At 45.1% G+C, this 44521-nt stretch carries 36 protein-coding genes and 1 rRNA gene; 23 read left to right on the plus strand and 14 right to left on the minus strand.

The features are described 5' to 3' along the window. Positions 1-207: 207 nt before the first annotated feature. From YWE_RS27555 to hemC, 5 genes are all read right to left on the minus strand, one after another. The gene (locus YWE_RS27555; protein WP_051323384.1) at positions 208-558 is read right to left on the minus strand and encodes a DUF1294 domain-containing protein; all 351 of its coding nucleotides are present in this window, start codon (positions 556-558) and stop codon (positions 208-210) included. 608 nt (positions 559-1166) lie between these two features. Continuing rightward, on the minus strand, positions 1167-2354 hold the full coding sequence (gene hemY, locus YWE_RS0116090) for a protoheme IX biogenesis protein HemY (protein WP_029095468.1): 1188 nt from the start codon (positions 2352-2354) through the stop codon (positions 1167-1169). Between the two features lie 3 nt (positions 2355-2357). Further along, positions 2358-3536 carry a uroporphyrinogen-III C-methyltransferase gene (hemX, locus tag YWE_RS0116095; RefSeq protein WP_029095469.1) on the minus strand — a complete coding sequence of 393 codons (1179 nt, stop codon included), beginning with the start codon at positions 3534-3536 and terminating at the stop codon, positions 2358-2360. Positions 3537-3559: 23 nt separating this feature from the next. After that, complete coding sequence (hemD, locus tag YWE_RS0116100) at positions 3560-4309, minus strand: uroporphyrinogen-III synthase (RefSeq protein WP_029095470.1); 750 nt, start codon at positions 4307-4309, stop codon at positions 3560-3562. Then, positions 4306-5247, minus strand: a complete 942-nt coding sequence (gene hemC / locus YWE_RS0116105) for a hydroxymethylbilane synthase (protein WP_029095471.1) — start codon at positions 5245-5247, stop codon at positions 4306-4308. Before hemC ends, hemD begins: the two co-directional genes overlap by 4 nt. A 414-nt stretch (positions 5248-5661) precedes the next feature. On the opposite strand from hemC, the gene YWE_RS0116110 reads away from it, so the two are divergent. Beyond that, positions 5662-8205 carry a class I adenylate cyclase gene (locus tag YWE_RS0116110; protein WP_487042776.1) on the plus strand — a complete coding sequence of 848 codons (2544 nt, stop codon included), beginning with the start codon at positions 5662-5664 and terminating at the stop codon, positions 8203-8205. Between the two features lie 116 nt (positions 8206-8321). Here YWE_RS0116110 and cyaY read toward each other — a convergent pair whose 3' ends face one another. Next, positions 8322-8645 (minus strand): iron donor protein CyaY, encoded by a 324-nt coding sequence (gene cyaY / locus YWE_RS0116115; RefSeq protein ID WP_029095473.1) that lies wholly within the window; start codon positions 8643-8645, stop codon positions 8322-8324. Positions 8646-8723: 78 nt separating this feature from the next. Between cyaY and lptM the strand changes: the two genes are divergently transcribed. From lptM to YWE_RS0116160, 9 genes are all read left to right on the plus strand, one after another. After that, entirely contained in the window at positions 8724-8906 is a 183-nt protein-coding gene (lptM, locus tag YWE_RS0116120; RefSeq protein WP_029095474.1) for an LPS translocon maturation chaperone LptM, read from the plus strand. Between the two features lie 125 nt (positions 8907-9031). Then, complete coding sequence (gene lysA / locus YWE_RS0116125) at positions 9032-10282, plus strand: diaminopimelate decarboxylase (protein ID WP_029095475.1); 1251 nt, start codon at positions 9032-9034, stop codon at positions 10280-10282. Between the two features lie 134 nt (positions 10283-10416). After that, on the plus strand, positions 10417-11241 hold the full coding sequence (gene dapF, locus YWE_RS0116130; RefSeq protein WP_029095476.1) for a diaminopimelate epimerase: 825 nt from the start codon (positions 10417-10419) through the stop codon (positions 11239-11241). Beyond that, complete coding sequence (locus tag YWE_RS0116135) at positions 11238-11957, plus strand: DUF484 domain-containing protein (protein WP_029095477.1); 720 nt, start codon at positions 11238-11240, stop codon at positions 11955-11957. The genes dapF and YWE_RS0116135 overlap by 4 nt, the downstream gene beginning before the upstream one ends. Beyond that, positions 11954-12880 carry a tyrosine recombinase XerC gene (gene xerC / locus YWE_RS0116140; protein WP_029095478.1) on the plus strand — a complete coding sequence of 309 codons (927 nt, stop codon included), beginning with the start codon at positions 11954-11956 and terminating at the stop codon, positions 12878-12880. The genes YWE_RS0116135 and xerC overlap by 4 nt, the downstream gene beginning before the upstream one ends. After that, positions 12880-13596, plus strand: a complete 717-nt coding sequence (gene yigB / locus YWE_RS0116145) for a 5-amino-6-(5-phospho-D-ribitylamino)uracil phosphatase YigB (RefSeq protein ID WP_029095479.1) — start codon at positions 12880-12882, stop codon at positions 13594-13596. The genes xerC and yigB overlap by 1 nt, the downstream gene beginning before the upstream one ends. A gap of 43 nt (positions 13597-13639) precedes the next feature. Beyond that, positions 13640-15802: a DNA helicase II gene (uvrD, locus tag YWE_RS0116150; RefSeq protein WP_029095480.1), complete on the plus strand. Its 2163-nt coding sequence runs from the start codon at positions 13640-13642 to the stop codon at positions 15800-15802. Positions 15803-16313: 511 nt separating this feature from the next. After that, entirely contained in the window at positions 16314-17264 is a 951-nt protein-coding gene (gene corA, locus YWE_RS0116155) for a magnesium/cobalt transporter CorA (RefSeq protein WP_029095481.1), read from the plus strand. A gap of 143 nt (positions 17265-17407) precedes the next feature. Next, positions 17408-18475 carry an AbrB family transcriptional regulator gene (locus tag YWE_RS0116160; RefSeq protein WP_029095482.1) on the plus strand — a complete coding sequence of 356 codons (1068 nt, stop codon included), beginning with the start codon at positions 17408-17410 and terminating at the stop codon, positions 18473-18475. Positions 18476-18479: 4 nt separating this feature from the next. On the opposite strand, the gene rarD is transcribed toward YWE_RS0116160, so the two are convergent. Continuing rightward, a complete protein-coding gene (gene rarD / locus YWE_RS0116165) occupies positions 18480-19367 on the minus strand; it encodes an EamA family transporter RarD (protein ID WP_029095483.1) in 888 nt (295 codons plus the stop codon). Between the two features lie 281 nt (positions 19368-19648). Between rarD and pldA the strand changes: the two genes are divergently transcribed. The 3 genes from pldA (at position 19649) to rhtC (ending at position 23288) form a co-directional block, all read left to right on the plus strand. Further along, entirely contained in the window at positions 19649-20515 is an 867-nt protein-coding gene (pldA, locus tag YWE_RS0116170; protein ID WP_099044321.1) for a phospholipase A, read from the plus strand. Positions 20516-20652: 137 nt separating this feature from the next. Next, the gene (gene recQ, locus YWE_RS0116175; RefSeq protein ID WP_029095485.1) at positions 20653-22482 is read left to right on the plus strand and encodes an ATP-dependent DNA helicase RecQ; all 1830 of its coding nucleotides are present in this window, start codon (positions 20653-20655) and stop codon (positions 22480-22482) included. A gap of 185 nt (positions 22483-22667) precedes the next feature. Next, positions 22668-23288, plus strand: coding sequence for a threonine export protein RhtC (rhtC, locus tag YWE_RS0116180; RefSeq protein ID WP_029095486.1), 621 nt, complete (start codon positions 22668-22670; stop codon positions 23286-23288). A 154-nt stretch (positions 23289-23442) separates the two neighbouring features. Here the strand turns inward: rhtC and YWE_RS0116185 are convergent, their stop codons facing one another. The 4 genes from YWE_RS0116185 to YWE_RS0116200 form a co-directional block, all read right to left on the minus strand. Next, positions 23443-23958, minus strand: a complete 516-nt coding sequence (locus YWE_RS0116185) for a gluconokinase, GntK/IdnK-type (protein WP_029095487.1) — start codon at positions 23956-23958, stop codon at positions 23443-23445. 84 nt (positions 23959-24042) lie between these two features. Continuing rightward, complete coding sequence (locus YWE_RS27560) at positions 24043-25362, minus strand: MFS transporter (RefSeq protein WP_036016332.1); 1320 nt, start codon at positions 25360-25362, stop codon at positions 24043-24045. 35 nt (positions 25363-25397) lie between these two features. Continuing rightward, positions 25398-26279: a sugar phosphate isomerase/epimerase family protein gene (locus YWE_RS0116195; RefSeq protein ID WP_227659910.1), complete on the minus strand. Its 882-nt coding sequence runs from the start codon at positions 26277-26279 to the stop codon at positions 25398-25400. A 6-nt stretch (positions 26280-26285) separates the two neighbouring features. Next, positions 26286-27365, minus strand: a complete 1080-nt coding sequence (locus YWE_RS0116200) for a Gfo/Idh/MocA family protein (protein WP_029095489.1) — start codon at positions 27363-27365, stop codon at positions 26286-26288. A 539-nt stretch (positions 27366-27904) separates the two neighbouring features. Between YWE_RS0116200 and YWE_RS0116205 the strand changes: the two genes are divergently transcribed. Continuing rightward, the gene (locus YWE_RS0116205) at positions 27905-28435 is read left to right on the plus strand and encodes a gluconokinase (RefSeq protein WP_029095490.1); all 531 of its coding nucleotides are present in this window, start codon (positions 27905-27907) and stop codon (positions 28433-28435) included. Positions 28436-28441: 6 nt separating this feature from the next. Here YWE_RS0116205 and gntR read toward each other — a convergent pair whose 3' ends face one another. Then, positions 28442-29437 (minus strand): gluconate operon transcriptional repressor GntR, encoded by a 996-nt coding sequence (gntR, locus tag YWE_RS0116210; protein WP_029095491.1) that lies wholly within the window; start codon positions 29435-29437, stop codon positions 28442-28444. Positions 29438-29938: 501 nt separating this feature from the next. Here gntR and edd point away from each other — a divergent pair. Continuing rightward, positions 29939-31744 (plus strand): phosphogluconate dehydratase, encoded by a 1806-nt coding sequence (gene edd / locus YWE_RS0116215; protein ID WP_029095492.1) that lies wholly within the window; start codon positions 29939-29941, stop codon positions 31742-31744. Positions 31745-31952: 208 nt separating this feature from the next. Further along, on the plus strand, positions 31953-33095 hold the full coding sequence (locus tag YWE_RS27565) for a fatty acid desaturase family protein (protein WP_051323386.1): 1143 nt from the start codon (positions 31953-31955) through the stop codon (positions 33093-33095). On the opposite strand, the gene YWE_RS27570 is transcribed toward YWE_RS27565, so the two are convergent. Next, on the minus strand, positions 33096-35393 hold the full coding sequence (locus YWE_RS27570) for a zinc/cadmium/mercury/lead-transporting ATPase (protein WP_036016336.1): 2298 nt from the start codon (positions 35391-35393) through the stop codon (positions 33096-33098). A 210-nt stretch (positions 35394-35603) separates the two neighbouring features. Here YWE_RS27570 and YWE_RS0116230 point away from each other — a divergent pair, with 210 nt between their 5' ends. Then, positions 35604-36479, plus strand: coding sequence for a carboxylate/amino acid/amine transporter (locus YWE_RS0116230; protein WP_029095493.1), 876 nt, complete (start codon positions 35604-35606; stop codon positions 36477-36479). 3 nt (positions 36480-36482) lie between these two features. On the opposite strand, the gene metR is transcribed toward YWE_RS0116230, so the two are convergent. Continuing rightward, positions 36483-37379, minus strand: coding sequence for an HTH-type transcriptional regulator MetR (metR, locus tag YWE_RS0116235; protein ID WP_029095494.1), 897 nt, complete (start codon positions 37377-37379; stop codon positions 36483-36485). 101 nt (positions 37380-37480) lie between these two features. Between metR and metE the strand changes: the two genes are divergently transcribed. The 6 genes from metE to YWE_RS0116265 all read left to right on the plus strand — a co-directional run. Next, on the plus strand, positions 37481-39757 hold the full coding sequence (gene metE, locus YWE_RS0116240) for a 5-methyltetrahydropteroyltriglutamate--homocysteine S-methyltransferase (protein WP_029095495.1): 2277 nt from the start codon (positions 37481-37483) through the stop codon (positions 39755-39757). A 116-nt stretch (positions 39758-39873) separates the two neighbouring features. Further along, the gene (gene pepQ, locus YWE_RS0116245) at positions 39874-41205 is read left to right on the plus strand and encodes a Xaa-Pro dipeptidase (protein WP_029095496.1); all 1332 of its coding nucleotides are present in this window, start codon (positions 39874-39876) and stop codon (positions 41203-41205) included. Further along, on the plus strand, positions 41205-41816 hold the full coding sequence (locus YWE_RS0116250; protein ID WP_029095497.1) for an IMPACT family protein: 612 nt from the start codon (positions 41205-41207) through the stop codon (positions 41814-41816). Before pepQ ends, YWE_RS0116250 begins: the two co-directional genes overlap by 1 nt. Before the next feature lie 36 nt (positions 41817-41852). Then, the gene (trkH, locus tag YWE_RS0116255; protein WP_029095498.1) at positions 41853-43304 is read left to right on the plus strand and encodes a Trk system potassium transporter TrkH; all 1452 of its coding nucleotides are present in this window, start codon (positions 41853-41855) and stop codon (positions 43302-43304) included. Positions 43305-43346: 42 nt separating this feature from the next. Further along, positions 43347-43877, plus strand: a complete 531-nt coding sequence (gene hemG / locus YWE_RS0116260; protein ID WP_029095499.1) for a menaquinone-dependent protoporphyrinogen IX dehydrogenase — start codon at positions 43347-43349, stop codon at positions 43875-43877. Positions 43878-44271: 394 nt separating this feature from the next. Further along, positions 44272-44521 (plus strand): 16S ribosomal RNA (locus YWE_RS0116265); the annotation flags it as partial.

A 44521-nucleotide genomic window follows, 5' to 3' on the forward strand; every position in this document is an offset into this window, starting at 1 on the left:
CAGTGATGAGTCATCCTCTCTCGCCGACCAATTTTAAGAAACCTGCTTTCGAGCAGGTTTTTTTACGCCTGAAGTTCAGAGGATGAGAATCTCCGCAGGAGGTTTGAGCCGTCAGTTTGGGCAACACCTTCCTTGGCCGCTAGAAAATCGCCATATCCCGATACGGCTTGCGCGGACAAAACCTGCTCTGAAACTGAATTACACTACCTAGATATAGATTAGGGCAGCTAGTCCCCCACAGTTTATGACCACAGTGAGCCAATAGATTAGCTGAAATTGAGTTTTTTGCGTCTTGTGATGAAATACCCTTTGGGCAAACAGTGCCCCTGGCCATCCGCCTAATAACCCGAATAGAAATAGCGTCCGCTCTTTTATACGCCAGTCATGACTTTTAGCGGCCGACTTATCTTTCATATAAAGGAAAAAGGTGACGATACTCAGTGTGACATATAGCAGCATCACGTTTAGCGACAGCCTGCCGGAAGCAACCATAAAGGCGATAAAGTAGAAAAATAGCGTAATAAAAACAATCAATATGAGGTTTAATTTGTTCTTCACTGAAAAGCTTCCTGCTTTGGTGATACTGTCTGTGGGAATACAGATATTCTTAGACGGTTGTCGTTACTCAAAGACATGTAATATATTGATTTTATTTGATAAAAAAATATCATTGGTTTGTTGTCTCTAAAAAGAGACGCTTTACTCCTGATGGTTTTATTTACATAGGGATAAAGCCTGCTTTTCTGTTCGACTATTTAAAGTTTAATATCTATTATTAATCATATGGTTGCATTTTTTATATTGAGATATTTATCAATTAACTAAAAGTTGGCACAATGAATGCAATAACTAAAATGTAGAATGCTCATTCACCTCTTTATGATAGTTGATTTAAGGATCGCTTCATAAGCCTATCGAATGATGCAGAGCCGAGTAATGGTGTCTATCGTCTAGCTTATTGATGACATTGTCATCAAACATCAGACATAACGTTGAGTGAGACACCACCATGTTGTCCTTTGACCTGATTTTTTCTCACACTTGCCCCTCTAGGCAAGTGTTTTTTTTGCCTAAAATTTACCATGAAGCTAGTGAAGAGATTGAGGGTAGAAAGAAAAGAAAGAACAATGTCGATACGGGCCCCTTTAGGAACCCGTATCGATTTTTCAGTTGTTAGTCAGTGTCAACGCTAGTCCCTGACGGCGCATCTGGGCGGCTTCAGCCGGGCGATTTAGCTTATCGTAGGTGTCAGCTAATAGCGCGTAGTCCTGAGCATTAGGCTGTTGTTTTATGGCCTCAAGTAAAGCATGGTTGGCCTGTTCCCACTCACCGTGTTGAATCAGCAATTGACCCAATGTGCTGTTTAATAGCTGGGTTGAACCATGTTCATTGATCTGTAACCGAAGTTCTTTTTCCAATGGTCCGGGATTACCGGATTTAAGTTTTGGCATCAGCTTAATCAGTTTTTCATCATATTGATGCTTTAGGCTATCTAAAATGATCTTTTGCGCCTGTTCATTATCATCACAGGCGATAAAATGGTCGGCCAGCTCAATTTGTAAGGCATGGTTATTCCGAACCTTACGCGGCTGATCTTTCCACCACTGCCTTAAACCTTCGCTACCGCCATCTGACATTGCCTGATTCATCAAACCGATATAAGCCTGATTACGTAAAGTTTCCAGCGTATCCTCATCATAGAGTTTAGCTTTTTCGATTGATGGGATAATTTCAAGCAATGAGCTATAGCCGCCGGTTTTCAGATAGGCCTGCTGTGCTAATCGAAGCACTTCCGGATGGCGTGGCGCATCGTTGAGTAACTGGTCTACGCCATGGCGGGCCGCATGATATTCGCCTTGAGCTAATTGAATCCGCACTCGGGTAATATCGACCGGTAGTTGATCGGTGTCAGCCAACTCTGCTGCGCGGCTTAAGTAATCGTTGATGCGCTGTGTATCGCCATTTTGTTGCGCTGCTTCAGCAGCAAGTAAATAGTTTACAACCGGTTGTTCAGCATAATCAGCATTGCTGGTCAGCAATTTTTCTACCTGTGAAAAATCACCCTCAGTCAGCTTAAGTAGTGCCGCTCGGGTTTGTTTACGCGCTCGGGTACTCTTGCGACCAATGAACCAGCCTTTAGTGCGAGCGCTGGTATGGAATACCCGACGTAGTATCCATTCAATGCAGAATAGAATAATAAACAATAACGCGACTACGATCGCCAGACCGGTAACGCTCATTTTAATGTCGTAGTTATCGGTCTGGATTAATACTGAGCCCTGATGGCCGGCAAACATTGGGCCCAGAGCAATACCCGCGACTAATATTGCCAATAAAAAGAGTATGCGTAACATAAGTTAGCCCTCCTGATTACTGGTAGTCGACGGTGCTGGCGTTGGTGCTTGTAGCATCATGTTTCGCATGCGGCTTTGGGTTACCTTGTCCAACAGTTCCAGACTTTTTAGTTCCTTTGGTAAATCCAGACTGATGGATTGCTGGCTTAGTTCATCTATCTGTTCAAGGAACGCTTTAGTTGAAGGTTGCTCAGTATCGAAGTAAGCCCGTACCCAAGTGGAGACGCTTTCCAATGATTGCTTATAAATATCACCCTGATGGCGGGATACTGCTCGGGCTGCAATCAACAGTTTTAATCGCAGATTTTCTCGCAGGTATGTATCCTGATCCGGCGTTAATAGCGGGCTGGTTAGCTCATTGTCCGGAACGTTGCGGGTGCGAATAGTAATAAATTCAGACATAAAATTATGCCAGCTTTTTTCTAAATTTTGACGCCAGTCTTTTAGCTCACCGCTGACCTCGGTGCTACCTTTCTCCATCGGCGTATTGTCCCAGTCTGTACTGGCCGACGGCAAATTCATAATCTGATCGGAGAGCTGATTCAGCTTTAATGCAATGCCATCAAAGTCGATCTGGCTAATCGCTGAAATATCATTAATATCTTGGATAATAGCCTGACGAACCTCATTCAGGCTTGGATCGCGTAACTCAGCTAATGAGTCATCTGCGCTTTTTAACAGGCTTTCTGCAGTTGGAATATCCTGCTCATTCCATAGCTTACGGGCCGCAAGTTTGACTAAGTAATCCGCCTCAGACAAACGCCAGATTTTAGTATCGCTGTTCGCAATAGCCGTCATCTTTGTCTGTAATTCTTGCAGATGAGATTCTTGAGCTTTTAGTAAGCTACTTTGCTCCGCCATTCTTTGTTCAGCACTTTTTAGCAGATCGGATTGCTGACTTAGTGAGGTAGCAAAGCGCCCTTCCTCTTGAGATTGGCCCGTTTTTAAAGCATCTATCTGGGACTGGAGCTTTTGAATAATCGCCTGTTGGGATGCGGCCTGTTGATGCCCGTGATAGTAAAGCCCACCACCAAGTGCAATCACTAAAGCAATCGCAATCGCGCCAAGGGCTGCACCTGAACGGCCACCCTGCTTTGCTGCCGGCGCTTTGACTTCTGTTTTTGTTTCAGTTGGCGTTTTTTGCTGCTCAACTGGTGCTGATGGGGTCGTTGAATCCGTCATCCTGGCTCATCCCATAGTTAAATTTATTGTAGTGCGCGAAGTAGCGCATCATTATCTGCATTGTCTGCAATCAGGCATTGTGTCCAGCCTAAAGCTTTAGCCATGATTGCAAGACGTTCACTGACCACTATGACACGGCAACTTAATAGCCATTGTTGGTAGTTTGCAGGAACAAGGTGGTACAGATGTTGTAACATTTCTCCACTGGTAATTACTAGCCTGTCTATATTGAGTGCTTGCCAGCGTTGGCAAATCTCACTAGCATCGTAATTTATCATATGGCGTTGATAACATTCACAAAAAATAACATCAGCTCCCTGCTTCTTTAGCTCTTCAGCTAAAAACTCACGTCCGCCGTTGCCACGGAGTATCAAAATTTTCTTGCCAGCAACCTGCTGTAATTGAGGTAATTTTAACAGTTCTTCGCTAATTTCGCGACCTTGAGGGTAACCCACCAGAGAAGAGGTGGCTTTCTGCAGTGCTGACTGTAGCACCGAGGCCGTTTTATAGCCGATAGCCAAGTAATTGATATTTTCAGGCCAGGCATAATTATCTTGGGCTAACTTGTTTTTTGCATAATTTACAGCATGTTGAGAAGCTGCGATGACAATATCACCACTTTTCATTGCTGTTAGATAATGCGCTAGCTTATCCAGTTCATCACCCGGGCTAAAAGTAATGAGTGGGGTATGGTAAGCGTCCATGCCATGTTCGGTGAGCTGTTTGACCAACAGTTCACCGAAAGGGGATGGGCGTGTTACCAGAATACTCATTGTGGTGTGTAATCCCGATAGACGTTATGCAAAATAACATCTGCACCTTGGCCGAGTAATTCTTCTGCCAGCTCAACACCCATTTTCTCTGCATCTTTTACCGGGCCACGGCGTTCACCACGAATAATCTGACTGCCGTCTGGTGCACCAACCAACGCTCTTAGCCATAAGGTATCGCCTTCCAATTCGGCATAGCTGCCGATCGGAACCTGACAGCCCCCCTCGAGGCGAGCGTTCATTGCCCGTTCAGCCAGCACCCGGACTTGAGTATTGATATCGTTGAGAGGGGCTAAAAGTTCGCGGGTTTTATGATCGTCTAAACGACATTCAATACCGACTGCACCCTGACCAACGGCCGGCAATGATTCTTCCGGTGACATATAAGCACGAATACGTTCTTCCAGCTTTAAACGCTTTAAGCCGGCTGCGGCCAGAATAATGGCATCGTAATGACCGTTATCCAGTTTTCCTAAACGGGTGCCTACGTTTCCACGCAGGTCCAGAATGGTTAAATCAGGGCGACGGGCTCTTAGCTGACATTGACGACGAAGGCTGGAGGTACCGACGATACTGCCGCTAGGTAATTGGTCCAGAGAGTTAAAATTATTGGAGACAAAGGCGTCACGCGGGTCTTCCCGTTGGCAAATGGTCACCAGGCCTAAACCCTCCGGAAATGCGACAGGAACATCTTTCATTGAGTGAACGGCAATATCGGCACGCCCTTCAAGCATTGCCACTTCCAGCTCTTTAACGAACAGTCCTTTACCACCGACTTTAGCCAGCGGGGTATCCAGAATAATGTCACCCTTGGTCACCATAGTCACCAACTCTACGGTAAGATCAGGATGGCATTCGAGTAGACGATCCCGAACGTAGTGAGCCTGCCATAAGGCTAACGGGCTTTGACGGGTAGCTATGCGGATAATATTATTAGACATGCTTTATCATTACCTTTTTATTATATGCGGCTATTCTATCAGTTGGTGTGCATAGTGTCAGCGTACAGAATAATTATCGCTATACCCGTCATACTTCAAGTGGCAGATGCGTTGGATGTATCACTCGGCTAGGCTGTGAATTATTTTAGGCATATTCACTGTTGCTGAAACTATTTATTATTCAGCAGCAAAGTCTGATATTTACCGATTATCTTGCCTCGATCTCAGTGATAAAGAGGGCTCAGAGGGTATCGGCGACGAGTCTATATCTTTACGCCTTGCTCGCAAGGTGTTAAATTGATCACGTTTCTGGCAACCGGTGGTAGATAGTTTCGGCTATTTAAGCATGCATCCAGAATGCAGTTCCTTTAATCACTGTAGGAATTAATCAGGCAAATCGTCTTGCATCTTAATATGACCTTATTAAAGCAGCGATTAGATACGTTAAATCAATTACGTATCAATCGTGCTATGGCGAACATGGGATCCGCTTTTCAGCAGGTGTATATGCTGCTGCCCATTTTTTTGCATTACCACCACCCTAAAATGCCCGGATATCAGGATGGAATCGTACCTAACGGAATCTGTTCTTATATCCCCAGCGATACACAAAGCCAGTATCTGGCTGATTTTTGCCAAAACACCGGCATTCCTTTAATTCCCCATACGACTCAGGTCTTACCTATTACGGGCGTCTACTGTATGGGAAGCACTTCCTCAGTCGGACAAAGCCAGTCGTCAGATCTTGATATATGGATTTGTCACCAGTCGTGGTTAAACAGCAACGAGCGCACAATTCTGCAGGCAAAATGTATTTTGCTTGAGCAATGGGCTGCGTCTCTAGGCGTTGAGGTTAACTTCTTCCTGATCGATGAAAACCGCTTTCGTCAAAATCAAAGTGGCAAACTAGACAGCGAAGACTGTGGCTCTACGCTACATATCCTGTTATTAGATGAGTTTTATCGCAGCGCAGTAAAACTGGCCGGTAAACCTTTGCTATGGAACGTGGTTCCCGACAATCAGGAAATGAATTATGAGGAGTACGTTTCCGGGCTATTTGCTCAGGGCGAGCTTCAGCGTGACGAATGGATCGATTTGGGCGGGCTAGGGTCATTATCGGCTGAAGAGTATTTTGGTGCCAGTCTATGGCAACTTTATAAAAGTATCGACTCACCTTACAAAGCCGTGCTGAAAACCCTGTTGCTTGAGACCTATTCGTGGGAATACCCACAGGCTCAGCTACTGGCAATAGAAATAAAAAGAAGATTGCACAACGGTGAGCTGGACTCTTTTAGCCTTGACGCATATTACATGATGCTGGAAAGGGTCACTATTTACCTACAGGCTATTGGTGATGATACCCGGCTTGATTTGGTGCGCCGATGTTTTTATTTAAAAGTGTGCGAACGGTTATCTGAACCTAGTGAAACCATTCCTGCTCAGGGGAACTGGCGCCGGGAAATTCTGAACCAGTTAGTGCTGGAGTGGGGATGGGATAATACCCGCCTTGAAATTCTGGATAACCGGGCAAACTGGAAAATCGAACGGGTGCGCGAAGCCAATAATGAATTGCTTGATGCGTTAATGCAAAGCTATCGTAATCTGATTCGTTTTGCCCGCCGCAATAATTTAAGCGTAAGTGCCAGCCCGCAAGATATCGGGGTCTTGACCCGCAAACTGTATGCCGCTTTTGAGGCTCTCCCGGGTAAAGTGACTCTGGTTAATCCTCAAATATCTCCGGATTTATCTGAAAAGAACCTGACCTTTATTCAGGTACCGATAGATCGGGCTAATCGGGCTGGATGGTATCTCTACAATCAGGCTCCCACCGTTGATTCAATCATTGGCCACCAACCGTTGGAATATAATCGCTATCTGAGCAAGTTAGTGGCGTGGTCTTATTTCAACGGATTACTGACGCCGGGCACTCAGCTACACGTAAAAAATAGCGAACATTGTAATACTGAAAAACTACAGGCTTTTGTTGCGGATATTGCAAAACACTTTCCGTTAAGAGTGCCGGCATCAACGCCAAAAGCGCTCTACAGCCCTTGTGAAATCCGCCATCTGGCGCTTATTGTCAATCTGGAAAACGATCCAACGGCGTCACTGCTGGAAGAGACCCAACCGTTCGATTTAGGTAAGTTAGACGTATTTAGCTTTGGTAAACAGGAACAGTGCCTGATTGGCAGCGTCGATCTTTTATATCGAAACTCATGGAATGAAGTTCGTACGCTTCACTTTACCGGTAGTCAGGCGGTGCTTGAAGCGCTTAAAACCATTTTAGGTAAAATGCATCAGGATGCTCAACCACCTGAATCAGTAGATGTTTTCTGCTATAGCGAGCATTTGCGCGGGCTTATCCAGACTCGGTTGCAGCAGTTGGTGTCTGAATGTATTAATCTGCGATTATCCAGTACTCGTCAGGAATCTCACCGCTTCAAAGCATTAAGAATTTCCGGTCAGACTTGGGGATTGTTCTTTGAACGCCTCAGCGTATCGGTACAAAAGCTGGAAAATGCCGTTGAGTTTTACGGAGCAATCTCGAACAACAAATTGAATGGTATTCCTATTCAGTTGAACGCTGAACAGGATCATCTGCCGCAAATTATTGACGGTTCTGCCAGTGAAGGAATTATTCAGTTCTTCTTTGAGAATGCCGATAAGGGTTTCAATATCTATATTCTTGATGAGCTGAACCGGGTTGAGGTTTATTTAAATTGCCAAGGCTGTATTGAGGAACTGGTTTGTGATGTGAGCCGTTTTTACGCCTCTTCCCACGAACGATTTACCTATGGTTCCGGCTCGGTTAACTTTAATTTGCCACAGTTTTATCAAATTGTTTATACCGACGGCGAAGCCAGCATTATTCCATTTAATAGCAACTCCATTTCACCACTGAGTGCGCCTACGGTTCCCATCACTAAAAAAGATATTATGCTCAGCCATACTTTCTGATGAGCTATGTTTTAGCGTCTGGTTCTGTCATTCGTGTCGCTAAAGTCAGGCAGATAAGAATAACAAGGCCGGAATGTTAAACAGCATTCCGGCCTTTTTTTGAATAAAAATAAAATTTATTTCAACAGCGATACATCTTCACCGGATTGCTGAGAGCAGGCTTCAGAGAGTAATGATAAGAATTCCTGACCGCTGCGATCGCAATACCAACGGTCGTCACGGTAATCAAAATGGTATCCACCACTCTTAGTTGCTAGCCAGATTTGATGCATAGGTTCTTGTTTATTAATAATAATTTTCGTGCCATTTTCAAAAGAAAGTGACATGACACCACCGTTGGTTTCATAGTCAATATCAGCGTCGCCATCAATATTATCTATCGCTTCTTCGATATAACGCATCAACTTATCAGCCAGTTGATGAAATTCAGTATCATTCATAATCAGAATTCCTGTTGCTTTTCGTGATCTAGCTGCGATTATAGAGGGCTAAACAAAATGAATCACAGGCTTATTTCAATGAATAGAACTTTTCGTTGCGCATTATTGGTATTAACGACACTTTGGCTGGCTGGCTGTGGTTTAAAAGGCCCGTTATATATGCCCGCTGATGAAGCGCCTAAGCAGGAAGCTGCGGTTGATGTTGCTCAACCAGTACAAACTGAGAGTAATACTCAGGCTGCAAGCGATGCTGCAAAATAAAAACGGCAGAAAAATGCCGGTTAGTGTGGTTTAACGCTGGCAGAAATATCCCCGGACAGGGTAACTTACAGTATATGAAATATTGGGTGTGATACCCGTAGTATAAAATAGATTAGGCAAAGCATATGGACTACTTTAATTACAAAGACGGGCAGCTGTGGGCGGAAGATGTTGCGGTAGCAGACTTAGCTGCACGTTTTGGTACGCCTCTTTATATTTATTCCCGTGCAACGATTGAACGGCACTGGCACGCTTTTAATGACGCTTTGTCTAACCATCCCCATCTGATTTGTTACGCAATTAAAGCCAATAGCAATTTAGCTTTTCTGAATTTACTGGCCCGCTTGGGTTCTGGCTTTGATATTGTGTCTCAAGGGGAACTGGAACGCGTGTTAGCCGCCGGTGGTGACCCGGCTAAAGTGGTGTTTTCTGGCGTAGCTAAAACTGCCGTTGAAATGAAACGGGCTCTGGAAGTGGGTATCCGCTGCTTTAACGTGGAGTCACTGCCTGAATTGCACCGGTTGAATCAAGTTGCTGGTGAAATGGGCGTTAAAGCGCCAATCTCTTTGCGTGTAAATCCGGACGTGGATGCAAAAACCCATCCTTATATTTCTACCGGTTTGAAAGAGAATAAGTTTGGTATTAGCTACCAGCTGGCGCGCGAAGCTTATCGCATTGCTAATGAGTTACCGCATATCGACATTCGCGGCGTTGATTGCCATATAGGTTCCCAACTAACTGAATTATCGCCTTTCCTCGATGCAGCAGACCGTATGTTAGTGCTACTCGATCAATTGGCTGAAGACGGTATCTCTATCCATCACCTGGATCTCGGTGGTGGATTAGGTGTGCGCTATGATGATGAAACTCCGCCAGAACCAATGGAGTATGTCACCGCACTGTTGCAAAAACTGAAAGGTCGTGAACATTTAGAACTTTGCTTCGAGCCGGGAAGAGCAATAGCTGCAAATGCGGGCATTATGGTCACTCAGGTTGAATATATTAAAGATCAGGATGACCATCATTTTGCGATTGTTGATGCCGGTATGAATGACTTAATCAGACCGTCATTGTATGAAGCATGGATGAAAATTATCCCGGTTGAACAGAAAGACTCGGGTAAATCTCAGGTTTATGACGTTGTCGGACCGGTGTGTGAAACCGGTGACTTCTTAGGTAAGAAGCGTGAGCTGAATATCAGTCAGGGTGATTTTCTGGCGGTCCGTAGCGCAGGCGCATACGGTTTTAGTATGAGTTCTAATTATAATACTCGCTGCCGTCCGGCTGAAGTTATGGTTGACGGATCCGCGGCGCATTTAGTGCGTGAGCGTGAGCGTTTTGAAGACCTCTGGCGTGGTGAACATCTGATTAAATAACTTTAAAGGTATATGTTTTCTGGTTCTGCTCTGCGCTGCACTTATCACAGCAAAGCACAAAGTTGGCCTGGCAAGACGAGAATTTAATAGGTGGCTATTAAGGATGATAAAGCCACCGTAAGTGGGGTAGTTAAATGCAATTCTCTAAAATGCATGGCTTAGGCAATGACTTCATGGTTGTCGACGCGGTGACTCAAAACGTCTATTTCTCACCGGAGCTGATTCGTCGTTTGGCGGATCGCCATTATGGTGTCGGGTTCGATCAGCTTCTGGTCGTTGAGGCGCCTTATGATCCGGATTTAGATTTTCATTATCGGATTTTTAATGCTGACGGTAGTGAAGTGTCCCAGTGTGGCAACGGTGCTCGCTGTTTTGCTCGCTTTGTGCGGTTAAAGGGCTTAACCAATAAGCAAGATATTAAAGTGAGTACTCAGAATGGCCGTATGACCTTATCGGTGAGTGATGACGATCTGGTGACCGTCAATATGGGTGAACCTGATTTTGAGCCTGCCAGTGTGCCATTCAGAGCGCCAAAAGTGGAGAAGACCTATATCTTCCGCGCATCTGAACATACCGTTTTTGGTGGCGTCGTTTCTATGGGGAATCCGCACTGCGTATTGCAGGTCGATGATGTTCAGACTGCCAGCGTTAGCGTTTTAGGCCCGCTGTTGGAAAGCCACGAAAGATTCCCCGAGCGTGCAAATATAGGTTTTATGCAGGTGATTAACCGTAGCAATATTCGTTTAAGAGTATATGAACGCGGCGCCGGAGAAACGCAAGCCTGTGGCAGTGGTGCCTGTGCCGCCGTTGCGGTAGGGATCAGTCAGGGCGTTTTGGATCAGCAGGTTAATGTCGATTTGTCGGGCGGAAGCCTGCAAATTAGTTGGAAAGGGCCGGGTAATCCGCTGTATATGGTCGGGCCCGCAACGCATGTTTATGATGGATTTATTCACCTATGAGTAATCATATAAAAGAAGGCGGAGCAACGTCGGAACTTGAGCGAGTCAAGCTGAGTGATGAGCTGGTCAGCCAGTACTTGTTGAATAATCCGGATTTTTTTATACGTAACGCCCGTCAGTTAGAACAGATGCGAGTGCCTCATCCGGTGCGAGACAGTGTTTCATTAGTTGAATGGCAAATGAGCCGTCAGCGTAATCATATTCAGCAGTTAGAAGAAGAGATTACCCTGCTTATGGAACAGGCCACGGCCAATGAGATTCTGTTTGGTCGTTTGATCAATCTGCAAAATGAATTAGTTCAGGCTATCAGCCTGCAGGATTTTTTATCCCGGCTACAAAATTGGGCAAAGTCTCTTGGCTTGGCTGGGGCAACACTTCGCTTATTCAGTGAAAAATGGCGCTTAAACGCCCCCTCTGATTTTACTCATTTATCGCTGTCCCGGCAGGCTTTTGAACCGATGAGGATTCAGCGCTTAGGCGATCGCAATCAGTATTTAGGTCAGTTGAACGGGCCTGAAATTCTGCTGTTGATGCCAGAGGCTAAAATGGTCGGTTCGGTGGCTATTTCTCTGTTGGGTAAGATGGGCGATCTGGGGATGGTGATATTTACCAGCCGAGATACTCAGCATTATCATACTGGTATGGGAACGCTGCTGCTTGATCAACTGAGTATTTTATTACCCGGCCTGTTAGCGCGTTGGGTTGAACCGGTATGACCGATCGCCCTGCCCAATTATCCTGCTCGTCATTACAGCTTCCGGTTGATGATTTTCTTCGCTATCTTCGCATTGAACGCCAACTGAGTCCCTATACGCTAAAAAGTTATCAGCGCCAGTTGGCGGTTTTAATTGAGCTTGCCGTCGAGATTCGAGTGACTGATTGGTCGATGTTGGATGCGGCTGGTGTACGCATGCTGGCAGCCCGCAGTAAACGCTCAGGATTACAGTCAGCCAGCTTGGCTCTCAGACTTTCAGCTTTACGCAGCTTCCTCGACTGGCTTGTCGGGCAAGGGAAGATCGGCGCTAATCCGGCGAAAGGTATTTCTACTCCCCGCAAAGGCCGCCATTTGCCTAAAAATATGGACGTCGATGAAGTCAGCCATTTGTTAGATATCGATATGAATGATCCTCTGGCTATTCGCGATAGGGCTATGCTTGAACTGATGTACGGTGCGGGTCTGCGTTTATCTGAGCTGGTTGGATTAGATTGTCGACAGGTTAATCTGGATGCCGGAGAAATCCGCGTAATAGGTAAAGGCAGTAAAGAGCGGAAGTTGCCGATTGGTAAAATGGCCATTGAATGGCTGAATCATTGGCTGCCGGTGCGTGAGTTTTATGCACCTGACGATGATGCGCTGTTTATCTCTAAACATGGTAACCGCATTTCGGCACGTAATGTTGAAAAACGCTTTGCTCAATGGGGCGTTAAACAAGGGATTAGCAGTCATGTACATCCCCATAAGCTGCGTCACTCTTTTGCTACCCATATGCTGGAATCTAGCGGTGACCTGAGAGCGGTGCAAGAGCTACTGGGTCATGCTAACCTCTCCACGACTCAAATTTATACCCATTTGGATTTTCAGCATCTGACGACAGTGTATGACGCTGCACATCCGCGGGCTAAACGAGGAAAATCATGATGCACTTTTATCGTCCGCTGGGGCCGGTTAAAGCGTTAACTTTCGATCTTGATGACACTCTGTATGACAATCGACCGGTTATTGAACGTACTGAGACCGAAGTTGTGAACTTTATGCAGACCAAGTTTCCTCAACTGGCTGCTTTAGATCGCAAAGGTTTTAATCAAATTCGTCTGGATTTACTTGAACAACAACCGGATATTTATCACGACGTCAGCGAATGGCGTCGCCGTGCGTTTGAGGTGACACTGACCAAATATGGATACAGCGAGAGTGCGGCTGCAGAGGGTGCTGCGCTGACCATGGAAAATTTCCGTTACTGGCGCAGCCGTATTGATGTTCCTCAGTCCACTCATGTGACACTAAGCCTGTTGGCAACTCGTTATCCGCTAGTTGCAGTGACTAATGGCAATGCCGACCCTGAGCTGTTTGGCTTAAGTGAATACTTTCAGATGGTATTGCGTGCCGGCCCGGACGGACGGGCAAAACCTTTTGGAGATATGTATCTGAACGCTGCTCAACGCTTGAATTTAGCGCCTGAATTTATACTTCATGTCGGAGACGATCTTGTTACTGACGTAGCTGGTGCAATACGTCACGGGCTGCAGGCGTGCTGGATTAATGACCGAAATAAGAGTCTGATTGATGAACCAACAGGGTGTTTATTACCACATATTGAGATTTCCAAGTTGGATTCGCTGTGCCTGTTGATATAAACTCTCTATTCATCTGTATAAATTACCAGTATATGGCGCAATAATGGACGTTTCCTACCTGATCGAAAGCCTTAACGATAAGCAACGCGAAGCCGTTGCGGCTCCTCGTACCAATATGTTGGTGCTGGCCGGTGCCGGTAGTGGAAAAACACGAGTCTTAGTTCACCGTATTGCCTGGCTGATGTCGGTTGAGCACTGCTCACCTTATTCCATCATGGCGGTCACCTTTACCAATAAAGCCGCGGCAGAAATGCGTCATCGTATTGAGCATTTAATTGGTACCAGCCAAGGTGGTATGTGGATTGGTACTTTCCACGGTTTAGCCCATCGCTTATTACGTGCTCACCACCTTGATGCTAATTTACCTCAAGACTTCCAGATTCTTGACAGTGAAGACCAGCTTCGTCTGCTAAAGAGGCTGGTTAAAGCGCTTAATCTGGATGAGAAACAGTGGGCCCCGCGTCAGGCCATGTGGTATATCAACGGTAAAAAAGATGACGGTTTGCGTCCTCAACATATTGATACTTATGGTAATCCAACGGAAGGTACCTGGCTGCGAATTTATCAGGCCTATCAGGAAGCCTGCGATCGCGCCGGCTTAGTGGATTTTGCTGAATTATTGCTGCGCGCCCATGAACTCTGGTTACATAAACCGCAAATTCTAAATCACTACCGTGAGCGCTTTAGTAATATTCTGGTGGATGAGTTTCAGGATACCAACCGTATTCAATACGCCTGGATTCGCATGTTGGCAGGTAACTCTTCCAAAGTTATGATTGTCGGTGATGATGACCAGTCTATTTATGGTTGGCGCGGTGCTCAGGTTGAGAATATTCAGCGTTTTCTTGATGATTTTCCCGGAGCAGAAACGGTTCGCCTGGAGCAAAACTATCGTTCTACCAGCAATATTCTTAAAGCGGCGAATACATTAATTGCCAATAACGATGGCCGTTTAGGCAAAGAGCTCTGGACTGATGGTGAACAGGGGGAGCCAATCTCTCTGTACTGTGCGTTTAACGAATTAGATGAATCTCGTTTTGTAGTTAACCGAATTAAGGCTTATCAAGACGGCGGCGGCGCTCTTAAAGATTGTGCCATTCTCTATCGTAGTAATGCCCAATCGCGGGTATTAGAAGAGGCTTTATTACAAGCGGGTACGGCATATCGAATTTATGGCGGAATGCGCTTCTTTGAACGACAAGAAATTAAAGACTCACTGGCCTATCTGCGCTTAATCGCCAATTCTAATGATGATGCGGCGTTTGAACGGGTGGTTAATACGCCAACTCGAGGCATCGGCGACCGCTCTCTGGATGTGATTCGCCATGCGGCTCGCGACCGTCAAATTACGTTGTGGCAAGCATCGGTAGCGCTACTGCAAGATAAAGTCTTTGCAGGGCGGGCTGCTGGTGCCATACAGCGCTTTATTGAGCTGATTGAGGCCCTTGCGCGTGAAACCTGTGAGTTACCCCTGCATACTCAAACCGATCGCGTAATACGTGATTCAGGGCTGCGTATGATGTATGAGCAAGAGAAGGGGGAAAAGGGTCAGGCCAGAGTTGAAAACTTAGAAGAGCTGGTCACCGCGACTCGTCAGTTCAGCTTTCAGGATGAAGATATGGATTTGACGCCGCTGCAGGCGTTTTTATCTCATGCGGCTTTAGAGGCAGGTGAAGGGCAGGCTGATGCTTATCAGGACGCGGTGCAGTTAATGACGCTGCACTCAGCTAAGGGGCTCGAGTTCCAACAGGTCTTTATCGTCGGAATGGAAGAGGGGATGTTCCCGAGCCAGATGTCACTGGATGAAGGTGGCCGCCTGGAAGAGGAGCGCCGCCTTGCCTATGTTGGCGTTACCCGTGCGATGCAAAAATTGACTCTGACCTATGCTGAAACCCGACGTTTGTACGGCAAAGAGGTTTATCACCGGCCGTCGCGTTTTATCGGTGAATTACCCGAAGAGTGTATTGAAGAAGTTCGCCTGAGGGCCAGCGTTACTCGTCCTGTCAACCACAGTCGTATGGGCACGCCTATCAGCTTCAACGATAGCGGTTATAAGCTTGGACAACGGGTACAACACCCTAAATTTGGCGAAGGCACGATCATTAATCTTGAAGGTAGTGGTGAACATGCCCGTTTGCAGATCGCTTTTCAGGGCGAAGGCATTAAGTGGCTGGTGGCATCATACGCAAGATTAGAAGTGTTATAGCTTGATAAATATGCCAAGCAGGTCATCGATATGGCCTGCTTGGAAAGAGACAAATTTCGGATCAATACCAACAATAATGGATGTTAAATATCGCATTCATCTTCACTAGTTATATAAACCATAAATTATAGATATATTAATCATTTGATGGATATATATTCCTGTCCGTATATGATACGTACTGAATCTGGTGCTGAAATAACCAAGAAATGTTGTTCAATAGTTGACAGGCTTTTTCCTGTAGGCGTAACATGCGCCCACTATTTTCCCATGAGGGCAACAGCCTTGGACATTCCCAGTCGATACTGGCTCAATGATCTTTTTATAAAGTTCAACTTCTAAGGCTATCCCTTTTTGCTGATATCCTTAGTGGTTGTCAGCGACCTCTGTTTATTTTCCCGTCGCTAGTGAGCTAGATGTAGCCTAGGTCTGAGATTTTGGCTATCGCCAAAATGGCAGATTGTTCAATTTGTTGTTCAAATCGCCACTGAAAAGAAAGAGGGATGACGCTATGCTAAGCGCATTTCAACTAAATAATTGCCGCTTATTCCGTTTAGAATTGGATGAGGGCGATAAGCTATCTTCTTCCGTATGGGTCGATCTGGTTGAACCGGAAGATGAAGAACGTGAAAGAGTTCAAGAGGAACTGGGGCAATCTCTAGCAACCCGGCCTGAACTGGATGATATCGAAGCATCGGCACGTTTCTTTGAAGATGAAGATGGCCTGCACATTCACTCATTCTTTTATTATGAAGATGCCGAAGATCGGGGCGGTAACGCCACGGTGGCATTTACTATCCGCGATGGACGTCTATTTACCCTGCGTGAACGTGACCTGCCGGCTTTCCGTTTATATCGGATGCGGGCTCGTAACAGAGCAATGGTTGACGGTAATGCTTATGAGCTATTACTGGATTTGTTTGAAACAAAAATCGAACAACTGGCTGATGAGATAGAAAATATCTATAGCGATCTGGAGTCTCTAAGCCGCATTATCATGGAAGGCCATCCGGGTGATGGATATGATGAAGCACTCTCTACCTTGGCTGAACTGGAAGATACCGGATGGAAAGTTCGTCTGTGTCTGATGGATAGCCAGAGAGCTTTAAACTTCTTAGTACGTAAAGCCCGCCTGCCGGGAAATCAGTTAGATCAGGCTCGGGAAGTACTACGGGATATCGAATCCCTGCTGCCTCATAATGAATCCCTGTTCCAGAAAGTCAACTTTCTGATGCAGGCTGCTATGGGCTTTATTAATATTGAACAAAGCCGGATTATAAAAATATTCTCGGTGGTATCGGTCGTCTTTCTGCCTCCGACGCTGGTGGCCTCAAGCTATGGTATGAACTTTAAGTTTATGCCTGAACTGGATTGGTCATTTGGCTATCCGGCGGCGATTGGCGTAATGGTAGCGGCAGCATTAGCGCCTTACCTTTATTTTAAAAGCCGAAATTGGCTTTAATACCCTGAATTAATCAAGGAATTACCACCGGATTGATATTAAAGTAGATAACCATCTCTCTCTGATATTGTTCGGCGGTAATTTGACCTGCTTTGTTGGCCTAATTACTGTCGTTTCTGTTGGTTACGTTAGGATATTCCGCCGTGGCAAAACGCTCACCTGCTTTTCAGTGGGTCACTCTTCTGATCTGTTCGCTGGTCTTATCGCTGGTGATGTTGCATTTTCACTTTCCGGCGGCACTTCTGCTAGGGCCGATGGTGATCGGCGTAGTCATGAGCCTTTCTGGCGCAACCATCCGCATTAATAACCGGTTTTTTATTGCTTCTCAGGCCATTATTGGCTGCATGATCGCTCAAAATCTCTCGTCATCTATTCTGGTTTCTTTAGCTGCCAACTGGCCAATAGTCCTGTTTGTCCTTTTCTCAACCCTATTCGCCAGTGGGTTATCCGGCTGGTTGTTGGTCAGATTCAGTGACTTACCGGGTTCAACCGGTGCCTGGGGATCGTCTCCGGGTGGCGCGGCTGCCATGGTTGCTATGTCTGAAGAGTTTGGTGCTGATGTCCGTTTGGTCGCCTTTATGCAGTACTTACGAGTGCTGTTTGTTGCTGGTTCTGCTGCACTGATTGTCCGGCTGGCGCTGGGGAGTGAGGCGCAGGCGGTAGTTCAAGAACTGATTTGGTTTCCATCATTAGACTGGAATTTCGCTGCGACTATCGCACTGGCTGTGATTGCCGGATGGTTAGGGCGGCGCCTGCGTATTCCTTCCGGCACCATGTTATTACCCATGCTGGTCGGTGCGGTTTTTCATGCCGGTGATGTTTTTGTTATACAGCTTCCCGAATGGTTGTTGGCGATGGCATATGCCTTTATCGGCTGGAGCGTAGGATTACGTTTTAACCGCGCCGTATTTATGCTGGCGCTGAAAACCCTACCCCAAATCGTGATTTCTATTTTAGCGCTGATGTCGCTGTGCGCATTGATGGCGTTACTGCTGACGAAAATTCTGGGAATGGATTTTTTAACGGCTTATCTGGCGACCAGCCCCGGCGGTTTAGATACGGTTGCGATTATTGCCGCAGGCAGCGGCGTTGATATGTCGTTTGTGATGGCAATGCAAACCCTGCGGTTGTTTAGTATTTTGATGACCGGCCCCGCGATGGCGCGGTTTATTTCACGCCGCGCACCGAGGAAACCTAAACCTTTAGCTTAATACCTTAACGCAGCCTGCGCTGATAGTACAAAGCATCTAAAATAAATACGCCCAATGCGGCCCAGACAAAGATAAAGGTATACATTTTATCTTCACTAATGGTTTCGCCATAGAAGGTAATTGCCATTAAGAACATCAATGTCGGGCCGATATACTGGAAAAAGCCTAACGTAGACAGGCGAAGCTTAGTTGCCGCGGCAGTAAAGAACATCAATGGAATCGTCGTCACAACGCCAGCTGCCATTAATAATAGATTCAGCGATAGCGAATTCTGGGTCATATGGCTGGTTGGTGTGTCGGCGATAAAAAACAGGTAGATTGCCGCAACCGGCAATAGCCAGAGCGTTTCGATCAGCATGCCGCTTTGAGAGTCTACACCGATCTTTTTACGCACCAGGGCATAAAGACCAAAGGTTAATGCTAACGTCAGACTGATATAGGGAATGGAACCAAACTGCCAAATCTGAATAGCGACGCCGCTAAAGGCCAAGATTACAGCTGCCCACTGCATCCGCCGAAAACGCTCTTTAAGAAACACTACGCCAAGCAACACGTTAACTAATGGATTAATAAAATAGCCCATGCTGGCTTCCAACATGTGGTGGTTATTGACTGCCCAAATAAACGTTAACCAGTTACTTCCGATCAGAATGGCACTGACAGCCAGCAGCAAGATATGTTTTTTATTTCTACAGGCGATACGAACTAACGGCCATTGGCGACTTAACGTTAGCAGTATCAGCATAAAGAAGAATGACCAAATAATCCGATGGGTGAGTATTTCATTAGCTGGAACATAGCCAATCAGTTTAAAATACGCGGGTGCGATCCCCCAGATAAAATAGGCTGCTAGCGCAAAAAACACGCCTTGGCGGGTCTGCTGAGGTTCCATGAAAACGTTTACCCTGATATTTGATAATAGAACTAAGCAGTGTACTCTACATTTCGGTTCTTTATGTCTAAAATTAGCCGGACAGGGTGTTAAAACAGGATGAAGTGACTCAGTTACTTGATGGTTTCTCTGTTGATTTGATGATCATTATTGGCAGTATTACGGATGGGATAGATCTCGATATTTGGAGAACGGACAGGCTACGCTGAATTTCATACGTTCGTTACTATAATAAATTAAGCCTAATTGGAATAAACATGCAGAATATAAAGCAAACACTGATGAGTTGCTTGTTGGTTTTCTCTTTTATCGGTTGGATACCTCAGAGCTTGGGGGAAACGGAGGCATCAGAAGGATCGTCAATGCCAATCAGAGGGAGTATTATCAGTAACATGTTGAAAGAATATGATAATCCTTTCACTCTGTATCCATATGAAACCAATTACATTCTTACCACCTACACCAGTAAAATAAATACTAAGGCCATTGAGTCTTATGATTGGGCTGACAACGCGCAAAAAGTAGAGGCTAAATTCCAATTGAGTTTAGGCTTCCCAATTTGGCGTGACATTGCCGGTAAGGACTCTTTACTCGGTGCTTCTTATACCCAACGTTCATGGTGGCAGGCTTTTAACCATAAGAACTCCTCTCCTTTTAGAGAGACTAACTATGAGCCTCAGCTGTTTATGGCCTGGTTAACCGACAGTGAAGTGTTGGGCTGGACCTTCCGCGAAGTTGAAGTCGGGATTAATCACCAGTCAAACGGTAAAGCTGAGCCGACGTCCCGCAGTTGGAATCGCGGTTATGCCCGAGTAATGGCGCAGCGCGGTGACTGGCAGCTGGATCTGAAACCGTGGTTCCGCTTCTCTGAAAGTGCTGAACATGATGATAACCCTGATATTACTAAATATATGGGCTACTACCGCCTCAAGGTGGGTTATCGTTTGGGCGAGTCAGTATTTTCAGCCGATGGTCACTATAACTGGAATAGTGGTTTCGGTGGTGCAGAGCTGGGCTGGAGCTATCCGATTGCCAAGAATGTTCGCTTCTATACCCAGTTGTTTAGTGGCTATGGTGAATCCATGATTGACTATGATGCCAAGCAAACTCGGGTTGGCGTTGGCTTTATGCTTAACGATATGTTCTGATACAGGGTCGACATTGCCGAGATATTGCGAGATGTCTCGGTTTTTATGACTTATCTGGTTTTTTTCATTCTTTGAGTGACGACAAACAGGTCTAATGCGCCTAAAATAGCGCCCATTACAAGTAGCAGGGGATAAGGGTGTCAACGGCGGCAGTGATAAATTCAGAAACTTTGGCAGCACAGGTATTGCGTGACACCTTTGGCTACCACCAGTTTCGTCCGGGTCAACAAGAGATAGTCAGCGAAGCGGTTTCAGGCCGCGACTGTCTGGTTGTGATGCCGACTGGCGGCGGTAAATCCTTATGCTACCAACTTCCGGCCCTGTTGCTTGACGGCCTTACGTTGGTGGTTTCTCCACTGATATCCCTGATGAAAGATCAGGTAGACCAGCTTAAAGCCAATGGGGTATCCGCTGGCTGCCTTAATTCCAGTCAAACCCGTGAGCAGCAATACGAGGTTATTTCTGCCTGTCGTAGCGGGCAAATTAAATTATTGTATGTTGCGCCTGAGCGGTTGATGATGGATAACTTCCTTGAGCAGCTTAGCTGCTGGAATCCGTCTCTCCTGGCCATTGATGAAGCCCACTGTATTTCACAATGGGGTCATGATTTTCGTCCGGAATACCGGGCTCTGGGTTCATTAAGGAAGCATTTCCCACAGCTTCCCTTTATTGCTTTAACGGCCACGGCTGATGAAACCACCCGCCAAGATATTATTCGCCTGCTGGAGCTCCATGATCCGCTGATTCATATCAGCAGCTTCGATCGGCCTAATATTCGCTATACCCTGATAGAAAAGTTTAAACCTACCGACCAGCTTCAGCGCTATGTGCAGGATCAGCGTGGCAAAAGCGGCATTATCTACTGCAATAGCCGTAAAAAAGTTGAAGAATCAGCCGCTCGGTTAAAAGCTAAAGGCCTAAGCGTAGCGGCATATCATGCCGGTCTGGATAACGAAACCCGGGAACAGGTACAAGAAGCTTTCCAGCGTGATGATTTACAGATCGTGGTGGCAACGGTTGCTTTCGGCATGGGGATCAATAAGCCCAACGTACGCTTTGTTGTGCACTTTGATATTCCTCGAAATATTGAAGGTTATTATCAGGAAACCGGTCGAGCAGGGCGCGATGGGTTGCCCGCTGAAGCGGTGTTGTTTTACGATCCGGCTGATATGGTGTGGTTACGCCGTTGTCTGGATGAGAAGCCAGCAGGTCCGCTGCAGGATATAGAACGACATAAACTCAATGCGATGAATGCCTTTGCCGAAGCTCAAACCTGCCGCCGTTTAGTATTGCTTAACTACTTTGGTGAGAGTAAGCAACAGCCCTGTGGTAACTGTGATATCTGTCTTGACCCGCCTAAACAATATGATGGTTTGGTTGAAGCTCAGAAGGCATTGTCTTGCGTTTATCGGGTTGGTCAGCGTTTTGGCATTGGCTATATTGCAGAGATTCTGCGTGGGGCTAATAACCTTCGGATCAGGGAATTTGGCCACGATAAACTGCCGGTGTATGGCATAGGCAAAGAGCAGAGCCATGAATATTGGATTAGCGTATTACGCCAATTAATTCATTTAGGCGTACTGTCTCAAAATATTGCTCAGTTTTCGGCATTACAGCTGACGGAAGCCGCTCGGCCGATCTTGCGCGGTGAGAAATCGTTACAGCTGGCAGTACCTCGCTTGCAGAATTTGAAATCTCGTACCAGCGCAGCATCCAAAAGCTTTGGCGGCAACTACGATCGTAAGCTGTTTGCCAAACTGCGTAAGCTACGCAAATCGATTGCTGATGAAGAGAACATTCCGCCTTATGTTGTGTTCAATGATGCCACTCTATTGGAAATGGCGGAACAGCAGCCAACCCGTGAGAGTGAGCTTCTGTCGGTCAATGGTGTAGGCTACCGTAAGCTGGAGCGTTTTGGTCAGGCTTTCTTAGTTTTAATTCGGGACCATTTAGTAAGTCCTGATTAAGCATCGTGATTTACATTCAGATTGCAGCTATAGCTGCGGTGTAAGGGCTGTTAGTAAAAACGAATACAGCGCTTATCTTATTTTCTTCAAAGGCGTACAATTAATCCCCATTAAGGCGAAGGGATATGCTTGGTTTGCCTTTTGTCGCCCTGTTTCAATGATTCCAATTTGTTAAAGAGAGCCCCATGACACTATTTCTCACCGTTGCCGTTGTGCAGTTTGTTGCGCTGGCGACGCCCGGACCTGACTTCTTTTTTGTTTCGCAAACGGCGGTAAGCCGTTCCCGGCGCGATGCAATATATGCCGCTTTAGGCATTATGAGCGGCGTTATGGTTTGGGCTGCAATAGCTTTACTGGGTCTGCATATCTTGCTCCAACAAATGGCTTGGCTGCATAGTTTGATTGTGGTGTGTGGCGGTGCTTATTTGTGTTGGGTTGGAATCAGCCTGATACGTTCTGCCTTAAGAAATAAGCCGGTGGAAGCCGTAGCTGAGGTTAATGGTTCTCATCACAACCACACCTTTTTACGCGGGCTGTTTACCAATTTATCCAATCCTAAGGTGCTGATTTATTTTGGCAGCGTATTCTCTATTTATGTTGGTGATGATATTGCCAGCAGTACTCGCTGGGGCCTGTTTGCATTAATTGCCATAGAGACACTCATTTGGTTTACGCTGGTGGCCTTTGTTTTTGCTTTACCTAAAATGCGTGCCGGGTATCAGCGTTTTGCTAACTGGATTGATGGCATTGCCGGAGCTTTGTTTACAGGTTTTGGATTGCATTTAGTTATGTTACGTTGGTATTGATAAATCTATCTATTTGTATTGGTATGATTATTAACCTCTGGATAAGTCAAAAATTATTATGACCGAAAATTCGAGGTAAAATTAAAGCCACATATTTGTGGCTTTAATGCATTAATATTGAAAATAAAGATTTTCTTGTTGATTAAATTTAAACCTAACTACTTCTTTCTAGACAAATGTTTTTTATCGAATTAACTATATCATCAATATTTTGGTTAGCATCAATGAAGTACACATCATTTTCATCCTCAGAAGGGATCTCTAATGCCTCAAACTGAGAAATTAGCATTTGAGGCTTTTGAAAATGACCTGTACGGGCTTTTAGTCTTTTATAAATACATTCAAAATCAGCCTCTAGAAATAGAAATATCAAGTTGTCATTCGAATCCCTTATCATGTTGCGATATTTCTTTTTAAGCGAAGAACAAATGATTATTGAGGATGGGTTTGTTTTCTGCATAGCAAAAACTGCATTATTAATTAAGCCAAGCCAAGGTTCCCTATCTTTATCATCTAATGGTTGACCACTGGACATCTTAAGAATATTTGACTTTGGATGTAGGTAGTCACCGTCAATATAAGGAATGTCGTGCTTTTTCAATAGTTCTTTGGCAATGGTTGTTTTACCTGAACCAGATACGCCCATTAATATATAAACAAAATTACTCATAAAATTCCTTGTACCAAACTAAATGACTAAATTCACGTTCTTACTTTTAAAACGTCCCTGTTATTGAAAATTTATTGGTACAATTTAGTCCATACTAGGCAGTTTTATTGTATCAAGTTTTCTAATAATAAAGATGTGTGATAGCGCGCCTAGCACTGAAACAAACGATATATAGTACATTGCATAAGCAAAGCTATTTGTTGTTTGCAGTATTATTCCCATGATTATTGGCGTGGCAATACCGGCAAGGTTACCTGATACGTTAAAGAAGCCACCAATGGTACCAATAACTTTACTTGGAACGATATCACTTAAAATAACCCAGCCAATATTTGAGAAGGCATTGGCAAAAAAAGCAAACGATAGAATAGCAATAGCAATAACAGGTTTGTCTTCAAAGAAGTTAACGAAGCACATAGTCCCCGCTAGTCCTAGGCCAAGAATCGCAGGTAGTTTACGAGATTTAGTCCGAGAAATGCCTTTTTTCATCAGCGCGTCACTGACAAATCCACTACACAATAGGCCTAGCATTGCCATCATATATGGGAATGCAGCACCAATACCGGCTTTGGAAATAGAGAGATTTAGACCTTTTTCTAGATAAACAATAAACCAGGTTAGAAAGAAGTAGAGTGTAGAGTTCATTGCAAACTGCGCAATAAACAGGTCCCAAATATTTCTTTGTTTTAATACATAAGAAACATCTTTCCATTCAACCTTTTCATTAGTTGCTTTTTGTTGAGCTGATGTTTGTCCAAGTCCGCCACCTTGACGAATATGTTCGAGTTCAGCGGTATTAGTTTTTTTATTCTCTAGAGGATCGCGGTATTTATATAGCCAGTACACTCCAAAAACAATACCTGCACCCCCAGAGGCATAGAATGACATTTCCCAGCCATAGTTTGCTACGATAAATGCCAGAACGGGAGTAAGAAGAGCTAAGCCAATATATTGCGCACATGCATAGATAGCCGTTGAGCTGGCGCGCTCTTGTGTTGGAAACCAAGTTGAGATAATTTTCGCATTTGCTGGGAATGACGGAGCTTCAGCAATACCGATCAATGCTCGACAGAGTAGAAGGAAGGCAAAAGAGGCAATTGCTGTAGTAAATAAGTGATGTGATGCTAATCCCATCAAGCAAGTAAAAATACTCCAGATGATGATTGCACAACCATATAACTTCCGGACTCCAATGCGGTCTAAAATATAACCTACTGGAATTTGGCTCAGTACATAAGTCCAAGTAAACATAGAAAATAGAAGACCTAAATTTGCTGGTGATAGGTCAAATTCTTTTTGTATACTTGTGCCTGCAACTGATAGGTTCGCTCTATCCATATAGTTTATGGCCGTAGCTAAAAACAATAAGAAGAGAACAAAAAAACGAGATCTTGTGGCTTTCATATTATTATCCTTGAAGAGAGTGGCGGCGGAATAATTTATTTAGATAAATGAATACCATTATTTTCCATTACCTTTTTTGTCGTTTTATATGCTTGAGATATGACCCACTCAGGTTCTTTTTGCCAATATTCTGGTCTAAATATCTCTACGGATACTATTCCGTGATATCCTGTTTCTTTCAGGTTTTTTAGAAAGTTATTTAAATCGACACTTCCAAAATCGCAGAATCGTCTGTTTTCTTGAGATGCCTTATCTATATCAATGAAATCTCCATTATTAATATGTGTGCAGAATATTTTTTTAACATCTACATTTTTAATCTCTCTAAAATCATTTAATCCATGATAGAGATGAAGATTATATGAATCGAATACGAGGCCTACGTTATCTTTATCGACTTCGTTAACGATATTCCAAGCCTGTTCAACGGTACGTACAGAACTTCGATTAAAACCGACTAACTCAAAACACAGTTTAACGTTATAGTCATTAGCGATTTCTGACAGGTGATTGAGAATCCTAACGCAGTTTTCATGAGTTTTTTCAACGGAACCAATATAAGGTCCACCATTTGGATCACGCTGTAGAGGAGGAACAATGATGAAATATCCCGCTTGGATTTCCTTGGCAATATGACATCCCCAGATGAATTCTTTTACAAGCTCATTGTCTTTTTCACTATTTTCGTCAGCAAATAAATTGTCGTATGTATATAAAGCATTTAGCGCATGCGGTTTAATTTTCTTACCAGCCAAGAGCTTTTTTAAATCTTCAAGATTGTGATCTTTAAGATATTCTTTGAGTTTATCCAATCTAAATTCGATAAAATCAAACCCATTTTTTTCGCAAAGCAGCACATCTTTTTCCAGAGTTGAACAGTTCATCGATGTGGCTTGATTAAAACCTATTTTCATCATGTCCTCTCATTTCAACGGAAATTTAACGGGCAACCCGGTTTTTGTACTGCGATAGATTGCTTCAATAAGCTCGACGGTTTTTCTTCCTGAAAGGCCGTCAATTAATGGGGTTTTATTTTGGGCGATAGAGGTTAAAAAATCATCAATTTGAATTTGATGGTAGTAATACATAGAGTCTTGGCTATTAAAGAACTCACGATCTTCTTGTTGCCAATTGTTTAATTGAGGTTCTTCGTCTGGTATGGTCCACAAATCATTGTATGGTGGTTCGGTAATTGATGAGACGCCAGCAATAAACATTGCTCCACCATCTGTTTGGACTCCTACAGATGCGCCATTTTCACCATAAACATGGACTTTTCCATGTAGTGCAGGATTTTGGGAGTTACTGACCAGAATATTACCAATCCCACCATTTTTAAATTTGATAATAGCAACGGCAGTATCTTCGACTTCAATATAAGGATGATTCAGGTTACGCCATAGGCCATATACTTCTTCAATATCACCCATATACCAAAGTAGCAGATCTAACTGGTGGGGGGCCTGATTAACCAGAACTCCGCCACCTTCCCCTTCCCATGTACCGCGCCATGGATCGCTGTCATAGTAGGCTTTATCACGCCAGCCCAGCATTGTCACAACTCCCAGAACCGGGCGTCCTAATTTTCCATCGTCAATAGCTTGCTTAATTCTTAAGCAAGGGCGATAGAAACGTCGTTGGCATACAGTACCAACCTTTACGTTATTTTGATTCGCTGCATTTAGTATGGCATCGCTATCTTTCAGGTTACTTGCTAATGGTTTTTCTACCAAAATATGGCAGCCGTTATTAGCTGCCTCGATGGCTACTTCTGCATGGACAGGGTGTGGGGTACATATGCTAACAACGTTGATTTTTTCCGTTTTTATCATTTCTGAAAGGTTATCATATGCTTTTATATTGTATTCACTGGCAAAGGCTTTTGCTCTAGCAAGGTCTCGGTCATATACTGCACAGAATGATGAGCCATCCAGTTTCTCGTAAGCTTTTGCGTGAAAGTGACCAACTTTTCCACATCCAATAATGGCTGTTCTTAATGTCATAAAACCTCCGTAGTTACCGGTAACAAGTTTGGTTAAAAAATTTTGAAAATTTCTTTTAATTTGTCACACTTAATTGTTATCGGTAACAATTTAATCATGGCGAGTTAAAAATGACTATACCAGAAACTACTTATTTTATAAGTTGTGATAAAAATCACAATTTATGCCATCTTTATTGTTCAAAAAATATCTTAGTATTAGTGGCTAATAAAATAGATATTCATATTTTTCTTTCGAAAAAATAAATATTTCATTGTTTTTATTGATTTTTATTTTGTTGGGTTAAATGTGTCATTAGGCCGTACACTTTATTTTTAGGCTGATTATTTTTAATAATGGTTAAAAATTAATGGTGCAGTGAAATGTTGTAGTGAAATGTATAATTTAATTAACAATGCTTATTATTACCATTGCATTCATTATTGTGTGACATGCGTCACAGTAATATATGTTACCGGTATCATTCCAGCAATACCCTTGATAAAGTAAGAAATAATCGGAAATTACTAATTTTTACTATTTAATTAGAGATCAATAATATGGCGGGGCAAAGCATAATAATCATGGGAGTGTCCGGTAGTGGTAAGTCCCGGATCGGCGCTGAACTAGCAAAAAGGTTAAATGCTAAGTTTATTGATGGAGATGACCTTCATCCAAAAGTCAATATTCAAAAGATGGCTATTGGCCACCCGCTAGATGATAAAGATAGGGAACCTTGGCTTGAGAGATTAAATGATGCTGCTTATAGCTTGCGCCATAAAGATGAATTGGGCTTCATAGTTTGTTCTGCATTAAAGCGCCACTATCGGGATTGTTTGCGTCAAGGTAATCCAGAAATGGTCTTTCTTTATATGAAAGGTAGTTTTGACGTTATTTTAGATCGTTTAAAGGCTCGCGCTGGTCATTATATGCCTGTGGAACTTCTACGAAGTCAATTTGATATTTTGGAAGAACCGGGTATCGATGAAAATGATATTATTTGTGTTGATATTGATGGTAGTTTTCATGACGTTGTGCAGCGCGGGCTTAACGCTTTGAATAAAGTTGGTATTGAAACCCGCAAGGCGTAATTGTCTTTAAATACTGTCACCGTATAGAAGAGTGAAACCAAGATCGAGTATTTTAGGTGTTACCGTTTCACCCCGCAGACGAGCAAGTAATCTTTGCGCAGCGACTTTTCCTATCTCTTCGCGAGGAGTTAGTACGCTGGTGAGTTTGGGTTCCATTGACTGCCCTATGTCGTGTCCATGGAATCCAGCGATAGCCATATCATTGGGAATACGTAATTTTTGGCGTTGACACTCAAAAGCTGCGCCAATAGCGATATCATCGTTGGTACAGAAAATACTATCAGTGTCAGGATAGCGCCGAAGAGCTTCTTTCAGTAACTCGCAACCCAGGCTATATGATGATGGGCGGTCAGTACAAATGTTTCGGGGCTCTAGCCCGAATTCACGCATAGCTTGTTCATAGCCTTGCAGCCTTATGATGGTTCTTTCATCGTGCCGGGCACCGAGATACACCGGTTTGGAATGGCCACTTTTTAGGATTTCTTTCGTTATTTGATAGGCTGCATCGTGATTGTTAAAGCCGACGGCAAGATCGATGCAGGGGCTGCTGCTATCCATTATTTCAACTACAGGTATACCTGCAACTTCGATCATTTTTAGCGTGCGCTCTGTATGGAGGCGTTCAGATAGAATAAGACCATCAATATTATAGGAAAGTAATGAGGCTAAGCGAAACTCTTCTCGTTCTGAACTGTAGCCATAGTGGGCTAACATTGTTTGATATCCGTGAGAATCAGTCACGCTTTCGATGCCGCGTAGAACTTCAGCAAAAACCTGATTAGTCAGTGACGGAAGTAGTACTCCGATGGCTTTGCTGGTCGCATTGGAAAGAATCTCTGGAGCCCGGTTAGGAATATAGCCTAGCTTGTCGAGAGCGATAGCTATCTTGCTGCGTAAAGCAGTAGAAACCTGTGAGGTATCGCGTAAATAACGGCTAATTGTCATTTTAGTGACGCCGACCTGATTGGCAACGTCTTGCAAGCTTGGTCTTTTTTTCTTCATTTTTCAACCAATTAAAGCATTATGTTATGTGCTATGTTAGCAAGAATTTAGATTATAAGTACGCCTATGATCGTAGTTATATTCATAAACAGGAAATAAACTAAAGTAATACTATCCTACGATACTTGTTATTAGAAGACAGCTCTGTAAGCGATTAAAGATAAATAAAATTAATTTCTATGAACAACATAAAATTTTTGTCTAGTTCATTTTATTGAGCGAATAAGCGGCCTTTTACCTCCATGAATAGCCTGTTGATGGTTACTTACCCAATTGCTGGTTAGTTTTACTGAATCGTGTTAGCTTTATTTAAAATGAAATTGTTACCGGTATCATTTGGGTATATAGTAATCAAATAAATGCTTCATATTTATTTTAGTGCGTAAAGGAAAGAGGCTACTGCAATAGAAAACGTGAGCGGCACTAGGGGACATCGCTAGTATATCTCCGCAGCTGAAATAATAGCGAATATAGACAACCGATAGAGAGGTGGAGTACTGCATGAATCTTACTGTTGAGCACATTACCCAAAAAATCATTGCGCGTTCTAAAGAGAGCCGAGAGGCTTATTTAGCTAAAATTGATGCAGCTAAAAGCGCAACCGTTCACCGTTCTCAGCTTTCATGTGGGAATCTCGCCCATGGGTTCGCAGCCTGTTCACCGGATGATAAGTCATCACTGAAAAATATGGTGAAAAGTAATATCGGCATCATTACTTCTTATAACGATATGCTTTCAGCTCACCAGCCTTACGAACATTACCCGGAACGCTTAAAAAACGCGCTGCACGCCGTTGGGGCTATTGGTCAGGTTGCCGGTGGAGTGCCGGCGATGTGTGATGGCGTAACCCAAGGTCAGGACGGAATGGAGCTATCTTTACTGAGCCGCGATTTAATCGCGATGTCTGCCGCAATTGGTTTATCCCATAATATGTTTGACGGTGCGCTGTTTCTTGGCGTTTGCGACAAAATCGTACCGGGATTATTTATTGCCGCGATGGCTTTCGGTCATCTGCCGGCGGTATTTGTTCCTGCCGGGCCAATGCGTACCGGGGCATCCAATAAAGAAAAGGTACGGGTTCGTCAGTTATATGCAGAAGGGAAAGTCGGGCGCGAAGCGTTGCTTGAATCAGAGGCTAATTCTTATCATTCGGCCGGAACCTGTACGTTTTATGGTACAGCCAATTCTAACCAGATGGTCATGGAAGTGATGGGCCTCCATTTGCCCGGTTCTTCTTTTGTTTATCCGGATGTCACTTTGCGCGATGAACTTACCGATGCGGCTGCGCGTCAGGTCACTCGAATGACTGAATCTTCAGGTAATTATCTGCCGGTAGGGCGTTTAGTTGATGAGAAAGTCGTTGTAAACGGTATTGTTGCTTTGTTGGCGACCGGCGGTTCAACCAACCACACCATGCACTTAGTTGCGATGGCTAAATCGGCCGGTATTCAAATTACTTGGGATGATTTTTCCGAATTATCTGATGTAGTTCCTCTGCTGACGCGTATTTATCCCAATGGCCCGGGTGATATTAACTATTTTCAGGCTGCCGGTGGTGTTTCTCTGCTGGTAAGAGAATTATTAAAAGGTGGCCTGCTGCATGAAGATGTTCATACTGTCGCGGGCTTTGGTCTGCACCGGTATACGCAAGAGCCTTTCCTTGACGGTGATAAACTGGCGTATCGTGACGGCCCGCATTGCTCACTCGATTCTGAAGTGATTGCTACACTGGATGCGCCTTTTGCTAAGCACGGCGGTACTAAAGTATTGGCCGGAAATCTTGGCCGAGCAGTAATGAAAACCTCAGCCGTACCGGAAGATCGCCAGATAATTAAGGCTCCGGCAGTAGTATTTGAAAGCCAGTATGATATTGATGCTGCTTTTAATGACGGAAAATTAGATCGTGACTGTATTGTCGTTGTTCGTTTTCAGGGGCCGAAGGCTATCGGCATGCCGGAACTACATAAGCTGATGCCTCCGCTGGGCGTTTTGATGGATCGCGGATATAAGGTGGCTCTGGTGACTGATGGCCGACTATCCGGCGCATCGGGTAAGGTTCCTGCCGCTATTCATGTTACTCCGGAAGCTTATGTCGGTGGACTCTTGGCGAAAGTGCAGGATGGCGACATGATTCAGATAGACGGAACAACCGGCAAGCTTGAATTACTGGTAGATGAAGCCGAACTGGCGCAGCGAAAAGCCGCCGTCCCTGACTTATCAACGTCTCATGTAGGTATGGGAAGAGAGTTATTTTCAGCAATGAGAGATAAAATTTCTGGTGCTGAAGACGGGGCCTGTTGTTTTTAGTTTTGGGCCCGTTAGGTTTAGATATTCCAAGTGGTTAAATATAGTGAAAATGGCATTGCCGGCGTAGGCCGGCATCATTGAATAAGTGTCCGGAAAGTTTAGTTTCCCCTTATCGTCGTCTGAGTTATTGTGAAGCATCTGTACTGAAGTCGCGCTTTTAAAGGCGATGAGCTGCTGAGAATAATAGGGAAAGTAAGGATGAAGGATAATGTCTAAGCCATTGCGATCTTTTGGCTACCGTACTCGGGATGAGTTGGCCTTGCATAAGGCGCTAAATAAAGCTGTTCAGCAATACCTCAACGATAACCATGAACATCGGTTCGCGGATAATCGGATGTTGATGAAAATCGTCTTCTTATCCGCAGTCTGTTTTGCTCTCTATGTGCTTATGCTGACGGTCCACAGCAAACCAGCCTTCCTTTTTAGCTATGCCGGATTTCTTTTCTCTACGCTATTTCTCGCTGTAAATGTCGTACATGACGCATCGCATAATGCCATTTTTCGCCAGGAGTGGGCTAACCGCTGGCTGAACAATGTGCTAACAATTCCACTGGGTCTGGATGCGGATTGCTGGCGAGTCAGGCATACGATTTGTCACCATGGCCATACCAATATCAAAGGCTACGATCTGGATATTGAAGAAAATGGCATATTGCGTCAGACGCCTTATCAACGCTGGTGGTTTTTAATGCGTTGGCAGCACTACTATTGGCCCGTAGCGGCGGCACTTACTTTTCCAATTTTTATTTGGGTGACTGATTGGCTGGACCGTGCCGGGCTGACCCAGGTAACCCCTAAGCTTCGGCATCGAGGTATTAAAGGCTGGGGCTACTTTTTGTTGAGTAAGGCGCTTCATCTGACGATATCCCTTCTGGTTCCAATGATGGCCGCACGGGCGCTATCGATTTCTACTACCGAAGTTATCGTGGCATATCTGCTAAGCCAGATGTTGTCATCACTGATTTTTGTGGTTCTGATTCTGGGAACCCACTGGGCCAAAGCAAAGTTTTATTTACCTCCTGAGCAGGGCTCGATGCCACATGGCTGGTATCACCATAACTTCTCAACCACTTTTGACTGGCTGACGACTCCACAATGTTTGACCTATTGGATTGGTGGCCTGAATATGCACCTCACCCACCATCTATACCCCAACTGGAATCACCGGCATTATCTGAAATTAGCTAAGGTTATTGAGCAGACTGTGTCTGAATTTAATATTGAGTACCACTGCGTTACGCTCAGAGAGCTGTTCAGGTATCAGCAGAAGTTCTTACGGGAGATGGGAAATAATAAGGGGCCGGATGAAGATAATTTCCCCGGCCACCATAAGGCAGACGGGGAAATATGATTATCCTTCCCGTTGTTCTTTTTGTTTACGTAGCAGACGTAACGCATTAGCCGTAACCAGAGCGGTTGCTCCTGAGTCAGCGAGTACCGCCAGCCAGAGCCCGGTCAGACCGACTAAGCTGGTGACCAAAAATATGGCTTTCAGCCCAAGGGCAATCGTAATGTTCTGGCGGATAATTTTACGCGTTGCCCGTGACAGAACGATCATGTCCAGCAGGCCAATGAGCCGGTTGTGAGTCAGTGCGGCATCGGCGGTTTCCAGTGCGACGTCAGTACCTCCGCCCATAGCAATTCCGATGGTTGATGATTTCATCGCCGGTGCATCATTAATGCCGTCTCCGACCATCGCCGTAGGCTGCTGTTTATTTAATGCAATAACCGCCGTTACTTTATCTTCCGGCAATAATCCGGCCTCATATTCAATGCCTAACTCATGGGCAATAGCGGCCGCAGCCCGAGGGTTATCACCGGTTAACATAACGCCGTTTACGCCAATATTACGCAAGGCGGTCAGAGCCTGCTTAGCATCTGCCCGCATTGTATCTCGCAGGGCAATCAGACCGATAGTATTGCCATCGCGCACTACCACTACGACAGTTTTTCCCTCTTCTTCTAGCCGGACGATTTGCTGCCGGGCTTCTTCAGATAGCTGTTCTTCGTTTAGTTTAGAGGGGGAGCTAATCAGAATAAGCTGATTACCGACTCTTCCTTGAATACCTACACCTGCAATAGCCCGGCGTTCTTCGGCTTCGGCATACTTGATCTCCGCCTCTTTAGTGCGTCGGATAATCGCCTGCGCTAATGGATGGTGAGAACCTGACTCGATGGATGATGCTAACTGGAGTAATTGCACATTACTGATATCTTGCAGTGGAATAATATCAGTGACCATCGGTTTGCCTTCGGTCAGGGTACCGGTTTTATCGAATGCAATTTGAGTAATGGTCCCTAGCTGTTCTAAAGCTGCTCCGCCTTTAATCAGGGCACCACGGCGGGTTGCTGATGCAAGTGCAGACGTTATTGCTGCCGGCGTCGAGATGACTAAGGCACAAGGACAGCCAATCAGCAGCAATGTTAACCCGCGGTAAATCCAGGTCTCCCACGGCTGATCGAAGGCCAGCGGAGGAATAATAACCACCAGAAGGGCAAACAGCATAATGCTTGGCGTGTAATAACGGCTGAAGCGATCGATAAAACGTTCGATTGGCGCACGACGTTCCTCTGCTTCTTCAATCAGTGCCAGAATACGATCAATCGCATTTTTGCCCGGTTCAGATAACACCTTAAGTTGAATAACGGTATCAACCGCGAGGCTACCCGCGGCGACTTTTTCTCCGCGCAGGCGATCGACCGGAATCGACTCACCGGTCAGGGCGCTTTCATCAAAACCGGCGCTGTCGCTGAGTAACTCAGCATCAACCGGTAGGCGGGTGCCCGGCGCAATTTCGATAATGTCTCCGGGGCGCAGGCTTGAGGCCTCAACCGTTTTTCTTACGCCATTACTGACTAATACCGCTTCTTCGGGCAGTAATGCCATCAAGGATGTGACGCCCTGACGGGCACGATTGGCGGCGTAAGATTCGAGTAATTCGCCAATCATAAACAACATCAGTACCATCGCCGCTTCTTCGGTGGCTCCGATAATCAGCGCGCCTATAGCTGATACGCTCATCAGCGTTTCAATGGCAAACGGGGTGCCTGAGCGGGTAAGGCGAATAGCCTGACGGCCGATCGGAATAATGCCAAACAGGGTGGTCAGCGTAAAAGCTATCCGACCATAAAACGGCGAGAATGATTCAATAATCCAACTGGCTAAAATCAGAACGGCCAGAATAGCCGGTGGGGCATATTCCTTGAAGCGCTGTGATCTGTCGGTTTTTTTAGATGCGGATCCTGCTGCGGAAACAGAGGTGAGCGTATAGCCGGCTTTTTTCACTGCCAGCTCGATTTTATCAGCCAGACCTTCACTTTGTTGAGTATCGACAACCAGTTTTTCGGTCGCAAATAGAATTTTTGCGTGTTGGACCCCGGCCACTTGAGAAACCGCCGTTTCTACTTTTTTGGCACAGCTCGGGCAATCCATGCCAAGCACTTGCCATGTCAGACGGGTGCTGCCCTCGGTCAGCTGTTCCAGCGTATCGTTACTGGCACAGGCAGACTGACTACAGCAGGATTGATTGTTATCATCATGACTGTGTGCATGGTGATGTTCATGAGCATGACCAGAGGCATGATTATGGTCATCATGTTCATGCAGCTCCGGCATTATCGTGGCTTTAGTTTCATTGTGGTTAGTCATCAGGGTTACCCTCATCCTCATGTAATGAACGTACTCTACACCTTGGAGCCCACTCCAGAGTCAATAGGGTTTTAATAGAAATTTAGATTAATTAAATTATCGTTAATTGGTTTATTATTACTCAGATGTAAACTAAATAACGTTAGAAAGTATAACTAATCTAAAATATACTTCCGCTCTTTGCTGTTGAGTCAGAAGGTGATATTTGTTATGCCGTTACTTATCGCGACAACGCTACTTTGGGCATTTTCTTTTAGCCTGATAGGCGTTTACATTTCAGGGCAGGTAGACAGCTGGTTTGCCGTATTTATTCGTATCTTACTGGCTTTTATTGTGTTCCTGCCTTTTTGGCGGTTTCGTGGTGTAACTATTAAACAAGCCCTGTTATACATGTGCGTTGGAGCATTCCAACTGGGCATTATGTACCTGTTTTATTACCAATCTTTTCTTTATCTCAGCGTGCCGGAAATTTTATTATTTACGATTATGACGCCAATTTACGTCACACTGATTTACGATCTTTTGGCCGGAAATCGGCTTAGAGTTGGATATTTGCTCAGTGCACTATTGGCGGTATTTGGGGCTGCTGTTATTCGCTATAACCAATTGAGCCCTCAGTTTTGGCTTGGTTTATGTCTGGTTCAGGGCGCTAATATTTGCTTTGCCATTGGTCAGGTCGGCTATAAAAGACTGATGGAAGTCTGCCCTATGCCACAGCGCAGTGCATTCTCATGGTTTTACTTTGGTGCTCTTTGCGTGGCGAGTGTTGCATGGATAGCGTTTGGCGATGCCGGTAAATTGCCGACTACCGGCGTGCAGTGGGGTATTTTACTGTGGCTGGGAATCGGAGCATCCGGCCTTGGCTTCTTTATGTGGAACTATGGAGCAACACAGGTAGATGCGGGAACGTTGGCGATCATGAATAATGTGTTAATTCCGGCGGGCCTGCTGGTGAACTTTGCTATCTGGCAGCACGATGTTGATTGGTTACGGTTGATTGTTGGCGGCGGTATTATTTTTACGTCATTGCTGGTGCATAAACGCTGGGTTGTGGGTCATGCGCAGCCAATAGAGAAAACCGCCTGAATATCAGGCGAGTTTCACAAAAGGTAAGCTGCCGGCATGGTTGCGAGCAACATCAATAAAAGCGTCTATGGCCAGTTGATTTTGCTCGCCGTCCCGTACTGCGGCATAAAGCCTGCGCCATAGGCCATCTCCTAACGTTTTAGTGACGACTAATCCCTGTTTTTCTACGCCTTCAACCACCCAGTGTGGAAGTGCGGCAATCCCCATTTGGGCCGAAACCATTTGAATCAGTAGCATGGTGTTATCAACGTTTTTTAGGGCCGGAGTCACGCCTGCCGGTTGCAGGAAGTGCTTCCAGATATCTAACCGCTGCCGCTGAACCGGATAAATCAATAAAGTCTCATTGGCTAAATCTTGTGGCTCCAGAACGTCTTTTTTGGCTAACGGATGCTCAGGTGCAACAACCAGGCGGACTTCAAAATCAAACAGTGAGGAGTAGTGAAGGCCGCTGCGCGGTAAAATATCTGATGTCATCACCAGATCTAACTCTCCCTGCTGTAGTGCCGGTTGTGGGTCAAAGGTAACGCCGGCTTTAAAATCAATTGTGATCTCTGGCCACTCCAGACGAAAAGCATTCAGGGCTGGCGTCAGCCATTGGATACAGCTATGGCATTCAATCGCTAAACGCAGCTTATCTTTTGGTGGTTCATCGCAAGACTGTAGCGCTTGCTGAATCTGAGGAAGAATTCTGTCCGCCAGATTTAGCAGAATATCTCCCTGTGCGGTGAACTGGATTGGCTGGCTTTTACGTACAAATAACCGATAGCCCAACCGTTGTTCGATCTCATTAAACTGATGGGATAAAGCTGATTGAGTTAAATGCAGTTGTGTTGCAGCACCGGCCAGCGAGCCTGACTGTCGCAATGCTTGTAGGGTGCGTAAATGCTTTAATTCGATCATGAAAGTTCTTCACCATGAGTATGAAAATATTGCGCTTGTGGAATACACCATACCTGTTGATTATAGATGTGTAAACATCTAGACGTCCAAATGAGGTTGCTATGAGTATTCAAAGTCATATTTTAGGTTTCCCACGCGTTGGTTTAGAGCGTGAATTAAAAAAAGCATTAGAGAGTTATTGGAACGGTGATATCGACCAGGATAGCCTGCTGGCAACCGGGCGTGAACTTCGTTCTCGCCACTGGCAACAGCAGCGCGATGCCGGCGTTGATTTACTCCCCGTAGGCGATTTTGCCTGGTACGATCATGTATTGGGTACCAGCTTATTGTTAGGCAACGTTCCTGAACGCCATCAGAGTATAGACGGTAAGATTAGTCTGGATACCTTATTCAGGATTGGTCGTGGCAGAGCGCCGAGCGGTGAGCCTGCGGCGGCGGCAGAAATGACCAAGTGGTTTAATACTAACTACCACTACATGGTGCCTGAGTTCCATAAAGGCCAAGGTTTTCAATTAGCCTGGAGCCAGCTGTTTGATGAAGTTGATGAAGCTCTGGCACTAGGACATAAAGTAAAACCCGTGCTGTTAGGGCCTTTAACCTATCTATGGTTAGGCAAAGTGAAAGGTGAGCAGTTTGACCGCCTGTCGTTACTCAACGATATCTTACCGGTTTACCAGCAAGCGCTGGCAAAGCTGGCTGAGCGTGGTATCGAGTGGGTACAAATTGATGAACCTGCATTAGTGTTGGATCTGCCTCAGGAGTGGCTGGCGGCTTATCAACCGGCCTACCAAGCGCTTCAAGGCCAGGTAAACTTGCTGCTAACTACCTACTTTGATGGCGTCGGGCATAACCTCGAAACTATTCGCCAGCTACCGGTACAGGGGTTACATATTGATCTGGTTGCCGGTAAAGATGATGTCGCTAAACTTCATCAACAATTACCGGCTGACTGGGTATTGTCTTTGGGCGTGATTAACGGTCGTAACGTGTGGCGTGCGGATTTAAGCCGCTGGTTTGAGCGCTTACAGCCTTTAATCACGCTTCGTACTTTTTGGATCGGTAGCGCTTGTTCTCTGCTACATAGCCCGATTGATTTGAGCCGCGAACAACGGTTAGACGATGAGGTTAAAAGCTGGTTTGCCTTTGCCATTCAGAAATGTGGCGAGATTGGCCTGTTAACTAAGGCGTTGAACCAGCCCGCGAACCCAGAACTTCAACAACAGCTGGCTGATTATAGTGCGCCAATCCGTGCCCGTAATGGTTCTTCAAGAGTACATAATGCTCAGGTTGAAGCTCGGGTAACCGGGATTCAAGCGCAAGATAGCCAGCGCCAGCAACCTTACGACGTGCGAGCTGAGCAACAGCGTATTAAATATAATTTGCCTGCATGGCCGACCACGACTATCGGTTCATTCCCGCAAACGACGGAAATCCGCTCACTGCGCCTCGACTTTAAACAAGGTCGTTTAGACACCAGTAAATACCGCGTTGGTATCAGTGAACATATCAAACAGGCAATTCTGGAGCAGGAACGTTTAGGTCTGGATGTGCTGGTACATGGTGAAGCTGAACGTAATGACATGGTGGAGTATTTTGGCGAACATCTGGATGGTTTTGTTTTTACTCAAAACGGCTGGGTACAAAGCTACGGTTCTCGCTGCGTTAAGCCTCCGGTCATTATCGGGGATATCAGTCGCCCTGAACCGATCACCGTTGAGTGGGCTAAATATGCCCAGTCCCTTACCACTAAACCGGTGAAGGGGATGTTAACCGGCCCGGTGACTATTCTCTGCTGGTCATTCCCGCGTGAAGACGTTAGTCGGGAAGTCATTGCTAAACAGATTGCCCTGGCCCTAAGAGATGAAGTGACCGATTTGGAACAGGCGGGTATCGGTATTATTCAAATTGATGAACCTGCCTTAAGAGAAGGCTTACCGTTGAGAAAAGCGGAATGGAATGAATATCTGAACTGGGCGACTGAAGCTTTCCGTATTAATGCTTCAGGTGTTCAGGATGATACTCAGATTCATACCCATATGTGTTATTGCGAGTTTAACGACATCATGGATGCGATTACCGCTCTAGATGCCGACGTAATTACCATTGAAACATCCCGCTCTGATATGGAGTTGCTTGAAGCCTTTGAGTCATTTGAATATCCGAATGAGATTGGCCCAGGGGTTTATGATATTCATTCGCCAAATGTGCCGAGCGTTGAGTGGATTGAGGCTTTATTGCGTAAAGCAGCCCAGCGAATTCCCGCTGAGCGTTTATGGGTCAATCCTGATTGTGGCCTAAAAACTCGTGGCTGGGCGGAAACCCGGCAATCTCTGGAAAACATGGTTCAGGCAGCTCGTCAGTTGAGAGAAACCTACTAATATTGATACATACGTCGGTTAATCAGCAGGTAATGAGTAAATAGGGGGCGCAATCGGCGCCCCTTTTTTATAGCTGTGATAAAATTAGTCAGGTTGATACTTAATTGGGTGATCTAATGGAAAAGTTAGCATCGTTATACCAGGCGCATATTTCGACACTACAACAGCGTACGCGTGAAGTATTAGAGCGAAACAAACTTGATGCTTTGCTCATTCATTCCGGTGAACTGGCTGGTCTGTTTCTTGACGACAGATATTACCCTTTTAAGGCGAGCCCACATTTTAAAGCTTGGGTTCCGGTGACCGAAGTTCAGAGCTGCTGGATTCTGGTGGATGGTGTGAACACGCCCAAGCTCTGGTTTTATTCACCGGTAGATTACTGGTATAGCGTTGAACCAGTGCCTGATAGCTTCTGGACATCATATATTGATATTACACCGCTAAAAAAAGCGGATGAAATTGCTCAATATTTACCGGGTTCTCTGACCCGCATTGGATATATTGGGCCTAATCCTGAGCGTGCGCAATGGCTGGGAGTTTCAGCGGATAATATTAATCCTAAAGCCGTTATCGACTATCTGCACTATTATCGATCTTACAAAACAGACTATGAGCTGAGCTGTATGCGGGAAGCGCAAAAAGTGGCGATCAACGGCCATAAGGCTGCCCGTGATGCCTTCTACTCCGATATGAGCGAGTTTGATATTAATATTGCTTATCTCAGTGCGACCGGTCATCGTGATACGAATGTTCCCTATGACAATATCGTTGCGTTAAACCAACATTCAGCCGTTTTGCACTATACCAAGTTAGATCAGCAGCCTCCCGCTGAATCTTTGAGTTTTCTGGTTGATGCCGGCGCTGAATATAACGGTTATGCCGCCGATCTGACCCGTACCTATGCCCGCTATACGGACAGCGACTTTGGCCTGTTGATTAAAGATTTGAACAGTGAGCAATTGGCACTGATTGCCACCCTTGAGAAGGGCGTCAATTTTGCTGATTATCACCTGCAAATGCATCACCGCATTGCTAAGTTAGTGAAAAAATACGATCTTATTGTTGATATGAGCGAAGAAGATATTGTTGAAACGGGGATTAGCTATACCTTTTTCCCCCATGGGCTTGGGCATCCTTTAGGTTTGCAAGTACATGACGTTGGCGGATTTATGCAAGATGATACCGGTACACATATCGCGCCGCCTGAGAGATATCCTGCGCTGCGCTGTACTCGAGTCCTTGAGCCGGGAATGGTTATGACGATAGAGCCCGGGCTCTATTTTATCGATACTCTGTTAGCACCATGGAAAGGTGGTAAGTTCGATGCCAATTTTAACTGGTTACGCATTGATAAATTCAGGCCTTATGGCGGGATTCGAATTGAGGATAACGTGGTGATTCGAAAAGATCGGGTTGAAAATATGACGCGGGATTTGAAGTTATCCTGATGGAGCCATATTTAGTTCCTGCCGAAGCGGTGAGTGTAAGTGAAGAAATTAAAAAGAGCCGCTTTATTACCTACTTAGCGCCGGTAAAAGGTTCCGATAACGCTAAGCTATACATACAGAAAATTCGAGATCAACATCCGACAGCCCGGCATCATTGTTGGGCCTTTGTTGCTGGTGCGCCAAATGATTCTCAGCAGTTAGGTTTTTCTGATGACGGAGAACCTTCCGGAACGGCCGGTAAACCTATGTTGGCTCAGTTGATGGGCAGTGGCGTCGGTGAAATAGCCGCTGTAGTTGTCCGCTATTATGGTGGAATATTATTAGGAACGGGCGGGCTGGTAAAAGCCTATGGTAATGGAGTTCAGCAGGCACTAAAGATATTACCTACTCGAACGCAGGTGCCTAAATCTGAATATCATCTGGTTTGTGATTACGCCCAACTGGCGATGGTTGAGGCGCTGCTTCTGCAAGTTGACGGACAAATTCTTCAGGCTGATTATGGTGCGGAGATCGGCCTGATATTATTATTACCGACATTAAATGCGGAGTCGATCGCAGATAAACTGCGTGATGTCAGCCGCGGAGCATTGCTTTTATCTCCGGTTGCGTAATAATCCTCAGGTTTTTTATTGAAAAGGATCGGCGAAATGCATTTTCGCACTATCACCCGCATTGTTGGGCTTTTGGTTATCCTCTTTTCCGGATTAATGATTATTCCGGGAGTGGTGGCGTTGATTTATCGCGACGGTGCAGGGCGTGCATTCAGCCAAACGTTTATTGTTGCTATTATTATCGGGCTTTTTCTGTGGTTTCCTAATCGCCATCAAAAGAATGAACTGAAATCTCGCGAAGGCTTTCTGATTGTTGTGCTTTTCTGGGCGGTATTGGGCAGCGTGGGCGCATTGCCTTTTTTGTTTGCCGATCCGGTTGGAATGAGCGTTACCAATGCTTTCTTTGAATCATTTTCCGGGCTAACAACCACCGGTGCTACTGCGCTTGTCGGGTTAGATAGTTTGCCCAAAGCTATTCTATTTTATCGCCAGATGCTCCAGTGGTTAGGGGGTATGGGTATCATTGTATTAGCGGTCGCCATTTTACCCTTATTGGGCGTAGGTGGAATGCAGCTCTACCGAGCTGAAATGCCGGGGCCGCTAAAAGACAGTAAGATGCGACCGAGGATTGCAGAAACAGCAAAAACGTTATGGCTCATCTATGTATTGATGACCGTTGCCTGTGCGCTGTCTCTGTGGGCTGCGGGAATGACGCCCTTTGATGCTATTGGTCATAGTTTTTCAACCGTTGCTATCGGGGGTTTTTCCACTCATGAAGCCGGGTTAGGTTTCTATAACAGTTCCCTGATTAATAATATTACAGCGGTATTTTTATTTATTGCCGGCTGTAATTTTGGCCTTCATTTTGCCGTACTCAGTGGCCGCAGTATAAAAGTGTATTGGCGGGATCCTGAATTCAAAATGTATTTCTTTATTCAGGTCATTCTGATTGCTATCTGTGCATTAGTTCTGTGGCGACAGAATACGTATGGATCGTTATTTGATTCACTGAATCAATCTTTTTTCCACGTAATATCGATGACAACGACAACGGGGTCGTCAACGGAAGCAGTCGCCGACTGGCCATTATTTCTGCCGGTGATGTTATTAATTGCGACCTTTATTGGTGGTTGTGCAGGTTCTACCGGTGGTGGTCTGAAAGTTATTCGGGTGTTGTTACTGTTTTTGCAAGGGGTAAGGGAACTTAAACGTCTGGTTCATCCTAATGCAGTGTATACCATCAAACTGGGTAACCGGGCCTTGCCGGAGCGAGTTATTGAAGCGGTCTGGGGCTTCTTTTCGGCTTACGCGTTAGTTTTTATTATTAGTATGTTGGCTTTGATGGCTACCGGACTAAATGCATTCGACGCATTTACTGGCGTTGTTTCATCATTGAATAATGTTGGCATTGGTATTGGTGATTTCGGCGGTAACTATGCTCAAGTCAGCGACCCCGCTAAGTGGATCTTGATTATAACAATGATGTTTGGCCGCTTAGAGGTTTTCACACTTTTAGTTCTGTTTATGCCAATTTTCTGGCGTGAATAACAACGGCGATAAACAAGAAAGAGAAAATAAGGAATAGAAATCATGAGGGCGTTACTGCTTTATTCCAGCCGAGAAGGGCAAACTAAGGCCATTGTGTCTTATATTGCTAGCCAGATTCAGGGTGATATCAAAGTAGATCTCTACAATCTGGATGATATGCCAGAGGTTAATTTAGCTGACTACAAAGGTATTCTGGTCGGTGCATCTATTCGATATGGCCATTTCAGTAAAACATTTAAAGCTTTTATCGATCGTAATAGTGAGATATTGAATCAGATGCCTTCGGCGTTTGTTTCAGTATCGCTGATTGCCCGTAAGGCAGAGAAACAGTCACCGCAAACCAATAGTTATACCCACAAGTATCTGCTATCAACTAAATGGCAACCTACAATTTGCGGCGTTTTTGCCGGCGCACTGCGTTACCCTCGCTATACATGGTTAGATCGGGTAATGATTCAGCTGATTATGAAAATGACCGGCGGTGAAACCGATAGCAGTAAAGACGTTGAATATACAGATTGGGAGCAGGTGAAGCGGTTTAGCGCTGACTTTGCTCGTTTAATCAGCAAATAGCGGTTATAAACCACCGTTTTGATGAAAAATAAAGCGTTCAGATAATAATTGCGATTTAGCACTTGCCAGATGACTCAGAGTCCCTATAATGCGCAACCTCTGACACGGCAAACAGCCGCGCAGACCGAGATGTGGGTGAATAAATCTGAGATTTAACACTTGACTCTCTAACGGGTTAGCGTATTATTCGCAGCCCGTGTTGCAGGAAGTTTTCTCCCTACAACACCGCTCTTTAACAATTTATCAGACAATCTGTGTGGGCACTCACAAGACGGTATCATAGCCACCTCTGTGGCGAAAAATATACTAAGTCTTAAAGAGTGACCAAGCAGTAATTCATTTGTAATTTATTACAAAGTTTTATTACGAAAGTAATCTTTGAGCATCAAGCTTTTAATTGAAGAGTTTGATCATGGCTCAGATTGAACGCTGGCGGCAGGCCTAACACATGCAAGTCGAGCGGCAGCGGAAAGTAGCTTGCTACTTTGCCGGCGAGCGGCGGACGGGTGAGTAATGTCTGGGGATCTGCCTGATGGAGGGGGATAACTACTGGAAACGGTAGCTAATACCGCGTAACGTCGAAAGACCAAAGCGGGGGACCTTCGGGCCTCGCGCCATCAGATGAACCCAGATGGGATTAGCTA

It is taken from the genome of Budvicia aquatica DSM 5075 = ATCC 35567, assembly GCF_000427805.1.
GTDB classification, from domain to species: Bacteria; Pseudomonadota; Gammaproteobacteria; order Enterobacterales; family Enterobacteriaceae; genus Budvicia; species Budvicia aquatica.

Coding starts and splice junctions, on each gene's coding strand:
- hemY (WP_029095468.1), bottom strand. CDS start 2,354: ATGTTACGCATACTCTTTTTATTGGCAATATTAGTCGCGGGTATTGCT.
- hemX (WP_029095469.1), bottom strand. CDS start 3,536: ATGACGGATTCAACGACCCCATCAGCACCAGTTGAGCAGCAAAAAACG.
- hemD (WP_029095470.1), bottom strand. CDS start 4,309: ATGAGTATTCTGGTAACACGCCCATCCCCTTTCGGTGAACTGTTGGTC.
- hemC (WP_029095471.1), bottom strand. CDS start 5,247: ATGTCTAATAATATTATCCGCATAGCTACCCGTCAAAGCCCGTTAGCC.
- YWE_RS0116110 (WP_487042776.1), top strand. CDS start 5,662: ATGACCTTATTAAAGCAGCGATTAGATACGTTAAATCAATTACGTATC.
- cyaY (WP_029095473.1), bottom strand. CDS start 8,645: ATGAATGATACTGAATTTCATCAACTGGCTGATAAGTTGATGCGTTAT.
- lptM (WP_029095474.1), top strand. CDS start 8,724: ATGAATAGAACTTTTCGTTGCGCATTATTGGTATTAACGACACTTTGG.
- lysA (WP_029095475.1), top strand. CDS start 9,032: ATGGACTACTTTAATTACAAAGACGGGCAGCTGTGGGCGGAAGATGTT.
- dapF (WP_029095476.1), top strand. CDS start 10,417: ATGCAATTCTCTAAAATGCATGGCTTAGGCAATGACTTCATGGTTGTC.
- YWE_RS0116135 (WP_029095477.1), top strand. CDS start 11,238: ATGAGTAATCATATAAAAGAAGGCGGAGCAACGTCGGAACTTGAGCGA.
- xerC (WP_029095478.1), top strand. CDS start 11,954: ATGACCGATCGCCCTGCCCAATTATCCTGCTCGTCATTACAGCTTCCG.
- yigB (WP_029095479.1), top strand. CDS start 12,880: ATGCACTTTTATCGTCCGCTGGGGCCGGTTAAAGCGTTAACTTTCGAT.
- uvrD (WP_029095480.1), top strand. CDS start 13,640: ATGGACGTTTCCTACCTGATCGAAAGCCTTAACGATAAGCAACGCGAA.
- corA (WP_029095481.1), top strand. CDS start 16,314: ATGCTAAGCGCATTTCAACTAAATAATTGCCGCTTATTCCGTTTAGAA.
- rarD (WP_029095483.1), bottom strand. CDS start 19,367: ATGGAACCTCAGCAGACCCGCCAAGGCGTGTTTTTTGCGCTAGCAGCC.
- pldA (WP_099044321.1), top strand. CDS start 19,649: ATGAGTTGCTTGTTGGTTTTCTCTTTTATCGGTTGGATACCTCAGAGC.
- rhtC (WP_029095486.1), top strand. CDS start 22,668: ATGACACTATTTCTCACCGTTGCCGTTGTGCAGTTTGTTGCGCTGGCG.
- YWE_RS0116185 (WP_029095487.1), bottom strand. CDS start 23,958: ATGAGTAATTTTGTTTATATATTAATGGGCGTATCTGGTTCAGGTAAA.
- YWE_RS27560 (WP_036016332.1), bottom strand. CDS start 25,362: ATGAAAGCCACAAGATCTCGTTTTTTTGTTCTCTTCTTATTGTTTTTA.
- YWE_RS0116195 (WP_227659910.1), bottom strand. CDS start 26,279: ATGATGAAAATAGGTTTTAATCAAGCCACATCGATGAACTGTTCAACT.
- YWE_RS0116200 (WP_029095489.1), bottom strand. CDS start 27,365: ATGACATTAAGAACAGCCATTATTGGATGTGGAAAAGTTGGTCACTTT.
- YWE_RS0116205 (WP_029095490.1), top strand. CDS start 27,905: ATGGCGGGGCAAAGCATAATAATCATGGGAGTGTCCGGTAGTGGTAAG.
- gntR (WP_029095491.1), bottom strand. CDS start 29,437: ATGAAGAAAAAAAGACCAAGCTTGCAAGACGTTGCCAATCAGGTCGGC.
- edd (WP_029095492.1), top strand. CDS start 29,939: ATGAATCTTACTGTTGAGCACATTACCCAAAAAATCATTGCGCGTTCT.
- YWE_RS27565 (WP_051323386.1), top strand. CDS start 31,953: ATGTCTAAGCCATTGCGATCTTTTGGCTACCGTACTCGGGATGAGTTG.
- YWE_RS27570 (WP_036016336.1), bottom strand. CDS start 35,393: ATGACTAACCACAATGAAACTAAAGCCACGATAATGCCGGAGCTGCAT.
- YWE_RS0116230 (WP_029095493.1), top strand. CDS start 35,604: ATGCCGTTACTTATCGCGACAACGCTACTTTGGGCATTTTCTTTTAGC.
- metR (WP_029095494.1), bottom strand. CDS start 37,379: ATGATCGAATTAAAGCATTTACGCACCCTACAAGCATTGCGACAGTCA.
- metE (WP_029095495.1), top strand. CDS start 37,481: ATGAGTATTCAAAGTCATATTTTAGGTTTCCCACGCGTTGGTTTAGAG.
- pepQ (WP_029095496.1), top strand. CDS start 39,874: ATGGAAAAGTTAGCATCGTTATACCAGGCGCATATTTCGACACTACAA.
- YWE_RS0116250 (WP_029095497.1), top strand. CDS start 41,205: ATGGAGCCATATTTAGTTCCTGCCGAAGCGGTGAGTGTAAGTGAAGAA.
- trkH (WP_029095498.1), top strand. CDS start 41,853: ATGCATTTTCGCACTATCACCCGCATTGTTGGGCTTTTGGTTATCCTC.
- hemG (WP_029095499.1), top strand. CDS start 43,347: ATGAGGGCGTTACTGCTTTATTCCAGCCGAGAAGGGCAAACTAAGGCC.